The organism is Luteimonas yanweni (assembly GCF_039548475.1).
Classification (GTDB): domain Bacteria; phylum Pseudomonadota; class Gammaproteobacteria; order Xanthomonadales; family Xanthomonadaceae; genus Luteimonas.
This window is the reverse complement of record NZ_JBCLVC010000017.1, coordinates 1-56,765: the sequence shown is the minus strand read 5'-3', so window position 1 is coordinate 56,765 and position 56,765 is coordinate 1. Positions and strand designations below refer to the sequence as shown.

Genomic DNA, 56,765 nt, shown 5'->3' with positions numbered 1-56,765 from the left:
GGTGGTCGCATAGCCCTGGTTGAAGGTGCGCGCGCGCACCATCTTCTCCACCAGCTCCTGCGGCATCGGCTCGCCGGTCTGGTAGTGCCTGGCGTAGTTCGCGAACACCTTCGGATCCAGCGCCCAGTGTTCGTTGAACTGCGAGGGGAACTCGACGAAGTCGCGCGGCACGTTGGTGCCGGCCAGGCTCGGGTAGGTCGTCTTCGAGAAGATGCCGTGCAGGGCGTGGCCGAATTCGTGGAACAGCGTGGTGGTGTCGTCGAAGCTCAGCAGCGCCGGCTGGCCCTCGGCGGGCCTGGTGTAGTTCTCGACGTTGTAGATCACCGGGATGTCGCCGGTCAGGCCGTTCTGCTCGACGAAGTTGCCCATCCAGGCGCCGCCCTGCTTGCTCTCGCGCTGGAAGGGGTCGAGGTAGAACAGGGCGAGCTGGGTGCCGTCGGCGTCGAAGATGTCGAACACGCGCACGTCGGGGTGGTAGACCGGCAGGTCGCTGCGCTCCTTCGCGGTGATGCCGTACAGCTGCTCCGCCGCGAAGAACACGCCGTCCTTGAGCACGCGATCGAGCTCGAAGTAGGGCTTGATCTGTTCGGCGTCCAGGTCGAACTCGGCCTTGCGCACCTGCTCGGCGTAGAAGTCCCAGTCGGCGGCGCCGGCGGTGAAGCCGCCGCCCTGGGCATCGACCAGGGCCTGGATCTTCGCAAGCTCGGCGCTGGCGCGCGCGGTGGCTGCGGGCACGGTGTCGGTCAGGAGTTTCAGCGCGACTTCGGGCGTAGCCGCCATCTGGTCGGCGATGCCGTAGGCCGCGTAGCTGGGAAAGCCCAGCAGCTCGGCCTTGCGTGCACGCAGTTCCGCCAGGCGCTGGAGGGTGGCGCGGGTGTCGTTGGCGTCGCCCTTTTCGGCGCGCGCCAGCGAAGCGGCCATGACCTGCTCGCGCAGGCTGCGGTCGGTCAGCGAGGCCAGCACCGGCTGCTGGGTGGTGTTCTGCAGCACCAGCAGCCACTGGCCGTCCTTGCCGTCGGCCCTGGCGGCTTCGGCGGCGGCGGAAATCGTGGCTTCGTCGAGTCCCTCGAGCTTCGCGACGTCATCGACCAGCACGCCGCCGGCCTTGGTCGCGGCCAGCAGCTTGTTGGAGAAGGCGGTGGTCAGCGAGGACTCTTCGCTGTTGAGCTTGCGCAGCTCGGCCTGGCTGTCGGCATCAAGCTCGGCGCCGGCGCGGACGAAGTTGTCGTAGGTGTGCTCCAGCAGGGTCAGCTGCTCGGTGGTCAGGCCGAGATCCGCGCGCTGGGCGTAGAGGGTCTTCACGCGGGCGAACAGTGCGGGATCAAGGTGGATGGCGTCACCGTGCTCGGCGAGCTTTGGCGCCAGGGTTTCTTCAGCGGCCTGCAGCGCCTCGTTGGTGTTGGCCGAGGTCATGGCGAAGAAGATGCCCGCGGCGCGGGTCAGCAGGGCGCCGCTGCGCTCAAGCGCTTCGATCGTGTTGGCGAAGTCCGGCGCCTCGCTGCTGTCGGCGATCTTCCGCACTTCGGCCAGGTGCTGGCGCATGCCTTCTTCGATCGCGGGCTGGTAGTGCGCGTCTTCGATGCGGTCGAACACGGGGGCCTGGAAGGCCAGGGTGCTGGCGACCAGGAGCGGGTTCTCCGCCTGTGCGGGGGCGGCGGGCGTGGTGGTGGCAGTCGGCATCGGCGGCTCGGTGGCGGTGCGGTCGCAGGCGCTCAGGGCGAGGGCGATCGCGGAGGACAGCAGCAGTGTACGCAGCATGGAATGGTGCTCCGGAGGGGGCGGGACAAGGGGCGACAGCGCAAGCGTGTGCCTGCAGCGCCCGCGGGGGACGTGCCGTTCGGCATGGTTCACCGGTACGGGCCCGGTCCGCTCCACAGCAGTTCGCCCTGCCGGTACACGCGTTCCATGGTGATGACCTTGCGCGCATCGCCGATGTCGGCCAGCCCGGGGTCGTCCGGTTCCACCAGGCGGCAGGGGCCGGATTCGCGCCGGAGCGCGGTTTCAAGCGGGCAGACCATGAGCCTGCGCGTGCCCGGCAGCGGCAGGTAGAGCTCGGTCATGCCGGCGTCGCGCCATTCGCGCAGCCTGGTCTCGCCCAGGAGGTCGTAGATGACCTGGAAACCGCCGGCTTCCATCGCGGTATCGGCAGCGGACGCGTTGTACCTGCGGCCGCGATCGGTGGCCTGGCTGCGCGCGGGCCCGGCGTTCACCTGCGCCTGGTGTTCGGGCAGCATTCCCGGCGGCTGGCCGCGGACGTGGCGGCGCACTCGCGACGGCATCGCCGCGTTGGCGGCAGGCGCCGCGGTCTCGCCCGTGGCCTGCGCATCCGGCGGCAGGGGTTCCTCGGCCTCGACGACCCGGGTGACCTGGAGCGGCGAGGCGGCCGATGGGCGGGTCGGCTCGCGCGGCGGCAGGCGCTTGCGCGGCGTGTCCGGTGGCGAAGGTGGCTGCTCCGGCGGCGACGGGATGGGGTCGGCCACGTCGATGTAGGTGACGTCGATCCGGCTGCCGCCCGCGCTGCCTTCGGGGTTGGACATCGTGACCGGGGCGGCGGACATCGCGAGCAGGGCCAGCAGCAGGTGGGCCAGCGTGCTCAGCAGCGCGGCGATCCAGGGCTGCAGGCGCTCGATCCGGGGCTCGGTACCGGCGGCGGCCCGGCGTGAGGTGTTGCTCATGTGCCCGGCGGTGCGACGTAGGTGCGGGCCTTCATGGGGAATCTGCAGGGTGGGGCGGAGGGGCGGCATCGTAACGCGTCCGGTCGCGGCGCCGCGCTGTCGGGCGAGCGGACGCAGGACGCCCCGACCGGGGCCGGGGCGTCATGGGTCCGGGAGGGCGCCGCGACGTGCTCGCGCGGCGCCGCGCGCGGCTCAGTCCTTCAGCGAATCCGGAACCTTGCCGCCGTTCTCGGCCAGCTTGCGCATTACCGCCCTGTGCAGGGCCAGGTTCTGCTCGGCACTGCCGTGTGCGCCGGCGTTGACCTCGAGTTCGGCCGCCAGCTCCTTGCGCGCATCCAGGCTGGAGTCCAGGTCGAGCAGCTTCAGCAGGTCGACGATGGAATGGCGCCAGTCGCTCTTGCCGCCCTTGTCGTCGGCCATGCCGGACAGCACGGCTTCAACGTCGACCGGTGCGGGGGCGGGTGGAGCCGCGGCGGGGGCGGGCGCGGGCGGCGACACCTTCGGGTCCTGCGGGCTGCCGCTGAAGATGACGGGTGCCGGCTTGCTGCCAGTGGCCGGAGCGGGGGTGGATTCCGGCGCGCTCTTGCGGCCGAAGATGCGTTCGGAAATCTTGGAGAACAGGCCCATTTCAATACTCCGTGGAAAAGAGCGATCGATTGTGCGGGAGGCGGGGGTAGAGGCCTATGAAGGCCTGGTCCGGATGGCAGAAGACCCCGGCGCGTGCCGGGGCCCTGTCTGCCGCGCGGCGCAGTCAGCTGGCGTTCTTCAGCGCGATCTTGCGGTTGCGCATGATGTCGTGGCACTCGACCACGCGCGGCATGTACTTCTGCGCGGCGGCCTTGGCGGCTACCGGCGTGTCCGCGTCGTTGACGGTGTCCTTGAACGCGTGCAGCAGGCGGTCTTCCAGCTCTTCCAGCTCGGCGACATAGGCGTAGTCGGTATCGCCCATCGCGGCGCGGGCCTTGGCATAGACCTGGCGCATCGAGCCCACCATGGTGCCGTGGTCGGCGGGATTGCCACCGGCGGAGGCCACCTCGGCGGTCAAGCCGGTGACGATCTCGCGCTTGTGCCCGGCCATCTGGGTGAAGAGGGTCGACAGCTCGCTGTTGTCCACCTTGCCGGCGGCCTCGGTGTAGAACTCGCTGCCGTCGCGGGCGATCTCGATCAGGTCGTTGAGGCTGTGCTGGATGTTCTTTTCGTTGGTCATCGGGGTCTCCATTGGAAAGTGCTCACTACTTTCCACCCCGGGCCATGAAGTCCCCGTGCAATCAGGCGGCTTGGCTGAACACCCTTGCGTCTCGCGTTCGGCTTCGTGCAGCCGGCGTGTTTTTCCGCGGATTCACGCCGGAATGCGCCGCGCGGTGCGAGTGTCCTGTGGATGGGCACGCGTGAGCCGATCCTGTACCTGGTGCACCTGGACACCGATGTCGCACGCCATCCGGAGCCGTCGCCGGACCTCGTCGAGCTGGTGCCGGGGCTGTATCTCATCGAATCGGTGAGGACGCGCTCGCAGGTGTACCACGCGATCAAGTGGCGCTTTGATCCGCAGCGCCTGTTGGTCGCGCCCCTTGCGGACGACCCGAAGTTCAAGGGCATGCGACCCGGCGTGCTGTCGTGGCTGCGCGCACGGCGTGGAATCGAGCCGCGATGAAGCGCTATGGCGCGGCGCGCGATTCAGGAGTGGCGGCGTATGACGTCGGCCCCGGTTGGATCGTCATCCGCTTCCACCACGGGGGAAGCTATCGCTACGACGACAGCCACCCCGGCGCGGAGCATGTGCTGGAGATGCAGCGCCTGGCCGATGCGGGAGAGGGCCTGAACACTTATATCAACCGGTTCGTGCGGGAGGATTATGCGGCGAGGCTGGGTTAGGGCCCGGGCTTCGCAGGGGTTGCAGCTGTAGCTGCTCCCACAGGCTGGCTGCTTCGTGTTGCGCGAAGCGCGTTTGCTGCTCCTTTGCGAGCAGCTGCTGTTCCATGTCTGCATCGGAACCATGGCTGCTCCAGCAGGGGAGCAGCCATGGCGTGGGCGGCCAGCTGTTCGTGTCAGTCGACGAGCAGGCGGTTCATGCGCTGCACGAAGCCGGCGGGATCGGGCAGCGGCGCGCCGGCGGCAAGCTCGGCCTGCTCCAGCAGCAGGGTGGCGAGGTCGGTGGCGCGGGCGTCGTCGACTTCGCCCTGCAGCTTGCGCACCAGGGCGTGCTGCGGATTGATCTCGAGCGTGGGCTTCTGCTCCGGCACGTCCTGTCCGGCCTCGCGCAGCAGGTGGGCGAGGTGTGGTGCCATCTCCCACTCCGACAGGGCAAGGCAGGACGGCGACTCGGTCAGGCGCGCCGAAACGCGCACGGCCTCGACGCGCTCGCCCAGCAGCGCCTTGATGCGCTCCAGCAGCGGTGCGGCAGCGCCGGCGGCGTCTTCGAGCTTCTTCTTCCCGGCCTCGTCCAGCGGCAGTTCGCCCTTGGCGACGTGCTTCAGCGGCTTGCCATCGTACTCACGCAGGTGGCCAAGCATCCATTCGTCGATGCGGTCGGACATCAGCAGCACTTCGATGCCACGGGCCCGGAAGGCCTCGAGCTGCGGGCTGCCGGCGGCGGCGCGATAGCCGTCGGCGGTGACGTACCAGATCGCGTCCTGGCCCTCCTGCATGCGGCCGATGTAGTCGTCCAGCGAAACGCTGCGCGCATCGCCTTCGCCCCTGGTGGACGCGAAGCGCAGCAGCCTGGCGATGCGCTCGCGGTTGCTGGCGTCTTCCACGACGCCTTCTTTCAGCGTGTTACCGAAGGCCTTGAGGAAGGCGGTGAATTTCTCGGGCTCATCGCGCGACATGCGCTCGATCATGTCGAGCACGCGCTTCACGCAGGCGCCCTTGATGCGCTCGAGCTGGCGGTTGTGCTGCAGGATCTCGCGGCTGACGTTGAGCGGCAGGTCGTCGGCATCCACCACGCCGCGCACGAAGCGCAGGTAGTTGGGCAGCAGCTCTTCGGCCGCGTCCATGATGAAGACGCGCTTGATGTAGAGCTTCAGGCCCTTGCGCTCGTCGCGGCCGCCCATCATCAGGTCGAACGGCGGCTGCGCCGGCAGGTACAGCAGGGTCGTGAAGCTTTGGCTGCCTTCGACGCGGTTGTGCGACCAGGCGGCGGCGTCGTTGAAGTCGTGGCCGAGCGACTTGTAGAAGTTCTGGTATTCCTCGTCGCTGATCCCGGCCTTGGGGCGGGTCCAGAGGGCGGAGGCGTCATTGACGGTTTCCCATGTGGTCGCCGGCGTCGCAGCGTCGTCCTTGCCTGCGTCCTTGCCTTCGTCGGTCGTGTCGGTCGTGTCGGTCGTTGCGCCTGCATCGTCGAGGCTGTCGCCGTCCGCGTCCGCAGCTGCGTCCTTCGGCATCCGGATCGGGAACGCGACGTGGTCGGAGTACTTGTGCACCAGCGAGCGCAGGCGCCAGGCATCCAGGAACTCGTCCTCGCCATCCTTCAGGTGCAGCACCACCGTGGTGCCGCGCCCGGGCAGCTCCACGGCGTCCAGCGTGTACTCGCCGCGGCCGTCGCTTTCCCACTTGACGCCGGTCGCATCCGCGGCGCCGGCGCGGCGGGTCAGCACGGTCACGCGGTCGGCGACCACGAAGGCGGAGTAGAAGCCCACGCCGAACTGGCCGATCAGGCGCGCGTCCGCTTTTTGCTCGCTGCCCATGGCCTCCAGGAAGCGGCGGGTGCCGGAGCTGGCGATGCTGCCGATGTTGGCCACCACCTCGTCGCGGTCCATGCCGATACCGGTGTCATGGATGGTGATCGTGCGCGCGTCCTTGTCCCAGCTGACGTCGATGCGCAGCTCGGGCTGGCCGGCCAGCAGGTCCGGGTTGGCGATCGACTCGAAGCGCAGCTTGTCGCAGGCGTCCGATGCGTTGGAGATCAGCTCGCGCAGGAAGATTTCCTTGTGCGAGTACAGCGAATGCGTGACCAGGTGCAGCACCTGGGCGACTTCGGCTTCGAACTTGCGGGTCTCGGTGGTCGTGGTCATGACGCGTGTCCTTTGCAAAACGGCAGGCAGGCTGCGGATATGCGTGCCGCGGCGCCGATTTCAAGCGCAATGCGGAGAACGCGGGGCTTGACTCGGCGGGGTGCACGGCAGATCCCGCAGCGTCCGGGGGGGCATTGATCGCCGAAGGAAGCCGGGCCGGACCGGGACTTTCGAGCGATGCCCCGCGCGGGCGCGGCGATTATCGTGGATGGTTTGGCCCAGACGGATATCGCTGCATGACACGCAACGCCCTTGCCCTCGCTCTCGCCGGCGTACTCGCCACCTTCCCCGCGCTGGCCCAGGACCCGCCGCCGGCGCCGCCGGCCCCGGAGCCCTCGCAGCAGCAGGACGACCGCGCTGACACGCAGGACAGCGACCGCAGCGACAACGTCGAGCTTGAGCAGGAGTCGCTTGACGCCGCCGGCGCCAACCAGGCCGACGCACCGCTGGACAGCGCCCGCGGCCTGCGCAGGGACGCCAAGGGCGACGAGGAAGCGGCCAAATGGAACGTCGAGTCCACCCAGGGCACGCCGAAGACCGTCCGCTTCGAAACCGGCGAAGGCACCTGGATGGACGTCGACGTCTCGCCCGACGGCCGCCAGCTGGTGTTCGCGCTGCTCGGCGATCTCTACCGCATGCCGATCAGCGGCGGCGCCGCCACCCGCGTCACCACCGGCCGCGCCTGGGACGTGCAGCCGCGCTGGTCGCCGGACGGCCGCCGCATCGCCTTCACCTCCGACCGCAGCGGTGGCAACAACATCTGGACCATCGCCGCCGACGGCAGCGATCCGCGCCAGGTCACCGAAGAGGACTTCCGCCTGCTCAACAACCCCACGTGGACGCCTGACGGGCAGTACATCGTGGCCCGCAAGCACTTCACCTCGACGCGCTCGCTGGGCGCGGGCGAGCTCTGGCTGTACCACGCCGCCGGCACCAGCGGCGGCATCCAGCTGGTGGAGAAGGCCAACGAGCAGCAGGACATCGGCGAGCCGACGGTTTCGCCCGACGGCCGCTACGTCTACTTCTCGCAGGACGTGAGCTCCGGCGGCGCCTTCGACTACAACCGCGATCCGCACGGTGTGATCTATGCCATCAAGCGCTTCGACCGCCAGACCGGCAAGACCGAAACCGTGGTCGCCTCGCCCGGCGGCGCGGTGCGCCCGCAGGTGTCGCCGGACGGAAAGACCCTGGCCTTCGTCAAGCGCGTGCGCGACGCCAGCGTGCTGCACCGCATGGATATCGCCAGCGGCGAGGTGCGCCCGGTCTGGGACGGCCTGAGCCATGACCAGCAGGAGGCCTGGGCGATCTTCGGGCCCTACAGCGGCTTCAACTGGACGCCGGACTCGAAGTCGGTGGTGGTCTGGGCGCAGGGCGGCTTCTGGCGCGTGGACATGGCCAGCGGCGCGGCATCGAAGATCCCGTTCACCGCCGAGGTGGAGCAGGTGGTGTCCGAGCCGCTGCGCTTCGCGCAGACCCTGCCCGAAGGCCGCTTCAACCCGCGCATGATCCGCGACGTGGCCACCTCGGCCGATGGCGGCAGCCTGGTCTTCCACGCGCTGGGCCAGCTGTGGCGCAAGCCGCTGCCGGGCGGCACGCCGGTGCGCCTGACCGGCAACCGCGATGTCTACGAATACCAGCCCAGCTTCAGCGCCGACGGCCGCCAGCTGCTGTACACGACCTGGTCCGACGCGGGCCTGGGCGCGATCCACGTGCGCAGCTCCGGCGGCACCGCCGAGGGCCGCAAGCTCACCCAGGAGCCCGGCTTCTACTACCACCCGCGCTTCTCGCCGGATGGCAGGAACGTGGTCTACAGCCGCAGCAGCGGCGGTGGCCTGACCGGCAGCCTGTGGTCGGGCGAGCGCGGCATCCACGTGGTGCCCGTGGGCGGCGGCAAGCCGGTGCGCGTGGCCGAAACCGGGCAGTCGCCGCAGTTCAACCATGACGGCACGCGCGTGCTGTACCTGGCCGGCAACGGCATGGAAAAGAAGCTGATGTCGGTGGGCCTGCACGGCGAGGAGCCGCGCGCGGTGTTCGACCTCAAGTACGTCGACTCGGTACAGGTGAGCCCGGACGGCAAGTGGGTGGCGTTCACCGAACTGTTCAATGCCTATGTCGCGCCGATGCCGGAAAGCGGCCGCACCATCGCGCTCGACCGCAAGACCAAGGCCGTGCCCGTGCGCGCGATCAGTGCCGATGTCGGCAGCTACCTGCACTGGGCGGCGGACTCGAAGTCGCTGCACTGGATGGTGGGCGACCGCTACCACTCGCGCCGCCTGGACCAGACCTTCGACTTCCTGCCCGGCGCGCCTGCGGAAATCGCGAAGCCTGCGCCGGGCGGCGGGATCAGCGTGGGCCTGGACGCGCCGGTGTACGCGCCGCGCGACGTGGTGGCCTTCACCAATGCGCGCATCGTGACCATGCGTGATGCCGAGGACACGCAGGAAGTGATCGAGGGCGGCACGATCGTGGTCGATGGCAACACCATCACCGCCATCGGTGCGGCGGGTTCGGTACAGGTGCCCGCAGGCGCGCGCGTGGTCGACGTGGCCGGCAAGACCATCATCCCCGGCATCATCGACGTGCATGCGCATGCCTCGAACTTCGGCCAGGGCGTGGTGCCGCAGCAGAACTGGGCCTACTACGCCAACCTCGCCTTCGGCATCACCACGCTGCACGACCCGTCGGCGACCAGCGAGTTCGTCTACTCCCAGTCAGAGCTGCTGCAGGCCGGGCGCATGGTGGGCCCGCGCATGTTCTCCACCGGCACCATCCTCTATGGCGCCGATGGCGGCTTCAAGGCCGAGATCGATTCACTCGACGATGCCCGCAGCCACCTGCGCCGCATGCAGGCGCACGGCGCGTTCTCGGTGAAGAGCTACAACCAGCCGCGCCGCGCGCAGCGCCAGCAGGTCAACCAGGCCGCGCGGGAGCTCGGCATGCTGGTGGTGGAAGAGGGCGGCTCCACCTTCCACCACAACATGACCATGATCCTGGACGGCGCCACCGGCATCGAGCACAACCTGCCGATCGCGCCGCTGTATTCGGACGTGGTGAACCTGTGGAAGGAAACCGACGTGCGCAACACGCCGACGCTCGTCGTGAGCTATGGCGGGCTGTCGGGCGAGTACTGGTTCTATGCGCGCGACAACGTCTGGGAAGACGCCAAGCTCAACCGCTTCTTCCCGCGCGAAACGCTGGACGCGCGTTCGATCCGCCGCGAGACCGCGCCGGACTGGGACTACCACCACATCGAGGTGGCGAAGTCCTTGAAGAAGCTGCGCGACGCCGGGGTCAAGGTGCAGGTGGGTGGCCACGGCCAGCTGCAGGGCATGGCCACGCACTGGGAGACCTGGATGCTGACCCAGGGCGGCTTCAGCAACTTCGAAGCGCTGCGCGCGGCCACCATCGATGGTGCCGACTACCTCGGCATGTCATCGAAGCTGGGTTCGCTAGAGGTCGGCAAGCGCGCGGACCTGGTAGTACTGGACGGCAATCCGCTGGAGAACATCCGCCATACCGCCGACACGCGCTACGTGATGGTCGATGGCCGCCTGTTCGACGTCGCCGCCGACATGGCCGAGATCGGCAACCAGGCGGTACCGGCGCCGACGTTCTACTGGCAGCACCATGGCCATGGGCAGACCTTCGGCGAGACCTTCGGGCCGACTTCGATGTGCCACGGGGTGCACTGATCGCCCGGGGGAACCTTTGCCACGGATCCACGCGGATCGGCCGCGGATCTGCGCGGATGGGACGGAAGAAAAGGCGGGAGCCGCCGTGGCGGTGACCTGACATGCAAAGGGCCCGGATAACCGGGCCCTCCCTTTTTCTGGATCCTGTGGGAGCGGCTATAGCCGCGATCGACCTGGCGGGAATCCCCGATCGCGGCTATGGCCGCTCCCACAGGGCGGCGCCTGCAGGGGTGATTTCAGTCCTGCTCGGCGGTAGGAGTCAGGCCTGCTTCCGGGTGGCGATCCAGCGGTCCACGCGCTGCTCCAGCAGGTCGAGCGGCATCGCGCCACCGCCCAGGATGGTGTCGTGGAAGCCGCGGATGTCGAAGCGCTCGCCCAGCTCGGCTTCGGCCTTCCGGCGCAGCTCCTGCATGCGGATCATGCCGATCTTGTAGGCGGTGGCCTGGCCCGGGAACACGAGATAGCGCTGGATCTCCGAGCGGATCGCGGCGTCCGGCACCGAGCTGTTCTCGCGGAAGTAGGCCACGGCCTGTTCCTCGGTCCAGCCCTTGGCGTGCATGCCGGTGTCGACCACCAGGCGGATCGCGCGCCACATCTCCGACATCAGGCGGCCGTACTCCGAGTACGGGTCCTGGTAGGTGTCGGGCATCTCCTTGGCCAGCCACTCCGAGTACAGGCCCCAGCCTTCGTTGTAGGCGGTGTCGAAGGTCTGGGTGCGGAAGGTCGGCACCCCGGTCAGCTCCTGCGCGATCGAGATCTGCATGTGATGCCCCGGCAGGCCCTCGTGGTAGGCGATGACCTCGAGCTCCGTCTTCGGCATGGCGTTCATGTCGGAGAGGTGCGCGTAGTACACGCCCGGGCGCTTGCCGTCCGGCGACGCCGGGTTGTAGTGCTGGGCGGCACCGTCCTGCTCGCGGAAGGCCTCGACGCGCTTTACCACCAGGTCGGCCTTGGGCAGCAGCCCGAAGTACTGCGGCAGGTGCTTCTTGATGTTGTCGATCGCCTTGGTGGCGTCGTCGATGTAGGCCTGGCGGCCTGCGTCGGTGTTCGGATACAGGCGCGCCGGGTCGGACTGCACGTGCCTGAAGAAGGCCTGCAGGTCGCCCTCGAAGCCGATCTCCTTCTGCACCGCTTCCAGTTCGCCGCGCAGGCGCGCGACCTCGGACAGGCCGAGCTCGTGGACCTGGTCGGCGCTCATGTCGGTGGAGGTGTTCTCACGCAGCTGGTAGGCGTAGTACGCGGCCCCGTTGGGATGGGTCTGGCCGACGCCGGTCGGGTTCTCGGCCGCCTTCGGCAACTCTTCGGCTGCGAGCGCGAGGATGCGTTCATAGGCCGGCTTCACGTCGTCCACCAGGGCGTTGCGCGCCTCTTCCTTGAGCTCGGCGGCACGCGCGGCAGTGACCTTGCCGGACTCCGCCAGCGCGTCGACCTTGGCCTGGGCGTCGGCCCAGAACGCGCTGTCGGGACCATCGTCGAAAGGTGCGCCGGCGATGATCTTTCGCGACTGGTCGGCCACGCCTTCCCAGGCGAACTTCGGCGGGCGGATGCCCTGCGCCGCCGACGCGCGCGTGCGTTCAAGCAGGATGTCGAAGGTTGCCGGCAGCGCGCGCAGGCGCGCCACGTAGGCCAGGAAATCGGACTCGTCGTCGACCTTGTGGAAATTGATCATGAAGGTCGGCGCCATGCTGTGCATGCCGTTCATCTGGTCGAAGGAGTAGCCGTTGAGCAGGAAGGGCATGCCGTCGCGCGCGCTTTCGTACTGCTTCTTCCACAGGTTCCAGGACAGCTGGGCCTCGGGCGCAAGGCGGTCGTAGTCGAACTGCGCTTCCAGCTCCTGCACCGAGGCCTCCATCCAGTCCAGCTGCTTGCGGATCCCGGCCTCGGAGACATCGTCGATCCGGTCGTAGAGCTCCTTGCGGCCGAGGAAGGTCAGCTGGAGCGGGCTGAACTGCAACTGCTCCTCGTATTTCTCCTCGAACCAGGCGTTGAGGCGCGCCGTCTCGGCATCGGGATCGGCCGCCGCGGCGTTCGTGGCGGCCGTCGTCGCCTGATTGTCGGCGGTCGCGGCGGTGCCGGGGTTGCAGGCGGCGAGGCCGAGGGGAAGGACCAGCGCCAAGGCGATGGCGAGGGGCGAGCGGGCGGAAGCAGTACGCATCTGTGGCTCTCCGGAGGGAGGATTGGGGGAACCCGGCCTGGGCACGGTCTTAGCCCGACTTTCCCATGGATGCGGGTGTCGGGTCAGGGCCATTGGTCCGGGGCGTGGGTCCTGGCCCGTCTCCGCGGCGCGGTACCATGGCGGTTTTCCAGGCGACAGGAAGCAGGGCGATGGCCAATCCGGACGATCAGCGCAACGGCGTGGGCCGCGACGAGGCCGAGGCCGCGGTCCGCACCCTGCTGCGCTGGGCCGGCGACGACCCGGCGCGCGAAGGCCTGCTGGACACGCCCAAGCGGGTGGCCAAGGCCTACGGCGACTGGTTCAGCGGCTATGCCGACGATCCGCGCGAGTACCTCGAGCGCACCTTCGAAGAGGTCGCCGGCTACGACGAGATGATCGTGCTGCGCGACATCGAGTTCGAGAGCCACTGCGAGCACCACATGGCGCCGATCATCGGACGGGCCCACGTCGGCTACCTGCCCGACGGCAAGGTGGTGGGCATCAGCAAGCTCGCGCGCGTGGTCGACGCCTATGCGCGCCGCTTCCAGGTGCAGGAGAAGATGACCGCGCAGATCGCCGCGGTCATCGAGGACGTGCTCAGGCCGCGCGGCGTGGGCGTGGTGGTCGAAGCCACCCACGAATGCATGACCACCCGCGGCGTGCACAAGCGCGGCGTGAGCATGGTGACCTCGAAGATGCTGGGCGGCTTCCGCGACGACGCGCGGACGCGCTCGGAGTTCCTCCGCTTCATCGGTGATCCACGGGCCTGATCGGCGGAGCGACGCAGGGCCCGCCACCCGCGGCGGGCCGCGGACGCGAACGTCTTGCGGACCGCGGGGATCCTCGTGCAGGCTGGATTGCCAACACGCTTGAGGAGAGTTCCATGCGCGCGATGCGCCACGCCCTTGCCGCCTGTGCCGCGGTGCTGCTGCTCGGCGCCTGCGCCGCGACTCCCGACTACTTCGACACCAACGCGGCGGTCGACGCCAATCCGCTGTGCGCCGGTCGCAGCGACCGCCCGGGCGAGCCGGTCTCGCGCGACTGCCTTCGCGAAAGCGGCGGCCGGATCAGCAGCGACCGCCCGAGCCAGCCGATCGACTTCCGCAAGGGCGAAGACGACTGAAAGCCGCGGGTCAGCCGGTCGGCGGTTCGCTGGCCATCGGCGAATCGACCGGCGGCGGAGGCCGCTGGGTCTCGTCGATCGGCGGCACGGTGGGGTCCATCGGCGGCGTGGCGGGATCCACCGGCGGCAGGCTGGGGTCCACCGGCGGCGGAAGCGCCGGGTCGACGACGGGCGCCGGGGCGGGCATGGCCTCGCCGGCCGGCAGCGCGTCTGACTCCGCGCGCTCGGCGGCCGGTGTCTGTGCCGAAGGCAGGTCATCCACGGGGGTGTAGGCCTGGCTCGGGTCGCTGCAGGCCGCAAGTGAGAGCGCCAGTGCGGCGCCGGTGATCGGGAGGAGTCGCTTCATCGCAGGTCGTCCACGGTCAGGGGCTCGCGGCCCAGTGTCCGCGTGCGGATGTATGCGCGATGTCCTTTTTTCGCTAAGGCGGTGTGTACGGCATGTGGATGGCGATCACGGCGCCGACACCGGCAGCAGCGCCCAGAACGGCACGCCCGCGCGGGCGTGGGCGCGGGCGGCGTCGTCAAGGATGTCCAGCAGGGTGGCGAAGTCGTCGCCGGCGTCCTCGCGCAGGCCGCCGCAGTGGTCCAGCAGCAGGAGGTAGCCCGGTGCCGGCAGCCAGGACAGGTCGCCCAGGCTGTCGGCCAGTGCGTCCCAGTTGCCGCCGAAGGTCGACGGGAAGTCGAGCGCCGCTGCGAGTTCCCTGAGCAGGGCGGGCTTGTCGTCGGCGAACTCCAGGTCCGCGGCACGCACCACGAAATCCAGCGCGGTGGCCGATTCGACCAGCGCCGCGCGGTCGTGGATATCGACGAAGTAGGCCGCCGCCTGGCTGGCATCGGCCAGCATCGCGCCAAGCTCCACTGCGTTCATGGCCGGTCCCCGCGCTCGAACGAGCGGAAGCTCCGGTAGTGATCCGCGGTGTAGTGCCACTCCATGGGCGGGTCGCCGCCGGTGACGATGCGCCGCGCGCCGCGGTCGCGCGAGCCCGGGGTATCGACGGTGTACTCCCGGTAATGGCCGTGCGGTCGCTGCGGCAGCAGGCGCTCCCGGTTCTGGAACACGCCGCCGTCCTGGCGATGCGGATACGGTCCGCCGCGGTCGATCAGGGCCAGGGTGGCGTGGGCTTCGGCGGGCAGGAAGGCGAGCGCCGGGTCAGCCCGGGGCCCGGCGCCGGATCGGGACGGCAGCGGCAACGGGATGTCGGATGCGCCGGTGTTCCCGACGCCGTGGGGCGTGCCGGCGGGCCCGGTGCCGGAATCTGCCGGAAGCAGCGGACCATCCCTGCGTTCCAGCAGCTGCCACATACCGACCAGCAACAGCGCCGCAACCAGCCAGGTCCAGCGGCGCGACGCCTGTTTCCCCCGGCTGCGGCGTGCCATCGGCCTAGCCGCAGCTGACCTTGGTGATCCGACCGTCGTCGTCGACCTCGATGTTCAGGCGTCCGGCGCGGTAGTCCGCGGTCACCGCCATGCCCGGACGGATGACGCGGACGCCGCGGGCGCCGGCGGCGGCCTTGGCGCGCTCGCCCACGGCTTCGTCCAGCAGCCGGCCGACGAACTGTTCGGCCGCCTTGGCGTCACAGCTGCCGCCCAGCCCGCCATCGACGATTTTCGGAGGCGCACCGTTCACGGGCGTGGGCTCGCGCGCGGGCGAACAGGCGACGACGGCGAAGGCCAGCGGCGCCGCCAGCAGCACGGCAAGATGGCGAGCGGAGTGGAAGCGGGACATGTGCGGCTCCTCGAGGTCATGGCGGGATCATGCCGCATGCGCGGCGGGGGTGTTGCTGGGTGTGCTGTTGATAGGCGTGCGGTTGATGCGCGTGCTGTGGATGGGAGTGTCATGAGCGGTCGACCTTCGGCTCGTTGGTCCCGAGCCGTGACTCGATCCGCCGGAACACCGCCAGCACGAGCACGCACAGCAGCGACGCACCCAGCGCCAGCAGGTAGTTGCCGAGGCCGGCGGCGATGCCGATCGCGGCCGCCATCAGCAGCGAGCTGGCGGTGGTCAGTCCACGCACCTGCTGGTCGCCGCGTGCGCGCAGGATGGCGCCGGCACCGACGAAGCCGACTGCGGCCACCACCGACTCGATCAGGCGACCGGGGTCGATGCGCAGCAGGTCGCGATACTGCTCCTGGGTGAAGTGCTCGGCGACCACGTCGCCCAGTCCGACGATAAGCGCCGCGGCGCCGGCGATCATCATGTGCGTGCGCAAACCGGCGGCGTGGCGGCCAAGCTCGCGCTCGATGCCGAGCACGCCGCCAAGCGCCATCGCCGCGGCAACCCGGGCCAAGATCCAAAGCTCGGTGCTCTGCAGTACGTCCATCGCGTTTCCCTGTCGTCCGGAACGCCATGACATCGCAGCGGCGGTCTGCCGGCCGTGAAGTCGCCTGTTCATCGCGCGTGACGCGTGCGGTCGCAGAGGGTGCCTACAATCCCGCGGGTCGAACACGGAGTTTCCGGATGCGCCTGATTGCCCCGCTTGCCACGCTGATCCTGGTCCTGCCAGCCGCCGCCGCGATGGCGCAGACGCAGGCGCCACTGCAAACGACACAGCCCGCGTCCCAGCTACCCGCGCAGACCTTGCCGGCTCCACCCGTTCAACCCGGGCCAACGGCTGCCGAGCTCGCCACGTTCAAGGGCTGCATGGCCAAGCTGCGCAGCACCGCTGCGGGCAAGGGCGTGGCTGTCGACAGCTTCGACCGCCTGACCTCCAACCTGGCGCCGGACATGAGCGTGCTGCCGCTGCTCGACCGGCAGCCGGAGTTCAGCACTCCGATCTGGGACTATCTGGCCGCGCTGGTCGACCAGCAGCGCATCGACGACGGCCGCGCCATGCTCGCCGCGCAGGCAGCGACGCTTGCGCGCGCGCAGGCGGAGTACGGCGTGGACCAGGCCACGGTGGTTGCGGTCTGGGGGGTGGAGAGCGACTACGGCAAGAGTTTCGGCAAGCGACCGCTGCTGGTCTCGCTGTCCACGCTGTCCTGCTTCGGGCGGCGCCAGCCGTTTTTCCAGGGTGAGCTGATCGCCACGCTGCAGCTGCTGGCCAGCGGCGACCTGGCTGATCCAGGCATCACCGGTTCGTGGGCGGGCGCCTTCGGGCACACGCAGTTCATGCCCAGCACCTACCAGCGCATCGCGGTGGATTTCGACGGTGACGGGCGCCGTGACCTGGTGGGCAGCATCCCGGACGCGCTGGGGTCCACGGCCAATTACCTGAAGCGGTCCGGCTGGCGCACGGGCGAGCCCTGGGGCTACGAGGTGCAGCTGCCGCAAGGCTTCAACGCCGCGCAGGCGGGTAGGACAAATCGCAAGCCGTTGTCGGAATGGGTGAAGCAGGGCGTCAGGCAAGTGGATGGAAGCGCAGTCGGCGGAGTGGCCGCCGACGCGCGCGCCGCGGTGATCCTGCCCGCCGGCGCCAAGGGCCCGGCGTTCCTGGTGTTCAAGAACTTCGACGCGATCTATTCCTACAACGCCGCGGAGAGTTATGCCCTTGCCATTGCGCACCTCGCTGACCGGCTGCGCGGTGGAGGTGGTTTCGCCACCGCATGGCCCACCGACGATCCCGGCATCGGGCGTGCGGAGCGTCGCGAGCTGCAGGAGCTGTTGCTCGCGCGTGGACATGCGATCGGCGAGGCGGACGGCATGGTCGGCACGCTGACCCGGCGGGCGATAGCCGTAGAGCAGGAACGACTGGGTTTCACGCCCGCCGACGGGCGCGCGGGGCTGCGCATCCTGACGGCGCTGCGAGCTGAAAAGGCTCCCGCAGCGAAGACCCTGCGGTAGCCGCACGTGGCGACGCACTCAGGGGCGACGGGAGCGCGGCTCGTGCGCACAATGGCGAACCTCCGCAAACGGGATGACCCTCATGGCGCGTGCACCGGGATTGGCATTCGTGGCGATGCTGCTGGCCGCCTGCTCCAGCAGCCCTGCAGAGCGCGCCGCGCCGGGCGGGGTAGCCGCAGCCGGTAGCCGCGCGACCGGCATCGTTGCCCTCGGCGACACTGCAGCCGCGGGCACCGCTATCAGCAGCGACAATCTTGCGGCCCACCTGCGCATCCTCGCGTCCGACGGATTCGAAGGCCGTGCGCCCGATACTCCGGGCGAAGCGAAGACCATCGCCTGGATCGCGGAGCAGTTCGCAGCCGCCGGCCTCGAACCCGCCGGTGGCGACGACACCTGGCTGCAGGCGGTCACGCTCGAGCGCAGCGAAATCCGCGGCGAGGTCACCACCGGCTTCACCGTTGCCGGCACGCCGATGCCCTTGGCCAACGGCGAGGACATCGCCCTGGAGAGTTTGCACCCCGCCGCGCGCGTGGACCTGGCCGACGTGCCGCTGGTGTACGCCGGCTACGGCATCACCGCGCCCGAGTTGGGCTGGGACGACTACGCCGGCATGGATGTGCGCGGCAAGATCGTGGTCGTGCTGGTCAACGATCCGGATTTCGAAACCGAGCCGGGAAAGTTCGGCGGCCGCGCCATGACCTGGTACGGGCGCTGGGCCTACAAGTACATCGAGGCCGCGAAGCGCGGCGCCGCCGGCGTGCTGATCGTGCACGAGACCGAGCCCGCCGCGTATCCCTGGGCGACCGTGCGCAACGGCCGCGCCGCGCCGCAGTTCGACATCGTGCGCAGCGATGCCGACAGCCATCACCTGCGCGTGCGCGGCTGGATCCAGCGCGCCACCGCGGAACGGCTGTTCGCCGCCGCCGGCCTGGATTTCGACGCCGCCAAGCACGCCGCGCAGCAGTCAGGCTTCAAAGGACAGGCGCTTGGCGACGCCCGGTTCAGCGCCGCGTTCGACGTCGAGCACGCGCGCATCACCAGCCACAATGTCGCCGGCCTGCTGCCGGGTGCTTCGCGTGCGAACGAAACCGTGGTGCTGTCGGGCCACTGGGACAGCTTCGGCATTGGCGCGCCCGATGAAAACGGCGACGCGATCATGAATGGCGCGGTCGACAACGCCACTGCCGTGGCCTCGATCATCGAGATCGCGCGCGCGCTGCACGCAGGCCCGCGCCCCGCGCGCAGCGTGCTGTTCCTGGCGCTGACCGCCGAGGAAAGCGGCCTGCTCGGCGCCACGCACTACGCAGCGCATCCGCTGCGCCCGCTGGCCACCACCGCCGCGATGCTCAATCTGGAAATGTGGAGCCCGGACGGCCCGACCCGCGACATCTCCTCATGGGGCCTGGGCAAGGTCTCGCTGGAGCGCGACCTGGTCGTCGCGGCCCAAGCGCTGGGTCGCACGTATTCGCCGGATCCGGATCTCGAAGCCGGCTTCTTCTACCGCGCCGACCACTTCGCCTTCGCCCAGGCCGGCGTGCCGGCGATCACCATCGGTCCCGGCATGGACCAGATCGAAGGCGGCGTGGAAGGCGGCATGGCTGCGCGCGCGGACTACTTCGCAAAGCGCTATCACCAGCCCGATGACGAGTTCGACGACAGCTGGGACATGCGTGGGCCGACCGCGGACACCGAAGTGGTGCTGCGGCTGGTGCGCGACGTTGCCGAATCGACCCGGTGGCCCGGTTGGGACGAAGGCAGCGAGTTCCGCGAGGCGCGTGAAGCGAGTGCGTCCGCACGTGGTCGGTAGTGGGAAGCATGCCGGCGCGCCCGTTGCGCCGGTGCGACCATAGCCCGGGTACTGAGGCCCGTCAGGCCGCGGCCGCGCGCGCAAGCCCGGTGACCACGCCCAGCGACGCATCGCCGCGCACGATCTCGACGCCCGGGAACACTTCGGCCACCAGCGCCGGAACGTAGGGCGAGCGCGACATGCCGCCGGTGAGATAGACCACTTCCGGCGCCTCGTCCGCGCCGGCGCTGGCTTCCCGCATCAGCGCGCGCAGCTGCATCAGGAACGGACGTTCGGCGGCGGCCTCGAGATGCGCGTGGTCGATGTCGCAGCCGAGGCCGTGCTCGATGTAGCCGAGATCCAGCGGCACGCGTTCGCTGCCGCTGAGTTCGATCTTCGCCCGCTCGACGGCGCGGTTCAGGCGCACGGTGTGTCCCGCCTGCTGCAGCGCCACCAGGCGCTCGCGCCACGGCGCGTCGACATCGTCGAAGCTGGCGCTGCGGAAGTTGTTCTGCCGCTGCAGGTCCTGCACGTGCGAGGCCTCGTAGTAGCGGTGCACAGGCGTGCTGGTCAGGTTCTTGCCGAACAGCGGCATGACCGCGCGCATGCTCAGCTCCAGGTCGACGTCGGTGCCGCCGACGGGTTCGCCCCAGGCGCCGCTGATGAGCGGCGCCCGTGCGTCGCCACCCACAAGCGCCAGCGCCATGTCGGTGGTGCCGCCGCCGATGTCGAGGATCATCGTGCGGCGGACTTCGCGGCTGCGACGGTGGTAGTCGTAGGCGGCCGCGGCCGGCTCTTCAAGGAATTCGATCGACTCGAAGCCGGCGGCGGAGGCGGCGTCGGTGAGGATCTCCAGCGCCTGCTCGCCGCCGGCCTCCTGCATCGAGCTGCGGAAGCGCACCGGCCTGCCCATGACCGCCGAGCGCACGTCCGCGCCGAGCTGCGCCGTGGCGGTGGTGCGGATGTGGCGGAGCACGTGTGTGGCGATGCCCAGCAGCACGTCGCGCGCATGCGCGTCGAGCCTGTAGCCGAGCATCGATTTGGGCGAAACCACCAAGTGCCCCTCGCCGGCGGACAGGAATGCATCCACCGCCTCGTCGCCGTAAAGCGCGTCGTCGAGATCGGCCTTCGCTTCCATCGCTTCGCGCACCTCGGCGGCAGCCCAGCTGCGGCGCACGGCGGCGATCGCCGCGCGGCGGAGTTCATCGTCGCTGCGCCGGCGCATGGTCGGGACCTGGGCCAGCGCGACCGCGCGCTGCTGCGGCGGAAGCGCCATGGCCGCCTGCCGCAGGCCTTCCAGGCGCGCCAGTTCGCGGGTCTGCTCGCTCTTGGCACTGCCCATCCAGCGCGCCACGTCGCCCTGCAGTGCATCGGTCAGCTCGAACTTGTGGAGGTCCGGCAGTCGCTGCGGAAAAAATGCCGTGGTGCGGAACTGCTCCTGGTCGCCAAAGCGGACCAGCTGCACCTGGCCATCCACCACGGCGCCCGCGGCCGAATAGCTGGTGCCGAAATCAATCCCGATCCGCATGTCCAACGCCTACCCAGAATGTCGCGGCCGCCATTGTGCCGGTGCGGCCGCGCCTTTCCGAGCGCGGGCACGGCGGCCTCCCATGCTTTGTATGATTCCAGCGCCACCGCCGGAAGCCGACATGCACCACCACCCTGGCAAACCCATCGCGCCGTCCTGCGATCGCAACCGCGACCCGATCCTCTCGGTCCTGCGCGAGCGCCTTGCCGGTCATCGCCGCGTGCTCGAGATCGGCAGCGGTACCGGGCAGCACGCGGTCCACTTCGCCGCGGCCATGCCCTGGCTCCAGTGGCAGTGCTCCGAGTTCGCGGACAACCTGGCCGGGATCCGCCTCTGGCTCGACGAAGCCGCGCTGGCCAACACGCCGGCGCCGATCGCACTCGACGTGGCGCATGGCCCCTGGCCCGCGGCGGGCGACTTCGATGCGGTATTCACGTCCAATACCCTGCACATCATGGGCTGGTCCGAGGTCGAGGCCTTCTTCGCCGGCGTAGGCGGGGTGTTGCGCGATGCCGCGGAGGGCACGCTCGTTGTCTACGGCCCGTTCAACCAGGGCGGTGGCTACACCAGCGACAGCAACCGGGAGTTCGACGCCTGGCTGAAAGCGCGCGATCCGCGCTCGGCCATCCGCGATCTCGAGGCCGTGGCCACGCTGGCGGCGCGGGTCGGACTGCACATCGTGGCGGACGTCGCGATGCCCGCCAACAACCGCTGCCTGGTGTTCTCGCGCCGGGCGCGGGCGCGGTAGGGCGAAGTCGGATAGTGGAACACATCGAATTGCCGGGCTGAGCGCTGTGCGCCCGCTTCGGGCACGCGGATCGAGCGCGTTGGTTGACCTGGATCATCGCGGGGCCGCCCCGGATGGCGCAGCATGGACATCGGCGCGATGGCGCCGTTCAGCAGGAGACGACGATGGAATTCCATGTCCGCGCGTCGCGGTCGTTGCCGCCGCTGGTGGTGATCGAGGACGCGCTGCTCGCGTTCGACCCCGCCGCGGTCGTCGACATCGATCCGGCGCAGGGCCTGCGCGTGAGTGCGGCGATCGACGCCGCGCAGCTTGCGGCCCTGATCAACCAGGTCGGCGGCGACGTGCAAGCGACCGAAGTCGAGCAGCAGCCCTCGGTGTGCTGCGGCGGCTGCAGCGGCTGAGGCCGGCAGTCCGATCCGCCGCTCGCCCACAGGAGCAGCGGTAGCGGTTCCTGCAGGGGCGGTGCTGCGTGGCGTCGGCTCGGAGCGTCAGGCCGCCTGCACGATGCGCAATGGGTTGGCCCACTCGCGCAGCAGGTCGGCTTCGCGTGCCTTGGCCTTCTCCAGGTGCGCGTGCTTGACGTGGCCGAAGCCGCGGATGTGCTCGGGGATCGATGCGATCTCCGCCGCCAGCGCCACGTTGCCGGAGTCCAGCGCGTCCAGCAGGCCGCCGACCGTGAGCTCGTAGCCGTCGATCAGTGCGCGCTCGGTGCGCCGTTCCGCGGTGTAGCCGAACACGTCCAGCGGCGTGCCGCGCAGGCCCCTGAGCTTCGCCAGCACCTTGAACGCGCTGAACACCCACGGGCCGAAGGCCTGCTTGCGAAGCCGGCCCTCGGCGTCGCGCCTGGCCAGCAGCGGCGGTGCGAGGTGGAACTCGAGCCGGTAGTCGCCTTCGAACTGCTGCTCCAGCTGGCGCTTGAACTCGCCGCTGGTGTACAGGCGCGCGACTTCATATTCGTCCTTGTAGGCCATGAGCTTGAAGAAATAGCGGGCCACGGCCTCGCTGAGGTCGGTGGCGCCGGGCGCGCGGGTTTCTTCGGCCGCCCGCACGCGGGCCACGAGGTCGGTGTAGCGGCGCGCGTACTTCGCGTCCTGGTAGTCGGTGAGGAAGGCACTGCGGCGTGCGACCAGTTCATCGAGGCTGCGTGACAGCCGGGCGTCGTCCAGCGGCAGGAACGCGATGCCGTCCGAACTCCCGGCGACCGCGGCCTTCGCGTTTCCAGCGTCGTCGGCGCCCGTCCCTGACGGCAAGTGGCGCAGCTCGTCCTCGCGCCGCTGCGGCTTGGGCGCGCTGGTCGCGCCCCATTCGTTGCCTTCCCAGTCGCCCGGCGGCAGCGCGTCGAGCAGCGTCGGCGTGGCTTCGGCGGCGGTACGCGGGTTGCGCACGATGCCGGCGGCCTCATACACCGCTTCGATATCGACCGCGCCCAGGCGACCCCAGGCGAAAGCGGTCTTGTTCATCTCGATCGCGGCGCCGTTGAGCTCCACCGCGCGCATCAGCGCGTCCAGCGACAGCGGCACCAGGCCGCGCTGCCAGGCGTAGCCGAGCATGAAGAGGTTCGCGGCGATGGCGTTGCCGAGAAGCGCCGTGGCCAGCTGGGTGGCGTCGACCACGTTCAGCGCGCGCGCCGCGGCCGCGGTGGCCCCGGCGTCGGCCGTGTCATGGCCCCCAAGCGCCGTGCGCACCGCGCTGATGATGTCGGTCGCGGGGAACTGCATGTCAGGCCGAGTGGTGAACGTGCCCGGCATCGCCTCGTAGCTGTTGATCACCACCTGCGAGCGCCCGGCGCGCAGCTTGGAGAGCGTCCAGTAGTCGTTGACCACCACCATGTCGCAGCCCAGCACCAGGTCGGCCTCGCCGGCGGCGATGCGCACGGCGTGGATGTCCGACGGTGCGCCGGCAATGCGGATGTGGGTGGTGACCGCGCCGCCCTTCTGCGCCAGGCCGGTCTGGTCGAGCACGGTCGCGCCGCGGCCCTCCAGGTGGCCGGCCATGCCGAGCAGGGCGCCGATGGTGACCACGCCGGTTCCGCCGACGCCGGTGACCAGGATGTTCCAGGGCCGCGCGCCGTCGCTGGCGAACACCGGATCCGGAAGGTTCGCCAGGCGCGACAGCCCGGTGGCCGCCTTGCCCTTGCGCGGCGTGCCGCCGTGCACGGTGACGAAGCTCGGGCAGAAGCCTTCGACGCAGCTGAAGTCCTTGTTGCAGGCCGACTGGTCGATCTCGCGCTTGCGCCCGAACTCGGTTTCCTTGGGCAGCACCGAGACGCAGAACGACTTCACGCCGCAGTCGCCGCAGCCTTCGCAGACCAGCGAGTTGATGGCCACGCGCTTGGCGGGGTCGGCGATCTTGCCGCGCTTGCGGCGGCGGCGCTTCTCGGTGGCGCAGGTCTGGTCGTAGATGAGGATGCTCACGCCCTTCACTTCGCGCAGGCGCTTCTGCACGGCGTCGAGCTCGCGGCGGTCGTGGAACTCGACGCCAGCGGGGAAGATCGAGCGATCGGACCACTTCTCGATCTCGTCGCTCACGACGACGATCGCCTGCACCCCTTCACTGCGGACCTGGTGCGCGATCTGCGGCACCGACAGCGTGCCGTCCACCGGCTGGCCGCCGGTCATCGCCACCGCGTCGTTGTAGAGGATCTTGTAGGTGATGTTGACACCGGTCGCGACCGACTGGCGGATGGCCAGCGTGCCGGAGTGGAAGTAGGTGCCGTCGCCGAGATTCTGGAACACGTGCTGCGTTTCGGTGAACGGTGCCTGCCCCGACCAGGTCACGCCTTCGCCGCCCATGTGGGTGAAGGTCTCGGTGCTGCGGTCCATCCACGTGACCATGTAGTGGCAGCCGATGCCGGCCATCGCGCGCGAGCCTTCGGGCACCTGGGTCGAGGTGTTGTGCGGGCAGCCGGCGCAGTAGTGCGGCACGCGCGGGAACTGCGCGCGCGGCAGGGCCAGCGCGCCTTCCTTCTCTTCCATCCAGCGCAGCACGTCGGTGATGTGCGCGGAGTCGCGCGCGTCCATCGGAATGCCGCGCTGGTGAATGCCGCCGTGGAGCCGACGCGCGATCACGCCGGCGATGGTGGCAGGCGTCAGCTCGCCGGTGGACGGCAGGATCCACTCGCCGGCCTCGTCGTATTTGCCGACGATCGACGGCCGGCGGCCGCCGTCGAGTCCGAAGTCGAAGTTGTAGAACAGCTCCTTCATCTGGCTCTCGATGAAGGCGTGCTTTTCCTCCACCACCAGGATGTCCTCGAGCCCGCGCGCGAACGCGCGGATGCCCACCGGCTCCAGCGGCCAGGTCATGCCGACCTTGTAGACGCGGATGCCGAGCGCGGCGCAGGCCTGCGCGTCCAGGCCCAGGTACTCCAGCGCCTGCAGCACGTCGAGGTAGCTCTTGCCGGTGGTCACGATGCCGAGCCGCGCGGCCGGCGAATCGATCACCACGCGGTCGATGCGGTTGGCGCGCGCGAAGGCCTGCGCCGCCTTGACCGCGTAGCGGTGCAGGCGCATCTCCTGGTCCATCGGCGGATCGGGCCAGCGGATGCCGAGGCCACCGGGCGGCATGTCGAAATCGTCCGGGGTCACGATCTCGATCGCGAACGGATCGACGTCGACCGACGCCGACGATTCGACCGTCTCGGCGATCGTCTTGAAGCCGATCCAGCGCCCGGTGTAGCGGCTCATCGCCCAGCCCAGCAGGCCCATGTCGAGGATGTCCTGGACGCCGGCGGGATTCAGGATCGGCATCAGCGCACTGGTGAACTCGCCTTCCGAGCCGTGCGGCAGGGTCGATGAGCGGCAGGCGTGGTCGTCGGCGGCCAGCGCCAGCACGCCGCCATGCTGCGAGGTGCCGGCGGCATTGGCATGTTTGAACACGTCGCCGGAGCGGTCCAGGCCCGGGCCCTTGCCGTACCACATGCCAAAGACGCCATCGACGGTCGCGCCGGGGAACAGGTTGGTCTGCTGCGTGCCCCAGACCATGGTCGCGCCGAGGTCCTCGTTGAGGCCCGGCTTGAAGTGCACGTTCGCGCCTTCCAGGTGCTTGCGCGCGCGCCACAGCTCCAGGTCGAAGCCGCCCAGCGGCGAGCCGCGGTAGCCGGACACGAAGCCACCCGTGTCCAGCCCCGCGGCCTGGTCGCGCAGGCGCTGCATCATCGGCAGCCGCACCAGTGCCTGCACGCCGGACAGGTAGATGCGCCCCTGCGTGCGGGCGTACTTGTCCTCCAGCGTGTAGTCGTGGTCGGTCACGCCTCGGGTCAGGCCGGTGCGGGCGGACGCGGGCGAGGAGAGTTCGGCGGTGCTGGTCATGGCAGGGCCCTGTGGCGTGCGTGGACGCTGGCGGAGGGGCGCGCCGGCCGTCGCACGGCTGCGCGAGGGCGCGGAAGCGCGGAAGCGGCGCGGATTCTAGCAGCGGGCGCGGTCGGCGAGCGCCCGCGGGGGCGCCGGCGCGGCGGGGGAGGCTGAATCCACGCGGCGCAGCCGGTACCATGCGCCCCGGAGTACAGGGGCTCCGCCAACCCAAGTGACGCCATGAACCGCTTTGCCACGCGCCTGATCGGCGCTCTCGTGCTTGTCGTCCTGCCGCTCGGCCTTTGGGCGCAGGACCTCCCCAGGCCCAGGGAATTCTATTTCGAGACCGACGCCGACGTGACCCGCCGGCTGGAGCTGTATCCGGCCGTGGACGGCGAGGACGTCGTCCCGCGCCTGCTCCAGGTGCGTGACCGCGGTCGCCGCGACGCGGCCCTGGCCACCGCGCAGCTGGCACGCATTTCCTATGCCACCGGTCGTGCCGACACCGGCGCTGCGCTCTACGCCGAGGCCCTGCAGCGCGCCGAAGGCGCCCGCCAGCGCGACGCGATGCATTGGAACCACGGCTGGGATCTGTATCGCGACGGCAATTTCGCCGCCGCGCTGGAGCAGTGGCGCATTGCCGGCGCCGAGCGGCTCAAGGGGCCGTCCTGGCTGCCACCGACCCTTGCCCTGGGCCTGTGGCAGGCCGGTCGCCACGACGAGGCCGTGCGCTGGTACGCCGCGGCCGTTCGCACCGAACCGCGGCTGTGGCAGTCGCCGGACCTGGCGCGCCTGCTGCCGGACTGGACCGCCACCGATCGCGCGCTGCTGGCCGAGGTGGCCGCGGCCTGGCGCGTGGCGCCGCCAAGCTGGCCCTGATCCGGCCGGACTGACGCCGGGCCTGGTTGCCGCGGACCGGATCCGGCGGACCGAACCCGGGCCTTTGCGTCCGGAGCCGCCGGCGCGGCTACTCGCCGACGCCGGCCTCGAGCGGCACGTCGTGTGCGCGCAGCCAGTCGATGACCGCCTGGCGCTCGCCGCGCGCGCGCGCAGTGAGCAGTGACTCGCTGAGCTGGAAGTAGTACGGCTGGAACGTGTCGCCGGCGGAGTTGGTGGCGTGCGCGGGCGCGCCCGATTCAAGCAGCAGCATCACCACTGCGCCGGCGTTGATCGAGCCGGCCGCGTGCAGCGGCGTGGCGCCGTTGCCATCGGCGGCGCCGGGATCGGCACCGGCGTCGAGCAGCATCTTCACCTGGGCATCGCCGCGGCCGAGGATGGCGCGCACCAGCGGAGTTTCACCCGTGACACTGTTGCGCAGGTCGGGATTGCCGCCGTGGTCGAGCAGCGCGCGCAGCAGGGTGGGGTCGTCGCCGAATGCGGCGGCGTGCATCGGGCCGCCGCCTCCGGGCGATTGCCGATTGGGATCGGCGCCCGCGTCCAGCAGCGCCGCGACGGTTGCAGGTTGTCCGGCAGCCACGGCCAGCTGCAGCAGGCTGGTGCCATCCTTGCCCGGGGTGTCCGGGTTTACGCCGGCCAGGCCGGCGCACAGCGTATCGGCGTCGCCGCGCAGCGCCGCGTCGGCGAGTGGGGCGAGCTGCGGGTCGGTAAAAGGATGGTCCATGGTCGGCGGTCCGCTGCATGCGGCCGCGCTTGCCGCCAGGAGGAGGATCAGGGCACTGGTGCGCATCCCCGGGGATGGTGCCATAGCGGCGTGCGGTCAGCGGAACCAGTTGCGCACGGTCTGTGCCGCACCGCCGAGCAGGTCCGCGGCCTTCTCGACCACGTTGCCGCCGAAGTCGACCACGGCCTCGACCGCGCGGCCACCGCCCGCGACCACGTCCACGGCAACGTCGCTGACGGGGCCGTCGTAGCGGTCGTCGATGCGCCGGGCCAGCGACTCGGCGCCGTGGCGCAGGGTGTCGCCGGTGGAGTTGAAGACGCCCTCGGCGACGTCGCCGGCGATGCTGAAGCCGCCCTGCACGCCGTTGCCGCTGGCGAAGTCGGTCTCCACCACGTCGATGATGTCGCCGGCGAGGTCGTGGGTGTTGCGCGCGAAGTCGTCCTGCAGCGCATCCGGGACCATGTCGGCCAGGGTTCCGCTGGTTCCCTGTGGCGGATTCCGGTAGCCGGGCTCCCAGGGCTGCTGCTGGATCATCGCTTCGGTGAGCAGTTCCGGGCTGTGGCTGACCGCGCCGCGCACCAGGCTGGCGACATCGCCCAGCACCGGGACGTTCAGGCGGTCCAACGCTTCCAGGCCGGCGCCCAGGCCGATGGCGACCGGTGTCGGCAGGCCGGTCTCGAGTGCCAGGCCGCGCGGTACCAGGGTCAGGTCCTGCACGCCTTCTGCCTTGACCACGACCTGCGTGCCCAGCGCATCGGGGGCGGCGAGCGCGAACGGGCTGTCCTCCTGGAAGTTGGTCAGGAGGTCGTCGCCCAGCGAGTAGCGGCGGATCATGCCGCCTTCGGCCATGTCGCGCGCTGCCTGCGGGTCGATGCCCATGCGGTCAAGGGTATTGGGATGGATGCCCGAGGCGTCGAAGGTGACCGCCGGCACGCCGGAGGCCAGCGAGGCCACCGAGGCCAGGCCGCCGCCCTGCGAATGCCCGGTGATGGCCAGGTTGGTGGCGTTGCCGTCCGCGTCCATGGTGCCGAAGCGGCGCTCGAACTCGACCGCGGTGCGCGTGGCCAGGCCGCTGAACTTGTCGATCTGGTCGCTGGTGGTAAAACCCGCGCCCTGGCGGAAGTTGTTCATCCAGTCGGCGCCGCTGCCGTCGGTGCCGCGGTAGGCGAGCACGAAGTTGCCGTTGCAGTCCCGGTAGATCTCGGCCCTGAAGTGCTGCGCGACCAGCTGGTCGCCGCCGTCGAGATACTGCGCGCGCCACGCGGCGGGGTCGTCGATGCCCGCGGCGGCGAGGTCGGCGTCGGTGACCGCGCTCCAGCCCGCCGGCGCTGCGGGGCGCCCCTCGTAGACCGCCGTGGCCAATCGCGACAGCACCACGTCGAATTCCTGCGCCTGCTGGCCGCCGGCCACCGCAGACAGCTCGCCGGGCCCGACGCCGCCCGGTGCGCACTGCGGCGCCGCGGTTGGCGCCAGCGCGGAGATCTGGGGGTGGTATGCCGGTTCGTGGCGGCCCTGCAGCGGCTGGACCGCCGGGGCGTTCGCGGCGGCCGCCGCGGGCGGCGGCGCCTGCCGGAGGTTGTGCAGATGGGCCGCGGAGGCGGAATCGTTGTCCAGGCGCATCGGCTGCATGACGGCGGTCCGGCGGAAGTCTGCGTTCAGTGGACCGCCGGTCGCAGCGGCGTTCAATCGGGGGCGCACCCTAGGTCGAGCCTCCGAGCGCGCTCACCGGATCGCATTCACCCGGGCGCGGATATGCTGCGCCGATCGATCACGCTGAAGGAGTCGCACATGCGCATCCGCTTCCTGTTGCCCCTCCTGCTGCTGCCGGTGCTTGCTTCGCCCGCACTCGCGCAGATGCCTTCGGAGCCCGCGCCTACGGACGCCGAGCTGCAGCGTGCGCAGCAGCGCGCCGAGGCCTGGCAGGCCTATGGCCTGCGCGTGGCGAAGGCCGTGGGGCGCTCGGACGGGGCCCGCGATCTGGCGCTGGCCACCCTGCTGGAAGCGATGGCGCAGCCGTACGACGAAGGCAGCCCCGCCGCCGCCAGCGTGGACGCGCAGCGCTGGCGCTCGGGCGCCGAGGCGAAGGGCGCTGGCGACACCATTACCCAGCAACTGTTGCTGGCCGCGGGCGCCGTGGCCGGTGAGCAGGACGCCTCATATGCCGCCGCACGCCGCTGGCAGGCGCTCTCGCCCGGGAACCTGGCACCGCTGCTGCACCAGGGGCTTGCGCCGGAAGCGGTGCTGTCGGCCGCCGCACAGGCCACGCGCAATGCGCCCGATCCCTATCCGATGCTGCGCTGGGTCGCCGCCACGCTGGCCAGGCATCCGCCGTCGCGCGCCGAATGGGCGGCGTTCGGCGAGGGCACGCAGCCGTCGCCGGCGGCGCATGCCGCGGTCTGGGCGTCATCGCTGCACAGCCTGCTGCTGCCGGACTATCGCGAGGTGCTGGGCGCCTGCACGGGGCGCCAGCTGCGCGCGGCGGGTCGTGTGGACGCGTGCCGCCACATGGCGGGCCTGCTGCTGGCGCGTCCGCAGACGGTGCTCGACGAACGGATCGGCCTGTCGATGGCGCGCGCGCTGACCCGCAGCGTGGCCGAGCGCGCACCGCTGGACGCGCGCCGCCGCGGCGTGGACTGGCGACAGGAGCAGCTGGCGGCGCTCGCAGGGCGGGACGAGGCCGGTAGCGGCGACCCCGACCTGCTGGCACGCCTGCTCGCCGATCCCTCGATCGATACCGAAGACGCGCTGGTCAGACGCACCCTGGCCGAGGCCCGTCTTGCGCAGGAGCCACCGGCAGGCTGGCGTGCGCCATGGCAGCAGCCGCGACGCTGACTGCGGTCGCCGGGCCCGTGGCCGTAACCGCGCCCTTGTGGGAGCGGCTATAGCCGCGAAGCGGCTTCAGCCGCGTGGGGTGATCGCGACGCCGTTGGCCTCAAGCCAGGCGTCGATCTTTTCGAGGTCGCGGCGGGTGGCGACGTTGAGCAGCTTGGGGTCGCCGCGGAACAGGTAGTCCTGGAACGTGGCGCCAGTGCGATCGGCGGCGCGCGGGTCGGCGCCGCCCTCGAGGAAACGCAGGACCGCGCCCGAGTCCTTGACCAGGGCCGCCTGGTGCAGCGGCGTGGTGCCGTTGCGGTCGGCCACGTCCAGGCGGGCGCCGGCGCGCAGCAGCAGCGCGATATTGTCCTCGCTGCCCGCGCGCAGTGCGTCGTACAGCGGCGTGGCCCCGGTGGTGGTGTTGGGCGTGTCGGGCGACATGCCGTGTTCGAGCAGGGCCTCCAGCCAGCCGGGGGTCTTGCCCATCGCGGCCAGGTGCAGCGCTGTGCGGCCGTCGGCATTGCCGAGCGCCGGGTCCGCGCCCAGCGCGAGCAGCAGGCGGAACGCGCCGCGGTCGCCCTGCTTCATCACCCACTGCAGCAGTGGCTGGCCCTGGTCGTCGACGCTGTTCGGGTTGGCGCCGGCGGCGAGCAGCTCGCGCGCGAGCGCTTCGTCGCCGCCGGTCACGGCGGCGGCAAGCTGGGCGTTGCCGGGGTTGTCGAAGCCCTTTCCTGGAGTCACGTCTGTCCCTTGCCGGGCGCAACCGGCGGTGGAGGCGAGCATCAGCGACGCGGCCAGCATCACGCGAACGCAGCGCGGCGCCATCCTGGAGGAGGGCGCCGCGAGCGGAAGCACGGGGGCTGCGTCGGTCATGCGGGCCACGTTACTACGTCAAGGCTGCAGCTTGCGTGGCGCGGTCCGATGGCTCAGAACCAGTTGGTCGGGTTGAGCTTCTCGCCCAGCCATTCGACGCCATCGGAGGTCGCCTGGCCGACGTCGCCAACGAAGTCCGACACCGCCTCGACGCCGTCGCCGATCACGTCGGTGACGACGTCGACGACATCGCCCGCGCCGTCGGCGATATCGCTCACGACCTTGCCGGTGCCTTCAACGAACCCGGCCACGGCGTCGAGCGGTGCATCCAGGCCGGTGGCGTCGCCGATGTCACGCAGCAGCCCGCCGCCGGCATTGGCCAGGTTCTGGGTGGTGTCGCCGACCAGGCCCAGCGCGCCGTCGGCGAGGTCGCCGACGCTGTCGACGGCGAAGTCGAGCACGTCGCCGACCACCTGCGCGGTGCCGTCGACGTTGTCGCCGTTGGCGAAGGCCTCGCGGCCGGCGTCGCCGATGCCGTCGATCATCTCGGCGCCGTTGTCGCGGAGGTCGCCGACCACGTCCTGGCCCTGGCGGATCACGCTGCCAAGCTGGTTGAGGTTGTACTCGCCCACGCGCTCGAGGCCGTCGCGACCGATGTTGCCGAGCACGCCGATGGTGCCGCCGGCGATGTCGCCACCGGCGTCAAGCGCCTGGTCGATGGCCCAGCCGAGGATGGGCCGCCCGCCCGCGGACAGGGCGTCGTTGGCGAAGTCGCCGAGGCGATCGAGGCCACCGTCGACGGCGCTGCCGGCGCGCTCGGACAGGCTGGGCCGGGTGGAGGGATCGTAGGCGGTGTTCTGCTTCAGGGCGTCGACGTAGGAGGCGTTGTCGCCGCCGCCGCCATGCAGGGCGGCCAGGTCGCCGAGCCCGCCCATGCCGGCGGGTGGATCGATGCGCAGCTCATGCCCGACCGCGTTGGGCGGCGACATGCCCAGGATCGGGATGATCGGCAGGTCCTGCTGCGCGCCGTTCAGCGGATCGCCGTTGACGATGTAGCGACGCAGCTGGCCGCTGTCGGCGGCGTCCTCGCGCACGGCGTTGGGATTGAAGCCGAGCGATTCGAGGGTCTGGTCGCTGAGGCCCGACGCGTTGAAGGTCACGCCCGGCACGCCGGTGGCCAGCGACGCGGCGGAGGCGAGGCCGCCACCCAGCGAGTGCCCGGTGAAGGCCACGTTGCCGTCGCCGAAGACGCGGTTGGCGGCCTCGGCCAGGGCCACGGCGTCCTTGTACTGGCCGCTCTCGAAGCCCAGACCCTGCTGCGCGTTGTCGTCGGCATCGCCGGACGGCGCCAGGCCCCAGTCGTCGGTGCCGCGATAGGCGACCACGTACTGCCCCTGGTCGTTCTGGTAGATCGCGGCGTCGAAGCCTTCGGAGGTGCTGAGCAGGGCGGGATCGATCGGGATCTCGTTGCCTTGGGCGTCGACCAGCGAATTGCCGTCGGCGCTGGGCTCGAGCGCGGTCCAGCCGGCATCGGCCAGGGCCTGTTCGGTCTGCGGGTTGTCGGCCGCGTAGACGTCGTTGGCCATCATCGCCATCTGCAGGTCCAGGTCCGGCTGCGGCTGGGTGCCCGCCACCTGGCCGGCGAAGCTGCCGTCGCCCTGCGGATACTGGTTGGCGACCTGCTTCAGCTGCGGCAATGGCTGCAGTGCGCTGGCGAACTGGTCGCCTACGCGCATCTGCTGCGCGATGGACATCTGGCTGGACACCTGGAAGCTCATGGCCGACTCCACGGATCGATGCCATGAAGCCTAGCCAGCCCGGCCGCTGGCGCCAGCTGGGAGTGACCCTAGTGAATGCGGCCCCCCCCTCAGTCGGCCCGCACCGTCCTCCCCAGCGCCCAGCCGCGCAGCGCATCCACCTGTTCGGCCATCACCACCGACAGCGGCCGCGTGCGCTTGAGTTCGGTGCGCAGCTGGAAGTCATTGAGCGGCGTGCCCGCTGCGTGCGCGGCATACAGGCCGGAGACGATGGCCTGCTCGATCTCGGCGCCCGAGAACCCTTCGGCCGCCGTGGCCAGGCCATCCAGGTCGAAGCCCGCCGGTTCCAGCCCGCGCTTGCCCAGGTGCAGCGCGAACAGCTCGCGCCGCGTCTCCACGCCCGGCAGGTCGACGAAGAAGATCTCGTCGAAGCGGCCCTTGCGCAGCAGCTCCGCCGGCAGCTCGTGGACCTGGTTGGCGGTGGCCACCAGGAACACGTGCGACTTGCGCTCCGCCATCCAGGTCAGCAGGTAGCCGAGCACGCGCCGTGAAACCCCGCCGTCGCCGTCGCCGGTGGACGAGGCCAGGCCTTTCTCGATCTCGTCGATCCACAGCACGCAGGGCGCGAGCAGCTCGGTCGATTCAAGGGCCGCGCGCAGGTTCTTCTCGGTCTCGCCGTGGAATTTGTCGTAGAGGGTGCCGAAGTCCAGCCGCACCAGCGGCACGCCGAAGCCGCCGGCGATCGACTTCGCCAGCAGCGACTTGCCGCAGCCCTGCACGCCCAGCAGCAGCACGCCCTTGGGCGGATCCAGCCCGGGCGGCGCGCTGCCGGAGGTGAAGACCGGGCGCCGCTGGTCGATCCAGCGCTTCAGCGCGCGCGCGCCGGCGACGTCGGCAAATCCCGCGGTGTCGTATTCGTAGTGAAGGTGCCCGCTGCGGTTGAGCAGCTCGAACTTGAGCTTCGCCAGCTGCGGCAGGTCGTCGTGGCCGAGCGCGCCGTCGTTGAAGATCAGCTGGCGGGCGATGCGCCTGGCGTCGCCCAGGGCCAGGCCCTGGAGGTTGCGCACGATCAGCTTCACCGCGTCGGCGTCGGCCTCCACCCGGCGGCCGCCATGCTCGGCCTGGTAGCGCAGGGCCTCCTCGCGGACCAGCTTGAGCAGGGCGTTGGCGTCGGGCAGGCGGATGCCGAAGCGCACCGCCCTGGCTTCCAGCTCCGCGGGCAGCTCCACCTTGTGCCCGACCAGCACCAGCACGTGCGGCTGGCAGCCGCGGCGCTGGACCAGGTCGCGGAGCATGCGCTGGGTGCCGGCGTAGCCAAGGTAAGGGTGGAAATCGAGCAGCAGGTAGACGCCGCGCTGCTCCGCGCCATGGATCGCGCGCAGGGTGCTGGTGGCATCGGGTGCGTCGTCGGTCGGGTCCTCGCCATCGAGGTCCAGGCGGCGCAGGCCTTCGGTGATGGTCCAGCGGTACAGCGCGCGCCACACGTGAAGCAGCGACTGCCGGAACAGCTCCACCACCCGGGGTTCGTCCGGGGTTTCCACGATGATCAACGGTGTATCGGCGCGGATCAGCGCAGCCAGGTCCTGCAGGTCGCTCATCGGGGCGTGGTGCCAGTGCTCGGGAGTCGGTGCATTCTAGGTGCGCGATGTCGTGTCGGGCGGTGTACCCTCGATTGCCGAACGATGGCGGACGTGACCGGAGGGCGGATGAAGACGGTGCTGGTGGCCAGTTCCAAGGGCGGTGCGGGCAAGACCACGATCGCGACCCACCTTGCCGCGCACGCGGCCGTCGAAGGGCTGCGCACGGCGATCATCGATGCCGACCCGCAGCAGTCCTCGACGCGCTGGGCCGAGCGCCGCGCAGGCCTGGAAAGCGCGGTCCTGCCGATCGCCGGCGCCAGGCGCACCGCGACCGCGTGGAAGTCGCTGCCCGAAGACACCCAGCGGGTGGTGGTGGACGCCCCGGCCGGCGCGATGGCCGACGATCTCGCGACCTGGCTTGAACACGCCGACGCCGTCGTGGTGCCGGTGCTGCCGTCGGCGCTCGACCTCGACGCCACGGTGCCCTTCCTCAACACCCTGGCCCGGCACCCCCGCGTCCGCCGCGGCGACCTGCGCGTGGGCCTGGTGGCCAATCGCATGAAGCCGTGGACCAATGCCTCCCAGGCCACCCTGGACCTGCTGGCGCAGTGGCCCTATCCGGTGGTGGCCTCGCTGCGCGACAGCCAGGCCTACGTGCTGCTCTGCGGGCTCGGGCGCAGCCTGTTCGACTACCGTTCCGCCCAGGTCCGCAACCACCAGGCGGACTGGGCGCCGCTGCTGAAATGGCTGCGCAAGCCCTGAGCCGTTCGCGGCGGACAAGGAGAAGACCGATGGCAACCGACGTGAGGGACATCCTGCTGCTGCGCCACGCCCACGCAGAAGCCGCGGGGCCGGGACAGGCCGACCTGGACCGCCCGCTGTCGGCGGAGGGCCAGGCGGAGGCGGACGCCGCCGGACGCTGGCTGCTCGAGCACAGGCTGTTGCCCGACCAGGTGCTGTGTTCGCCGGCGCGGCGCACGCGCGAGACGCTGGAAGCGGTGTTCGGCGTGATCGGCTACGTCGAGCAGCGCCTGGAGCCTTCGATCTATGACGCCACCGCGGGCACGCTGGCGGCGCTGGCCGACCAGCACCGTGACGTCGACCGGCTGATGCTGGTCGGCCACAACCCGGGCCTGGAGCGGCTGGCCGCGCTGCTGCACAGCGGCCAGTCGGGTGAGTACCGCGGTATGCCGCCGGGCGCGATCGCCCTGCTGCAGCTGCCGGTCGGCGCCGGGGTCGAACCCGGCTCGGCCCGGCTCGTCGACTTCTGGTGGCCGTGAGGCGTGTCCCGGTCTCCGCTTGCCGGTTCCTCGTCGCCATCGCCGTCGCTTTCGCGGTGGCGCTGCCAGTGGCGGTGTTCCCGCTCCGCGCCGCGGAGATCGATGCCGCGGCGTCGGAAATCGGCTTCAGCCTGGTCACCCGCTGGGGCGAGATGGTCGACGGCCGCTTCCCGGTCTTCGAAGGCCACCTGACGCGCCTGCCCGACGGCCGCCAGCAGGTGCGCCTGTCGCTGTCCGCCGCCGACGTCGAGATCCTGGGCAACCGCAGACATACCCAGCTCACCCGCGGCAGGGGCTTCTTCGATGCCGCGCGCCATCCATGGATCAGCTTCGTGTCCGATCCCTTCGATCCGCGGCTGCTGGTGGATGGCGGTGCGCTGCGCGGGGTGCTCGGCATCCGTGACGTGCAGCAGCGCGAGGCGTTCACCGTGCTGCCTGCGACCTGTGCCCGGCCGGCGCTGGACTGCCCGGTGCTGGCTGCGGGCCTGATCGACCGCAGCCACTACGGGATGACCCGCTGGAGCGTCGCGATCGGGCGCAAGGTCCGCTTCCAGCTGCGCATCCGCGCGGTGGACGGCGCGCCGGAGGCCGTCGGGCCGCCTGCTGCGGGGGGCGTGGGATGAAGTGCGTGTTGCGCCTGCTGCTGCTGGCCGCCGCGCTGGCTGCCGGCGGCTGCGCCACGCTGACGCCGGAGCAGGCCGGGGCCGCGGCGCGGGTGGCCGCGCAGGCGCGCCCGGTGCTGGTGGACTGCGCGCGCGAAGACGCCTGCGCCACGCCTTCGGCGCTGCGCAGGCTGGGGCTCGACGCGGTGGCCGCCAGCACCCCCGGCGCCCCGAGCCACCATGCGCTGATCCTCGACTACGGCCAGGACGCGCTGCTGGCACGACTGAGCATGGTGCGTTCGGCGCAGCGCACGATCGACGTGCAGACCTACATCTTCGACGAGGACGACGCCGGTCACCTGTTCCTCGACGAGCTGCTTGCGGCGGCGCGGCGCGGCGTGCGGGTGCGGGTGCTGGTCGACCAGCTGTCGGCACTGCGCGAGGTGGAGACCCTGGCCGCGCTGGCCGGTGCCCACGCCAACTTCGAGATGCGCATCTACAACCCGGTGCTGGGGCGCGCGCGCATCAGCTATCCGCAGTACGTGCTCGCCGCGGCCTGCTGCTGGCGGCGGCTCAACCAGCGAATGCACAACAAGCTGCTGCTGGTCGACGGCGTGGCCGGGGTCACCGGCGGGCGCAACTACCAGAACAGCTATTACGACTGGGACCCGGAATACAACTTCCGCGACCGCGACCTGTTCGTGGCCGGCCCGGTGGTGGCGGAGATGGCGACAAGCTTCGAGGACTACTGGGGCGCGCGCCTGACCCGCGCGCTGCCAGGCCTGGCCGATGTCGGCCGCCTTCTGCTGCGCGACGGCGTGCCGCGGCTCCCGCACGCGCCCTTCCAGCTGCCCGCGCGGGTGGAACGGATCTCGCGCGACGCCGACGACGCGCGCCTGGTCGACGCGCTGGCCGCGCAAGCCCTGCCGGTGCGCGCGGTGGAGTTCATTTCCGATCCGCCGCAGAAGCATCGCCGCGACTACGAAGGCGTCGCGCCCTCCACCCGCGGCCTGCGCGAGCTGATCGAGGGTGCGCGCGAGGAGGTGCTGTTGCAGACGCCCTACCTGGTGCTGTCGCCGGTGGCGCAGGACCTGTTCCGCGAGCTGCACGAACGCGAGGTTCCGCCGCGTGTGCTGGTGTCGACCAACAGCCTGGCCGCGACCGATGCGTTCATCACCTACGCGCTGTCGTACAAGTACAAGCGCCGGCACCTGCGCGAGTTCGGCTTCGAGATCCATGAGTTCAAGCCCTTCCCGCAGGACGCGCCGATCGACGTCGAGGCCACCGGCGCGGTGGAACTGGATGACGAGGGGGAGCGTGCGCGGGCGCGGCCGCTGGAGCGCGAGTATTCGGCGCTGCGCTGGTCGGGCTTCTCGGCGCACGAACGCGTGCCGCTGCACCGCGGCGGGGTGCGCTTCGGGCTGCACGCGAAGTCGCTGGTGGTCGACGAGCGCATCGGCGTGATCGGCACGCACAACTTCGACCCGCGCGGCGACAACTACAACACCGAAAGCGCGGTCGTGATCGAGGACGAGGCGTTCGCGCTCGCGCTTGCCGCCAGCGTTCGCCGCGACATGGCGCCGGCCAATGCGTGGACCATCGCGCGCCGCGACCGTCCGTGGCTGCTGCCGGGCCTGGACTACTCGCTGGGCAAGGTGTCCGAATCGCTGCCGGTGTTCGACCTGTGGCCCACGCGCTACGCGACCAGCTACGAGTTCCGGCCCGGGCCGGGCTGCGTGGAGCCGCCGCCGCCCGGCGATCCGCGGTTCCGTGCGTGCCACGAGCCGGTGGGCGACTTCCCCGAAGTGCGGGTCGGCCTGCGTGGCCTGTTGACCCGGATCTTCACCGCTTTCGGCGCCGGGCTGGCCCCGATCCTCTGAGCATCCCCGCTGGACGACCGTTCGTCGGCAAGTGCGCCGAAACGGACGGATGTGACTTTATGCCTATTGCAGTAGGATTGTGGTGTGGTACTTTACCAGCACACCAAGTCACATCGCCCCCGAGGAGTCCGCCATGTACCGCACCGATGCCAACGTTTCCAACGCCGCCATGAACGCCACCGTCTCCACCCCCGCGCGCAGCCCCGCCGGTTCCGCGTCGCGCTATCGCTCGCGTGATTTCGGCACGGGCTACGGCAGCAGCAGCGGCTATGCCGCCCCCCGCCGTTACGCCCCGGGCAACCCGCCGATCGCCCGCTTCCGCCTGGTCTGATCCGATTGACCCGGGGGGGGTCCGGTCCTAGGCTGGCGCGCCGCGGCGCCGGCCCGGGACCATCGGAGCCTCCATGACCGTTCCACCGTCGATTTTCCGCCGCGGCCTCGACCTGGCCGCGCTCAACACCCTCTCGCAGGGCACGGCGATCGAAGCCCTGGGCATCGAGTTCGTAGACATCGGCGATGACCACCTGGTCGCGACCATGCCCGTGGATGCCCGCACCCGGCAGCCGTACGGCCTGCTCCACGGCGGCGCCTCGGTGCTGCTGGCCGAGACCCTGGGCAGCAGCGCCGGCAACATGTGCGTGGCCGAGGGCGAAGTCTGCGTCGGCCTGGAGATCAACGCCAACCACGTGCGCGCCGCCCGCGAAGGCTCGGTCAGGGGCACCGCGCGCGCGCTGCACCTCGGGCGCAGCACCCAGGTCTGGGAGATCCGGATCGAGGACGCGCGCGGCCGCCTGGTCTGCATTTCGCGCCTGACGCTCGCGGTGGTCGCCGCGGCCTGAGTGCCGCCACGCTACCCGCGCCGGAAGCCATCCGGTATCGTTTCGCGATGCGTTCCCCCACCGCTTCCACCACGTCCGCCGGCGGCCCGCTGGCGCGCGCGGGCCGCTATGCCCTGCGCGTGCCGATGCTGCTCTGGCACGCGCTCGTCCACCTGCCGCTGGTGATGATCGGCCTCGCGCTGCCCACCGACCGGATCAGCATCGGCGGCGAAAGCCTGCGCCACCGCCTGGCCCGGGCCTGGCAGGGCGGGCTGCTGCGGGTCTTCGGCCTGCGTATGCGCCGCGTCGGCACGCCGCTGCCCGGCGGCACCCTGTTCGTGGCCAACCACGTCAGCTGGATGGACATCTCGGCGCTGCACAGCCAGCGGATGATGGGCTTCGTGGCCAAGCGCGAGATCGACGGCTGGCCGCTGGTCGGGCGCATGGCGCGTCGCGGCGAGACGATCTTCCACCAGCGCGGCAGCCAGGAATCGCTGGGCGGCGTGCTCGACGTGATGGTCGAGCGCCTGCGCAGCGGTCGTTCGGTGGGCGTGTTCCCGGAGGGGCGCACGCGCGACGGCGTCGAGGTCGGGCCGTTCCATGCCCGCATTTTCGCCGCCGCGGTCGAGGCCGGGGTGCCGGTGCAGCCGGTCGCGCTGCGCTATGGCGCCCGCGCCGAGGGCCAGGGCGTGGTCGCGTTCCACCCCCGCGAAAACTTCCTGCAGAACTTCCTGCGCCTGCTCGGCGAGCCATCGCGCGTGGTCGACGTGGTGTTCCTCGACCCGGTGCTGCCGGGCCACGCCGACGGGCGCGCAGCCATCGCGAAAATCGCCCGCGAGCGTATCGTCGCCGCCCTGCGGGAGCCGTGAGCCGGGTCGTCGCCAGCCCCTATCGGCCGCCGCGCTGGCTGCGCAACGCCCACCTGCAGTCGGTGCTTGCCGGCAGCCCCCTGCGCCGGCGCCGCGGCCTGGCCGTATTGGCCGCCAGCGGGGCGGTGACCCGCGAAGTGGTGGTCGACGGCGGTGGCGGCGTGCGCCTGCTTGGCCTGCACACCGCGCTGCCCGGCGTGGAGCCACGCGGCATGGCGCTGCTGCTGCACGGCTGGGAAGGGAGCGCCGAGTCCGCCTATGTCCGCCTGGCCGCGGCCGCATTCCTGGCCCGTGGCTACGACGTGTTCCGGCTGAACTTCCGCGACCATGGCGGCAGCCACCACCTCAATCCCGACATCTTCCATTCCGCGCGCATCGACGAGGTGGTGCACGCCGCGCGCGACGTCGCCCAACGCATGCCGCGGCCGCGGCTGGTGGTCGCGGGGCATTCGCTGGGAGGCAACTTCGCGCTGCGCCTGGCGCTGCGCGCGCCGGCGGCCGGGCTGCCCCTGGCCGCGGTGGCCGCGGTGTGCCCCGTGCTCGATCCGGCGCGCACCATGGATGCGATGGAGCGGGGCCTGCCGCTGTACATGCGCCATTTCGAACGCAGCTGGCGGCGCTCGCTGGTGCGCAAGCGTGAACTCTTCCCCGAACACGTGGGCTTCGATGACGCGGTGCTGCGCCTGCGCATGCGCGCCCTCACCGAGTGGCTGGTGCTGCGGCACACCGCCTTCGGCAGCCTCGACGCGTACTTCGACGGCTATTCGATCGCCGGCGACCGCCTGGCGGCACTCGCGATCCCGGCCTCGATCCTGACCAGCGCCGACGATCCGGTGATCCCGGCGGATGATTTCCATCGCCTGCGGCTGCCCGGGGACGCGCTGCTTGAAGTGGCCGGATGGGGCGGCCATTGCGGCTTCCTCGAGGGTCCGCGGCTGGACGGATATGCCGAGCGCTGGGTGGCAGCGCGCCTGGCCGGCGAAGGCTGAGCGGGTTGGGCGGAGGCTACAATCGGGGTTTTCGGCGCGCCGCGCCGGCAGGACCGCCTTTCATGCAGGAAAAAATCCTCGACGCGCTGCGCCGCGGCGACACCCCAGGCGCGCTGGACCTGGCCCGTGCCCACGCGGCGGAAGCGCCCGGCGACGCGGAGGCCCAGCGCCTGCTCGCGCTTGCGCTTCGCACCAGCGGCGACCTCGAAGGTGCCCGCGACGTGATCCTGGCCGCGATCGCCCTGGCCCCCGATTCCGCCGCGCTGCACATGGAGCACGCCACCCTGCAGCTCGGCATGCGCGACCTGGACGCGGCACGGCAGGCGATGGCGGCCGCGGCCGGCGCCGATCCCAACCACTTCGCCGCCTACGCCATGCGCGCCCACCTGGCGCTCGCCAGCGGCGACATCGGCGAGGCCGAGCGCCAGCTGCGCCTGGCCGAACGGGTCGACGCCGACCATCCCGAACTGCAGGCGCTCCGGGGCATGGTCGCGCTGCGCAAGGGCGACGGCCGCGCCGCCATCGCGCAGCTGTCGGCCGCGAGCCAGCGGGCGCCCGGTGACCCGCTCACGCTGCAGGCGCTGGCGTTCGCGTACCTGGAGCAGGAGCACTTCGCCTTCGCCGAACAGGCCTTCCGCAAGCTGCTCGACGTGCCGGCGGTGGCCAACGACGCGCGGCTGATGCTCGCGCTGATGCAGGCGCGCCAGGGTCGCCCCACCGACGCGATCGACGAGCTCGGCCCGCTGCTGGCCAACGAGGCCACGGCCACGCTGCAGGTGCGGCGTTTCGTCGGTGAGCTCGAGCTCTCGGCCGGGCGGCCGGATCGCGCGCTGCAGCACCTGCGCGAGGTGTTTGCGGCGCAGCCCGGCGAACTCCGGACCACGACGGCGATCGCCGAGGCCTGGCGCCGGCTCGGCGCGGCCGACGAGGCGCGTGGCATGCTCGACGCGGCGCTTGCGACCTCGCCCGGGATCGACCTCCTGTGGCACGTGAGGCTGGTCTTCGATCCGGTTGGCGAGGTTGCCGCGGACCTGATCGAACGCTGGCGCCGGCAGAGCCCGGAATCGATGGATGCCCTGACTGCGGCGATGACGCTGCACGCCCTGGAAGGCCGGATGGCGGAGACCGAAGCCGCGGCGCGGGCCCTGCTCGCGATCGCGCCGGACCACTTCGACGCCGAGATGAAGCTGGTCGACGCCCTGCTGGTGACCGATCCCGCGCAGGCGCTGCAGCGCATCGAGACGCTGCTGGCGCGCGACGACCTGCACGCCGACGCCAGGGCGACCTTCGAGTTGGGGCTGGGCCTCGCGCGCCATCGCGTCGGCGACACCGCCGGCGCGCTGGAGCACTGGAACCGGCGCAATGCCGGCGGCGGCCCTGGCCGGCGCCTGCCGCGTCCGCCGGCCACCCCGGCGCCCGCCGAGTGGCCGCCGGCCGCGGCACCGGTCGCCGACGCGCCGCCGGTGGTGTTCATGCCGGGCCTGCCGGGGGCGCTGGCCGAGCGCGGCGCGCGGCTGCTGAAGGTCGTGCCTGCGTTCCGCGACGACCGCGTCGGTCCCAATCCACCCGCCGACATCTTCCAGGACGTCAGTTCGTGGTCGAAGATCGCCTCGGGCGAGTTCAATGCGCCCGCGGTGATCGCGACCTGGCTGAAGGTCCTTCCGGCACGCGGCATCCGCGACGCCGTGATCGACTGGGTGCCGTGGTGGGACAACACCTACACCGCCGTGGTGCGCGCCGCGTTGCCCGGGGCGCAGTTGCTGGTCATGCTGCGCGACCCGCGCGACATGCTCATGGACTGGATCGCGTTCGGCGCGGGCACGCCGTTCGCGGCCGGCTCGCCCCAGGACGCGGCCGACTGGCTTGCCGCGGCGCTCGACCAGGTCGCCCTGATCCACGAGCAGAACCTGGTGCCGCACCGCCTGCTGCGCGTCGACGAGGTCGCGGACGACCCGGTCGCGATGGCGGCCCTGCTCTCGTCCGCGCTGGGCAGCAACCTGCCGTCGCCGCCGTCCGGCCTGTTCGGTACCCCGCGCTTCGCCGCTGGCGACTGGCGCCGCTATGCCGACCAGCTCGCCGCCCCGTTCGCGGCCCTGGCGCCGGTCGCGCGCCGCCTCGGCTATCCCGCAGCCTGACCACGAGGACATCCCGATGACCGCCACCGCCATGCACATCAGCAGCGAAAGCTTCGACCACGGCCAGCCGATTCCCGCCGCGTTCGCGCTCGGCACGCCCGATGGATCCGGAGGCAACCGCAACCCGCAGCTGTCGTGGGGCGGTGCGCCGGCCGGCACGCGCGCGTTCGCGCTGCTGTGCATCGATGCGGACGCCCCGACCGATCCCGCGCTGGTCGCCAATGACAAGGTCGACATCCCGGTCGACCACCCGCGCGGCGACTTCATGCACTGGGCGATGGTCGACATCCCGCCGCAGGTCACCACGATCGATGCCGGGAGCTGCAGCGACGGTGTCACCAAGGGCGGAAAGCGGACGCCGCCGGGCCCGTCGGGCGCGCGCCAGGGCCTCAACGACTACACCGGCTGGTTCGCAGGCGACCCGGAGATGGGCGGCGACTGGTCCGGTTACGACGGCCCGTATCCGCCGGCGCACGACCTGCGCCTGCACCGTTATTTCTTCCGCGTGTTCGCGCTGGACGTCGAGCGCCTGGAGCTCCCGGAGCGCTTCACCGCCGGCGACGTGCTGCGCGCGATGCAGGGCCACGTGCTGGCCGAAGCCGCCACCTGGGGCAGCTACGGCCTGCATCCTTCGCACTCCGCGTAGCGACATGGCCGCGATCCGCAGCCGCAGCCGCAGTTGTGGAGTCGGCGTGTCGCGGCTGTAGCCGCTCCCACTGGAGTTTTCTTGCCGGGTTCACCGGGACAAAGGTGACCCGACGGCACCTACTCGGTGCGGGCGACCTGCTCGCTCTCCACCACCATGTCCAGCACGTTCACGATGGAAGAAGCGTCCGCGGGCACGTCCTGGCGCCGGAAGCGGTCCACGCGCAGCACGTTGCGCACGCCGGGCTGGTGTTCGTAGCCTTCGATCTCTTCGTACAGCGGGCCCCATTCGCCGGCGCCCTGCCGGAGGCCGTCGGCGTCGTACTCCAGCTCACGGACTTCGAGGCAGCGCTGGTCCGGGATCAGCGGGTGCTGGCAGGCGACGCGCTCGGCGGCGACTTCCAGGAACACGCGCTCCGGTTCGCCGCCGTGGCGCGTGCGCGCGTTCGCCGCGCCGGTGAAAGCCAGCGTATCGCCCAGGGCGTTGACCAGCCGCAGCCGCGGCGGCTCGCCGGCTTCGAGGGCAAGTGCGTGGCTGCCGGCCAGGCGGGTATGGGCTTCGCGCTCCATCGCCATCAGCGGCCCGGCGCAGGCCATCTGCGTGCTGATCATCGGCCCAAGCGTGAGTTCGCCCGCGGCCAGGTTGAAGTCCGCGCCCATGGCGTTGCATGCGTTGGTCACCGCCACCCGGCCGTCGGCGAAGTCCAGCTGCAACGGGGCCTCGGCGTTGGCGAACAGGGCGTCGATGCGGCCGCCACCGGTCGCGGTGGCCGTATCGAGCTGCCAGTGATAGCCACCGAGGGTGGTCGCGACGTCGGGAACAGGCGCGTGCCCGGGCGGTGCCGGAGCCGTTTCCGATGCAGGCGCGGCGGCCGGCCTGGAGGCAGACGCGTCATCGCCCGTGCCGGACGAGCAGGCCGCGACCGCGAGTGCCAGCGGCAGGGCGAACAGGAGCGGGTGCTTCATCGGTGACCTCCAGGGGCAGGGACCCGGGCGAACGCGCGGCGGGGCCGGACGGGGTCGGGCGCCGGCGTCATTCGCCCATCGGCAACCACAGCAGCAGTGCCGCGCCCAGCAGGATGCGGTAGACCGCAAAGCCGGTGAACCGGTGATGTTCGATATACCCCAGCAGCCATTTGACCACCATGAAGCCGGTGATCGTGGCCGCGGCGAATGCGATGCCGACGTCGGCCCAGGCTTCGCCGCCCAGGCCACCGTCCATCGCGAGCTCCAGGAAGGTATAGGCGCTGGCCGCGAACATGGTCGGGATGCCGACCAGGAACACGAACTCGGCCGCGGCCGTGCGCCGGCTCAGGCCGAACAGCATGGCGATGAAGATCGCCGCCGCCGAGCGCGACGTGCCGGGGAAGACGCCGGCCACCACCTGCGCCAGGCCGACCAGCACCGCGATCGTCCAGGTGACCCCGGTGCCGTCGGGGCTGCGGCGCTCGGCCACGCGCTCGGCCACGATCATCCACACGCCGCCGATGATCAGCGCCCAGGCGATCGGGCTCACGGTTTCCGGAAGCTCCCAGCCCAGCAGGCGCACCGGCAGGCCGACCAGCGCGGTGACCAGGAAGGCGACGGCCAGCTTCATCGCGTAGTCGCGGTTGCGGGCCTCGCCCAGGCCGGTGACCAGGCCCGTGATGCGCTCGCGGAACACCAGGGTGATGGCGAGGATCGCGCCGGCCTGGATGACGATGTTGAAGAAGTCCGAGCGCGCGCCCAGCCAGTACTGCGCGATCAGCAGGTGGCCGGTGCTGGAGATCGGAAGGAATTCGGTCAGGCCTTCGAGGATGCCAAGGAGCAGGGCGGCCAGCGGGTCGGTCATCGGGAAGATCCCAGCAGTGGGGAGGGCGGATGGATGAGGTGCGCGGGCCAGGGAAGACGGAGCCGCATAACACGCTCGAACGAGCGCGGCAGCATAGCGGATTGCAATCTGCACCAGATTGGTGCGTCACGTCCCGGGGGCGCGCCATGCAGGTGCGTTTCGTGCCCGCGCCCGCGGCGATTTCACGTCAGATCAAAGACTTGTGTGGTGGCATGCGACTTGCTGAAACAAATCGACGCCCGTGTCCCGGGCACCTCACCATCCGGAGCCAACATGTCCATCGAAACCGTCGAAAAGCTCATCAGCGACCATCGGGTCGAATTCATCGACCTGCGCTTTTCCGACATGCGCGGCGTGCAGCACCACGTCACCTATCCCGCCTCGATCGTCGAGCCGGCGCTGTTCGAGGACGGCAAGATGTTCGACGGCTCGTCGATCGGCGGCTGGCGTGGCATCCACCAGTCCGACATGGTCCTGCTGCCCGACCCCGAGACCGGCTTCCTCGATCCGTTCACCGCGGATCCCACCCTGGTGCTCACCTGCGATGTCCTGGACCCGACGACGATGCAGGCCTACAACCGCGACCCGCGCGGGATCGCGCGCCGCGCCGAGGCCTACCTGAAGTCGAGCGGCATCGCCGACCAGGCCTTCTTCGGCCCCGAGCCCGAGTTCTTCATCTTCGACTCGGTGCGCTACGCCAATGACATGGGCCACACGTTCTTCCACGTCGACTCGGAAGAGGCTGCGTGGAACTCGGGCCGCGACTACGAAGGCGGCAACACCGGCTACCGCCCGGGCGTGAAGGGCGGCTACTTCCCGGTCGCGCCGCTGGACTCGCTGCACGACATCCGCGCCGAGATGTGCAGGACCCTCGACGCCATGGGTGTCGAGACCGAGGTCCACCACCACGAGGTTGCCAACGCGGGCCAGTGCGAGATCGGCACCCGGTTCAACTCGCTCACGCGCAAGGCCGATGAACTGCTGACCACCAAGTACGTGGTCAAGAACGTCGCCCACCGCAACGGCAAAACCGCCACGTTCATGCCGAAACCACTCGTCGGCGACAACGGCAGCGGCATGCACGTGCACCAGTCGCTGGCCAAGGGTGGCGTCAACCTGTTCGCCGGCGACGGCTACGGCGGCGTGAGCCAGACCGCGCTGTGGTACATCGGCGGCGTGTTCAAGCACGCGCGCGCGATCAACGCTTTCTCCAACGCCAGCACCAACAGCTACAAGCGCCTGGTGCCGGGCTTCGAGGCGCCGGTGATGCTGGCCTACTCGGCGTCCAACCGCTCCGCGTCCTGCCGGATCCCGTACGTGAGCAATGCGAAGGCGCGCCGCATCGAATTCCGTTTCCCCGATGCGATGAGTTCCGGCTACCTGCTGTTCACCGCGTTGATGATGGCCGGGCTCGACGGCATCAGGAACCAGATCGACCCGGGCGGCCCCAGCGACAAGGACCTGTACGACCTGCCGCCGGAAGAGGCCAAGGGCATCCCGACTGTCTGCCATTCGCTCGACCAGGCGCTGGAGGCACTGGACGCCGACCGCGAGTTCCTCAAGGCCGGCGGCGTGATGAGCGACGACTTCATCGACGCCTACATCGCGCTGAAGATGAAGGAGGTCACCGCGTTCCGTTCGGCGACCCATCCGCTCGAATACCAGATGTACTACGCGATCTGACCCTGGCCGGCGTGCCGGCCATTGCATCCTGCGCCCGCATCGCGGGCGCACTCCACCGCCAGTGGATGGCCGAACAGATAGCCCTGGCCGAAGATGCAGCCAAGCGCCACCAGGGCCGCGCGCTGTTCCTCGGCCTCGATTCCCTCGGCCACCACGTCCATCCGCAACGCGCGGGCGAGTGCCAGCACCGCGTCGACCACCGCCGCGCTGTTGCCCTGCCTGTCGAGCGCGGCAAGGAAGGTGCGGTCGATCTTGAGCATCCGCAGCGGGAAGGTATGCAGGTAGCTCAGTGACGAATAGCCGGTGCCGAAGTCGTCCAGCGCCACCCCCACGCCGTGTTCCTGCAGCTCCTGCAGGAGGCCCCGTACCTGGTCCGGGTTGTCCAGCAGCGAACCTTCGGTGACCTCGATCAGGAGCCGCGACGGCGCAAGGCCGGTGCGCTCGAGCAGCGCCAGCAGCCGGCCGGCGAAGTCCGCGCGCAGCAGGTGCCTTGGCGAGACGTTGATCGACAGGTAGCTGTCGCCCTCGCGGCATGCGGCCAGTGCACAGGCGCGCTTGAAGATGCGCCAGTCGATCGCCTCGATGATCCCGCTGTCCTCGGCCACTTCCAGGAAGTCGCCGGGGCGCAGCACGCCGCGCTGCGGATGGTTCCAGCGCATCAGTGCCTCGTGGCCCACCACGCTGCCGTCGGCAAGGTTGACGATCGGCTGGAAGTACGGCTCCAGCTCGTCGCGCTTGAGCGCCAGCCGCAGCTCGGCCTCCATGGTCAGTTCGTCGACCGCGGTGCGCGGCTGGGATTCGTCGAACAGGTGCCAGCGCTTGCCGCCGCGGGCCTTGGCTTCGTACAGGGCGGTGTCGGCATCGCGCACCAGGTCGTCGGTCGCCCGGTAGCGGCTGTCCGCGATCGCGATGCCGATGCTCGCCGACGGTTCCAGCGTGCGGCCGGACAGGACCAGCGGCTGCGACAGCAGGTCCAGTACGCGGCGTGCGACGGTGATCGCCGCCGTCGGCTGGCCCGTGTCGTCGAGCGCCACGTCCTCCAGCAGGATGACGAACTCGTCGCCCGCGAGCCGCGCGACCAGGTCGGGCGCACGGACGCAGGCCTGCAGGCGACGCGAGACCTCGCGCAGGAAGTCGTCGCCGGCAAGGTGGCCGAGGCTGTCGTTGATGACCTTGAAGCGGTCGACGTCCAGGTACAGCAGCGCGCAGCGGCAGCCGGGGCGCGCGTGCACTTTCAGCAGCGCTTCGTTGATGCGCCGATGCAGGTGGCCGCGGTTGGGCAGGCCGGTCAGCGCGTCGTGCATCACTTCGTGGCGCAGCCGCTGCTGGACCCGTTCGCGCTCCTGGATCTGGCGGCTCAGTTCGGCGGTGCGCTCGGCCACGTGTTCCTCCAGCCGCGCGTAGGCCTGCTGCTGGAAGTCGTCGGCGCGCAGTCGCAGCAGGCTGGTCGCGATCTGGGACGCGACGAACGACAGCAGCTCCTGGTCGGCCAGGCTGTAGTCGACCTCGCGGATATAGCTTTGCACCGCGACGACGCCGATGACCTGGGCGCCCGAGCCGAGCGGCACGCCCAGCCAGCACAGCGAGCGCGGGCCACCGCCATCCACGTAGGCGATCTCGCCGGCACGCTCCAGTGCCTCGGCCTGTTCGTCGCAGGCAAGCACGGGCTCCCCCCGTCGCAGCACGAGCTCGGTCAGTCCCCGGCCCAGTGGGCGACCCGAGCGCACGTGGCGCAGTCGGGTGTCGACGTAGTACGGGAACTCCAGCCGGGTGCCGTCGTCGGACAGCAGGGCGATGAAGAAGTTGTCGGCATTGAGGAGGCGGCCGACGATCTGGTGGATGCGCGCGTAGAACTCCCCGGAGTCGATGTACGTGCTTGCGAGCTGGGCCACCTGGTACAGCGCCTCCTGCAGGCGCTCGGCGCGCTCGCGCTCGACCACCTCCTGCTGCAGCGCGCGGTTGACCGCGGCCAGCTCCCGCGTGCGCGCCTCGACGTTGCGCTCCAGCAGCACCGTGCTGCGCTTGAGTTCGAGCGCGGTGAGGATGTGGCTGGCGACGAACTCGAGCAGCGCCTGGTCTTCGGCGCTGAATCCCGCGTCGGGCGTGTAGCTCTGGACGACGATCGCGCCCAGGGCTTCTCTATCGCGCAGGATCGGAACCCCCAGCCAGTCGGCGCAGTCGGTCCCGACCGCGCGCAGCGGGCCGTCCACGAGCTGCGCCATCCGCCCGGCGTCTCCGCGCAGCGCGCGGCGGCCCTGCAGCACATGCCAGGTATACGAGTGGCGCAGCTCTTCCAGCGGAAGCTCGCCCACGAACGGAGCCTGGTCCTGCACGTCGGCGAAATAGAGGAATTCGACGGTGTCGGCGGCGGGATCGCGCAGGACGATGAAGAAGTTCTCCGCGTACATCAGCGTGCCCACGATGTCGTGGATGCCGCGCAGCACGTCGGCCATGTCCCGGTGCGACACCGCCAGTTCGGAAATGGCGAACAGCGCGCGCTGCAGGCGATCGGAGTGCTGCTGGCGACCGACTTCGAGCGACAGCTCGGTCAATCTGCGCTCGCGGGCCAGCAGCCGGTCGGCGGCCTGCAACAGAGGGTGCAGGGTAGCCGGCCGAAGTATGTCGCCCGACCCGGGAGCAGGCTCCACCACCATGTGGACACCGCTGGCAGGCAGGGGGATCCGCAGCCCGGTGGCGGTGCCCTGGACCTGTCCGGATGCCACCAGCCGGGCCCGGGCCACGCCCGGGATGGTGCAGGCGAGCCGGCAGGTGGCCGCCTCCAGCTCCGCCGCGCCATCGGCATCCAGCAGCTGCTGCCGCCAGTCGGCGACGAGCCCGTCCGCCGCCGCCCCGTCCGCCGTGGCGCTCATGCGGCCACGGTCCGGCGAGGCAGCCTGGTGGCCTGGCTTCTGCGACGGGATGGAAGGCGTTCGTGTTGCATGGGAGTGCGCGCGGCAGATCCGGGTCGGTGTGTTGGCATATAACGGCCGGCCCGGCCGGGGCTTTAGCGCCGTCTTCGCGCGCCGCGCGAAACGCCCCTGCCGGGACGGACGTGCCCGTGCAGGCGGAATGGGGTGTAATGCGCTGCCGTGGTCGCTGAAGGACGCACGATGCTTCGTGTCACTGCCGTGCTTGCATGCATGCTCCTGCTCGTTTCCTGCGCCCACCAGCCGGCGCGCAACCCGATCGCGCACTGGGTGCCGTCGCCCAACCACGACGAGCGACGCCCGGTCGTCATCGTCCTGCACTACACCGAGCAGGACTCGGTCGAACAGAGCCTGCGCACGCTGAGCACCCGCAACAGCGGCGGGCCGGTGAGCTCGCACTACCTGGTCGGCGACGACGGCGCGATCTACCAGCTGGTCGCGGACTCGCGACGCGCCTGGCACGCCGGTGGCGGGCGCTGGGGCACGATCACCGACCTCAACTCGGCGTCGATCGGCATCGAGATCGACAACGATGGCCGTGAACCCTTCACCGAGCCGCAGGTGCAGGCGCTGCTGCGCCTGCTTGAGGACCTGACCACGCGCCTGCGGATTCCGCGCAGCCAGGTGATCGGGCACTCCGACCTCGCGCCATCGCGCAAGATCGATCCGGGTGCGCTGTTCCCCTGGAAGCGACTGGCCGCAGCCGGCTTCGGCATCTGGCCCGCCGATGACGCGCCACCGGCGCCGGATGGCTTCGATGCGATGCGCGCGCTGCGGCTGGTCGGCTATGCCGTTGACGATCCCGCGGCGGCGATCCGGGCATTCCGCCTGCGCTTTCGCGGCGATGCGCTGACCACGCTGGACGAGGAAGACCTGCGGATCCTGCACGCGCTGACGCGGCCGGAGGGCGCCGGGTTGCTGGTGCCGGCGCCCTAGCAAATCGTCGCGCGGGCGGCGCGCTCGCGAAGCCCGCACTCCGCACCCCGCACTCCGCCGTTACGGCGTTACGGTGTGGACCCGCCCATGAACCAGTTGCCGGGCCAGGTGGGGCCGTCGGGATCGGGCGCCCGCGTGGTCCACTCGCCGCTGGCCGGATCGATGTACAGGGATCCGACGTCCGGGTCGATATCGGGCACGCCGTCAGGGAAGCGCTTGGCGAATCCCTCCTGCAGCGCGGCGGTGCCGTGCCCGAAGGGGAAGTTGGCCGGCAGCCCCTCACGATGCCCCAACGCACTTGGCATGCCCGGGACGCGGTCCTGGAGCAGGGTGAGTTCGTCGTTCCTGACGATGTAGGCGCGCACCAGGCCGCCTTCGCCGGCGTAGTACGGGGCCAGTTCGCGACCGTTCGCGAAGCTGCCGCCCTCGGCCGCGTGCTGGACGCCACCGCCGTCCTGGAACAGCGGGTTCTCGCGCGCCAGGTTGCGCGGATGCACCGCGGCCGGGTTGAACACGATCGCCGGCAGGTGGCCGGCGCCGGCGGCCATCGCGGCCTGCGAGGCCAGCCCGCCGCCCAGCGAGTGCCCGGTCAGCACCAGGTTGTCGCCGTAGGCGGCATGCGCATGGCGCGTGAGCTCGACCGCATGCGTGTACTGCCCGGACGGGAAGCCCAGGCCCTGCACGACGTCGGCCTTGATGTCGCGCAGCGACGTGGGTGTGGTGCCCTTGAACGCGAGCACGAACTGGCCCTCGCCATTGGTGTAGATCGCGGCACGCAGCCCGGACGCATGGTCGAGGTCGGCCGCGCTGATGCCGGGCGGCAGGTCCGCTTCGCCCAGCTGGCGGAAGCCGCCTTCAAGCGGCGTGCCGTCGGCCTTGTACACGTGCCTGGCGATCTCCAGGAAATCGCCGTCCAGCCGGTGCGGCCCGGTGCCGAGCACGTCGTCGGCAAAGGTCCGGCCGGGTGGCACGGCGTATGCGGAGACCGCGCCAGGCGGCGTCGTCGCCGGCGGCTCGGCGCCGCGGACCACCGGTTGGAACGCGCCGCCGTCGCCGGTGTAGATCTGCAGCCGGCCGCCCTCGGTCGGGATGGACGTCATCGAGCGGTCGGGGATGGCCCAGGTGTCGTTGACCTGGCGCGCGGTCGAAACCAGCACGTCGGTGTCGCGCGTCACCACGTAGGCGACGCGCGTCTTGTCGACGATCCCGTCGGGCGTGACCTCGATGGCATGGGCGGGGTCCATGCCGCTGTAGGTCCCGTCGGCGTGGCGGACCGGCGCCGGCGCCTGCGGATCGACGTTGCGGAGGGTTTCGGAGACCTTCTGGTACACCTCGGGCCGCACGCCCACGCTCGAGATGCCGATATCGGTCGGCCGTGCGGTGGGCGAGGGCGAGAAGTAGCTGCCCTGTGGTGCGCCCGGCGCCTGCCACTGGTAGACCACCGTGCCTTCGCGCAGCGTCTGCACCTCCACCGGACGGCTGAAGTCGATGCCGCCGAGGTGCGCGGGGTCGGCCGGGCGCCCGGTCGCGCGCTCGTAGAACGCGGCGGCGGTGGCCTGGCGCTGGGCGAGGAGCTCGGGCGTCGGCGCGGCCTCGATCGCCAGGCGCGGCGGCGGAGCCTCGATGCCCTGCCGCGCCGCAGTGCCGCCCGGCGGCGCCGCGTCGGTGATCGTGTACGTGCCGTCCGGACCCGCCGTGGCGAGCCGCGGCCCGGTCGCCGGCGCGTTGACCGGCCGCCCCTGCTGGTCCACGTAGCGCGCCGTGGCCAGGTTGTCGGCGGCGCCGGCGATGTTGTCGGCCGCGCCCGCGCCTCCGGGCAGCCTGATCTTGGGGATCTTGACCGGGATCAGCATCGACGCGACGTCGAAGGTGATGTTGCCCAGGGCCTCGCCGTAGCGGCCATCGCCCCAGGCGGCGCCGATGTGCGAAAACATGTGCGGCAGGCCTTCGATCATGGCCTTGCCCGTGTCCTGTCCACGCTGCGCGCTGGGCAGGAAGGCGGGGCCGTCGCCGCCGGTGACCAGGTCGCTGATGACGCCGGCGCCGGAGAGGTCGTAGGACGTCCGTGCCAGTACGCCCAGGCCGACCACGAAGCCCACGCCGGCGTCCTTGACGCCGCCGCCGAAGCCCTGCAGCTGGCCCATGAAGCTGGTCTCGCCGTTGCCGCGGATGCCGGTGATCACGTCCCGCATTTCGGGAGTGAATGCCTGGTTGCCCTCGGTGGCGCGGTCGATGATGCCGTCGCGCAGCCAGTTCAGGCGCGCATCGGGATCGGCCTGGACCACCTGGCGCATCAGCGCCGCCTGGCCTTCGGGGTCGAGCTTGGCCATTTCGGTCACCAGCGCTTGCACGCGCTCTTCCTGGTTGTCGACCATGAAGCGGCGCACGCCGGCATCCATTACCCGGTCGCGCGCGGTCAGTACGTCCTCGCGCGAATCGGCCGCGGTCTCCAGGCGGTTGCCCATCAGCACGTCGTAGGCCGCGTTGTCGATCCCGACCACGCTGGCATCCTTGTAGAGCGACAGTCCGGTGTCCTTCGCCTCGGCCAGGGTCTCGTCGCTCAGGAAGCCCTCGACGAAGGCATCGCCGTGCATGCGCTCGTACAGCGCGACAAACCGGGCCTGTGCCTGCGGATCGCCGGCGCGCGCCTCGTGTTCGGCCATGAAGGCCTGCAGCTGGCCGGCCTCCTGTTCGTTGCTGGTGGCCGCGTACTCGCCGTACTCGCCGGTGTACTCGCCCGCGTCCACGTCCAGCTGGTGGATGGTCCTGATCGCCTCCAGGTCGTCGGCGGTGGTGCCGGGCACGCCGGTCATGATGTCGAGGCCGCCGCCGTCGAGCAGCGCCAGTTCGTCGCTCTTCAGGTTTTCCAGGATGCCCGTGCGGAACCAGGACTGGCCCATGCCGGGATCCTGTTCCTGCAGGGCGCCCAGCACCATCTGCTGCGAGACCGGATCGAGGTCCTGCAGGGTTTCCAAAGCGTAGAGCAGGCGCTTCTCGTAGTTGTCGCTCCACAGGTGGCGAACACCGACATCCAAAATCTCGCCGGCGACCTCGTCGGCGCGGGCGGCGTCGATGCGCTCGCCCTTGAGCGAGCCGACTTCCTGGACGGTGGCGCCATTGGCGTCGATCTCGCGGATGCCCAGGGGTTCGCCGTCGGCGTTGTATTCGGTCACCACCTGGCTGCCATCGGCGGCGGTGACGGTCTCGCGGCTGGCGACTTCCGGCAGGCCGTCCAGCGACTCGCGGGTGAGGGTCTGCAGCAGGGCGCCGTCGGCGCCGTAGGCGCGGGTGCCTGCCAGCTGGCCGTCGGTGCCGAGGTTGTAGACGGTGCGGCTGCCGTCGGCGGCGGTGTCGGTGATCTGAAGGTCGCCCTGCGGACCGGAGGTTTCGGTCCGGGTCACGCCGGTGGATTCGAAGACGACGCTGCCGTCTTCGGTCGCCAGTGCCTGCGAGAGCATCGCGTCCGGCACGCCCTCGCTGCCGGCGGGTGCGGCGTGGATGGCGTACTCCATTCGCATGCCGCTGTCGTAGGCATGGCTCACGGTCGAGACGCCGGGCTGCCCCGGCACGGCCGTGGACGACACGCGGCTGACTTCGCCGGTATCGAAGTCTACCGTGCCGTCGGCGGCGATTTCGCGGATGCGCAGCGCGGGCGGGACGTCGGCCTCGGCGCCGCCGTCCAGCAGCGTCACCGACTGGACCTGCTGGCCACCGTGGGTGGATGGCAGGACGACGTGGCGCACCACGCGCTCGGGCGCGCCGGGCGTATCGCCCCAGGTGTCGGTGATCACCGTGCCCTGGCCGTCGGCGGCCTGTTCCACGCTGCGCTCCGGCAGCCCGCTGGTGGTCGAGGTGCCGTTGGCGACCACGGTGCGGCTTTCCAACGGCACCCGGGCCGCGGCGCCGGTCGCGCCCGCCTCGAACACCTGCGTGGTGGCCACCGCATTGCCGCGCGCATCCACGCCTTCGGCCTGCACGATCCGGGTGCCATCGGCGTGGGTCGATGTCCGGATGCTGCGTCCGTCCGCCGCCTGGCCGGTGCCGGTGTCGACCGCCGGGCCGGACTGCGTCTGGTAGGCGATGTCAGCGGCGTCGAGGCGTGCCAGCGCCTGGTCGAAGGCGGTATTGATGGTGCTGATGTCGCCGCCGCGGCCATCCTGCATGGCCTGGTCGATCGCCGCCTGGCGGCTCTCGGCGAGGTTGGCCTGTGTATCTGCATGGGTCGTGCCGTGTACGCTGCCACCATGGTCGTGCCTGGCCTGCGCGAGGGCGTCCTCGGCCTTTTCGATCTTCGGCGGCGGGGGCGGCGGCGGCGGAGGGGGCGGCGGGGCGAGGCGGGTGTATCGATCAGAGACAGGATTGTTCATGGCGACTCTCCAGGCCCTGAGCCGGCGTGCCGGAGCGGGCGAAATTCGGACGGCACCCTCCACCGGGCCGAGGCCATGCGGGTGCGCGGGTACGAGGGTTGCATCGCCGGCCCGGGGGCTCAATACGGGATAACCCCATGCGCCGCTGTCGCGAAGCCAGCCTCTTGCACTAGATTGGTGCAATGCCGCTGCCCGCCCACGACTTCGAATCGCTCAGTACGCCGGTCCTGGTCGCCGCCGGCGACGGGACCGTGATCGCCGCCAATGCCGCCTGTGCGCAGTGGCTGGTGGTCAGTGCGCGGCGCCTGGCGGGCGTGCCGCTGGCCTCGCTGGAGTTCGAGGGCGATGCCCTGGCGCGCGCGCTGGAGGCCCCGGAGCCGCGCGAGTCCAGGCGCCTGCAGCGGCTGGCACTGGCCGTGCCCGGCGCCGCGCCCCACTTCGCGGACGCGTGGCTGGGCCCGCACGGCAGCGGCTGGCTGCTGGAGCTGCATCCGGTGGACGAATTCCCCGGAGGCGATCCGGTCGCGGCCCTGCCGCTGGCGCTGTCGGCGACGCTCAGGGGACTGGCGCACGAACTGCGCAACCCGCTGGCGGGCCTGAAAGGCGCCGCGCAGCTGCTGGCGCGCCGCATCCCCGGCAACGACGCCCCGGCGCGCGAGCTGCTGGAACTGGTCGATTCCGAAGTCGCGCGCCTGGCGCAGCTGGTCGACCGCATGCTCGATCCCGCGCCGCCGAGCCCGCATGCGCCGCTGAACGTGCACGCGGTGCTGGAGCGCGTGCTGCGCCTGGCCGAGGCGGACGCCGGTTGGGCGGTGAAGCTGGTGCGTGACTACGACCCCAGCCTTCCGGAGTTCGACGGCGGCCACGACCGCCTGGTGCAGGCGGTGTGGAACCTGGTGCGCAATGCGATCGAAGCAGGCGCCGGCGAAGTGGCGCTGCGCACGCGCGCCGAGCACGGGGTGCGCATCGGCAGCGGGCTGCACGCGCTGGCGCTGCGCCTGGACGTTGTTGACGACGGCCGCGGGGTGCCCGACGAACTGGCCGAACAGGTGTTCGTTCCGCTCGTCTCGGGCCGCGCCGAGGGCAGCGGGTTGGGGCTGGCGCTGGCGCAGCAGGTGGCGCGCGAGCACCGCGGCAGCCTCGCCTACCGCTCGCGCCCGGGGCATACGGTGTTCACGCTGTTGTTGCCGTATCCACCTGCCTCCGCGGCGCCCGCCGGCGACGCCAACGGTGTTGCGGTGGAATCGCCCGGCGAAGCCGCGGACGCCGCTGCCACCAGCGCCACCACTGCCACCGTGGGCGGCGGGGGGGGGGGGGGGGGGGGGGGGGGGGGGGGGGGGGGGGGGGGGGGGGGGGGGGGGGGGGGGGGGGGGGGGGGGGGGGGGGGGGGGGGGGGGGGGGGGGGGGGGGGGGGGGGGGGGGGGGGGGGGG

At 70.8% G+C, this 56,765-nt stretch carries 45 protein-coding genes and 1 pseudogene (1 of these 46 running past the window's edge); 24 read left to right on the top strand and 22 right to left on the bottom strand.

The window, feature by feature from the left end; genetic code table 11:
• The 4 genes from dcp to WCE39_RS13265 all read right to left on the bottom strand — a co-directional run.
• Positions 1-1,758, bottom strand: partial view of a peptidyl-dipeptidase Dcp gene (gene dcp / locus WCE39_RS13280; RefSeq protein ID WP_343277161.1) — the 5' portion only. Its footprint begins 396 nt before the window's first position; 1,758 of the gene's 2,154 nt are visible here — the first part of the coding sequence; the start codon lies at positions 1,756-1,758; its stop codon lies beyond the left edge, outside the window.
• A gap of 89 nt (positions 1,759-1,847) precedes the next feature.
• Positions 1,848-2,675 (bottom strand): type II toxin-antitoxin system RelE/ParE family toxin, encoded by an 828-nt coding sequence (locus WCE39_RS13275; RefSeq protein WP_343277160.1) that lies wholly within the window; start codon positions 2,673-2,675, stop codon positions 1,848-1,850.
• 192 nt (positions 2,676-2,867) lie between these two features.
• Complete coding sequence (locus tag WCE39_RS13270) at positions 2,868-3,302, bottom strand: DUF3597 domain-containing protein (RefSeq protein WP_343277159.1); 435 nt, start codon at positions 3,300-3,302, stop codon at positions 2,868-2,870.
• Between the two features lie 124 nt (positions 3,303-3,426).
• Complete coding sequence (locus tag WCE39_RS13265) at positions 3,427-3,882, bottom strand: PA2169 family four-helix-bundle protein (protein ID WP_343277158.1); 456 nt, start codon at positions 3,880-3,882, stop codon at positions 3,427-3,429.
• Between the two features lie 171 nt (positions 3,883-4,053).
• Between WCE39_RS13265 and WCE39_RS13260 the strand changes: the two genes are divergently transcribed.
• Both WCE39_RS13260 and WCE39_RS13255 read left to right on the top strand, forming a co-directional pair.
• A complete protein-coding gene (locus tag WCE39_RS13260; RefSeq protein WP_343277157.1) occupies positions 4,054-4,326 on the top strand; it encodes a hypothetical protein in 273 nt (90 codons plus the stop codon).
• Positions 4,323-4,547, top strand: a complete 225-nt coding sequence (locus WCE39_RS13255; RefSeq protein WP_343277156.1) for a hypothetical protein — start codon at positions 4,323-4,325, stop codon at positions 4,545-4,547. The genes WCE39_RS13260 and WCE39_RS13255 overlap by 4 nt, the downstream gene beginning before the upstream one ends.
• 173 nt (positions 4,548-4,720) lie before the next feature.
• Here WCE39_RS13255 and htpG read toward each other — a convergent pair whose 3' ends face one another.
• Positions 4,721-6,685 (bottom strand): molecular chaperone HtpG, encoded by a 1,965-nt coding sequence (htpG, locus tag WCE39_RS13250; protein WP_343277155.1) that lies wholly within the window; start codon positions 6,683-6,685, stop codon positions 4,721-4,723.
• A 236-nt stretch (positions 6,686-6,921) separates the two neighbouring features.
• Between htpG and WCE39_RS13245 the strand changes: the two genes are divergently transcribed.
• The gene (locus WCE39_RS13245) at positions 6,922-10,377 is read left to right on the top strand and encodes an amidohydrolase family protein (protein ID WP_343277154.1); all 3,456 of its coding nucleotides are present in this window, start codon (positions 6,922-6,924) and stop codon (positions 10,375-10,377) included.
• Between the two features lie 259 nt (positions 10,378-10,636).
• Here the strand turns inward: WCE39_RS13245 and WCE39_RS13240 are convergent, their stop codons facing one another.
• Positions 10,637-12,532 (bottom strand): DUF885 domain-containing protein, encoded by a 1,896-nt coding sequence (locus WCE39_RS13240; protein WP_343277153.1) that lies wholly within the window; start codon positions 12,530-12,532, stop codon positions 10,637-10,639.
• A gap of 170 nt (positions 12,533-12,702) precedes the next feature.
• On the opposite strand from WCE39_RS13240, the gene folE reads away from it, so the two are divergent.
• The gene (gene folE, locus WCE39_RS13235; RefSeq protein ID WP_343277152.1) at positions 12,703-13,302 is read left to right on the top strand and encodes a GTP cyclohydrolase I FolE; all 600 of its coding nucleotides are present in this window, start codon (positions 12,703-12,705) and stop codon (positions 13,300-13,302) included.
• Positions 13,303-13,415: 113 nt separating this feature from the next.
• Positions 13,416-13,655, top strand: a complete 240-nt coding sequence (locus WCE39_RS13230; RefSeq protein WP_343277151.1) for a hypothetical protein — start codon at positions 13,416-13,418, stop codon at positions 13,653-13,655.
• A gap of 10 nt (positions 13,656-13,665) precedes the next feature.
• Here WCE39_RS13230 and WCE39_RS13225 read toward each other — a convergent pair whose 3' ends face one another.
• The 5 genes from WCE39_RS13225 to WCE39_RS13205 all read right to left on the bottom strand — a co-directional run bounded on the left by WCE39_RS13225 (position 13,666) and on the right by WCE39_RS13205 (position 15,976).
• Entirely contained in the window at positions 13,666-14,001 is a 336-nt protein-coding gene (locus WCE39_RS13225; RefSeq protein WP_343277150.1) for a hypothetical protein, read from the bottom strand.
• 105 nt (positions 14,002-14,106) lie between these two features.
• Positions 14,107-14,523, bottom strand: coding sequence for a barstar family protein (locus tag WCE39_RS13220; protein WP_343277149.1), 417 nt, complete (start codon positions 14,521-14,523; stop codon positions 14,107-14,109).
• On the bottom strand, positions 14,520-15,032 hold the full coding sequence (locus tag WCE39_RS13215) for a ribonuclease domain-containing protein (protein WP_343277148.1): 513 nt from the start codon (positions 15,030-15,032) through the stop codon (positions 14,520-14,522). Before WCE39_RS13215 ends, WCE39_RS13220 begins: the two co-directional genes overlap by 4 nt.
• 4 nt (positions 15,033-15,036) lie before the next feature.
• Positions 15,037-15,381 (bottom strand): I78 family peptidase inhibitor, encoded by a 345-nt coding sequence (locus WCE39_RS13210; RefSeq protein WP_343277147.1) that lies wholly within the window; start codon positions 15,379-15,381, stop codon positions 15,037-15,039.
• Positions 15,382-15,490: 109 nt separating this feature from the next.
• Positions 15,491-15,976 carry an MgtC/SapB family protein gene (locus WCE39_RS13205; RefSeq protein ID WP_343277146.1) on the bottom strand — a complete coding sequence of 162 codons (486 nt, stop codon included), beginning with the start codon at positions 15,974-15,976 and terminating at the stop codon, positions 15,491-15,493.
• A 194-nt stretch (positions 15,977-16,170) separates the two neighbouring features.
• Between WCE39_RS13205 and WCE39_RS13200 the strand changes: the two genes are divergently transcribed.
• Positions 16,171-17,436: a lytic murein transglycosylase gene (locus WCE39_RS13200; RefSeq protein WP_449284049.1), complete on the top strand. Its 1,266-nt coding sequence runs from the start codon at positions 16,171-16,173 to the stop codon at positions 17,434-17,436.
• A 73-nt stretch (positions 17,437-17,509) separates the two neighbouring features.
• A complete protein-coding gene (locus WCE39_RS13195) occupies positions 17,510-19,243 on the top strand; it encodes a M28 family metallopeptidase (protein ID WP_343277144.1) in 1,734 nt (577 codons plus the stop codon).
• A 61-nt stretch (positions 19,244-19,304) separates the two neighbouring features.
• Here WCE39_RS13195 and WCE39_RS13190 read toward each other — a convergent pair whose 3' ends face one another.
• Entirely contained in the window at positions 19,305-20,750 is a 1,446-nt protein-coding gene (locus WCE39_RS13190) for an Hsp70 family protein (RefSeq protein WP_343277143.1), read from the bottom strand.
• A gap of 121 nt (positions 20,751-20,871) precedes the next feature.
• Here WCE39_RS13190 and WCE39_RS13185 point away from each other — a divergent pair, with 121 nt between their 5' ends.
• Both WCE39_RS13185 and WCE39_RS13180 read left to right on the top strand, forming a co-directional pair.
• On the top strand, positions 20,872-21,498 hold the full coding sequence (locus WCE39_RS13185) for a DUF938 domain-containing protein (RefSeq protein ID WP_343277142.1): 627 nt from the start codon (positions 20,872-20,874) through the stop codon (positions 21,496-21,498).
• Positions 21,499-21,662: 164 nt separating this feature from the next.
• On the top strand, positions 21,663-21,899 hold the full coding sequence (locus tag WCE39_RS13180) for a hypothetical protein (RefSeq protein ID WP_343277141.1): 237 nt from the start codon (positions 21,663-21,665) through the stop codon (positions 21,897-21,899).
• 87 nt (positions 21,900-21,986) lie between these two features.
• On the opposite strand, the gene WCE39_RS13175 is transcribed toward WCE39_RS13180, so the two are convergent.
• Positions 21,987-25,805, bottom strand: coding sequence for an indolepyruvate ferredoxin oxidoreductase family protein (locus WCE39_RS13175; protein WP_343277140.1), 3,819 nt, complete (start codon positions 25,803-25,805; stop codon positions 21,987-21,989).
• A gap of 222 nt (positions 25,806-26,027) precedes the next feature.
• Between WCE39_RS13175 and WCE39_RS13170 the strand changes: the two genes are divergently transcribed.
• On the top strand, positions 26,028-26,666 hold the full coding sequence (locus WCE39_RS13170; RefSeq protein WP_343277139.1) for a tetratricopeptide repeat protein: 639 nt from the start codon (positions 26,028-26,030) through the stop codon (positions 26,664-26,666).
• A gap of 88 nt (positions 26,667-26,754) precedes the next feature.
• Here WCE39_RS13170 and WCE39_RS13165 read toward each other — a convergent pair whose 3' ends face one another.
• Both WCE39_RS13165 and WCE39_RS13160 read right to left on the bottom strand, forming a co-directional pair.
• The gene (locus tag WCE39_RS13165; protein WP_343277138.1) at positions 26,755-27,408 is read right to left on the bottom strand and encodes an ankyrin repeat domain-containing protein; all 654 of its coding nucleotides are present in this window, start codon (positions 27,406-27,408) and stop codon (positions 26,755-26,757) included.
• 96 nt (positions 27,409-27,504) lie between these two features.
• A complete protein-coding gene (locus WCE39_RS13160; RefSeq protein WP_343277137.1) occupies positions 27,505-29,037 on the bottom strand; it encodes an alpha/beta hydrolase family protein in 1,533 nt (510 codons plus the stop codon).
• Positions 29,038-29,196: 159 nt separating this feature from the next.
• On the opposite strand from WCE39_RS13160, the gene WCE39_RS13155 reads away from it, so the two are divergent.
• Entirely contained in the window at positions 29,197-30,240 is a 1,044-nt protein-coding gene (locus WCE39_RS13155) for a hypothetical protein (protein WP_343277136.1), read from the top strand.
• A 66-nt stretch (positions 30,241-30,306) separates the two neighbouring features.
• Here WCE39_RS13155 and WCE39_RS13150 read toward each other — a convergent pair whose 3' ends face one another.
• The 3 genes from WCE39_RS13150 to WCE39_RS13140 form a co-directional block, all read right to left on the bottom strand.
• Positions 30,307-30,963 (bottom strand): ankyrin repeat domain-containing protein, encoded by a 657-nt coding sequence (locus WCE39_RS13150; RefSeq protein WP_343277135.1) that lies wholly within the window; start codon positions 30,961-30,963, stop codon positions 30,307-30,309.
• Positions 30,964-31,148: 185 nt separating this feature from the next.
• A complete protein-coding gene (locus tag WCE39_RS13145; protein WP_343277134.1) occupies positions 31,149-32,813 on the bottom strand; it encodes a hypothetical protein in 1,665 nt (554 codons plus the stop codon).
• An 89-nt stretch (positions 32,814-32,902) separates the two neighbouring features.
• The gene (locus WCE39_RS13140) at positions 32,903-34,390 is read right to left on the bottom strand and encodes an AAA family ATPase (protein ID WP_343277133.1); all 1,488 of its coding nucleotides are present in this window, start codon (positions 34,388-34,390) and stop codon (positions 32,903-32,905) included.
• Between the two features lie 108 nt (positions 34,391-34,498).
• Between WCE39_RS13140 and WCE39_RS13135 the strand changes: the two genes are divergently transcribed.
• The 10 genes from WCE39_RS13135 (at position 34,499) to WCE39_RS13090 (ending at position 43,591) form a co-directional block, all read left to right on the top strand.
• Entirely contained in the window at positions 34,499-35,134 is a 636-nt protein-coding gene (locus tag WCE39_RS13135) for a ParA family protein (protein WP_343277132.1), read from the top strand.
• Positions 35,135-35,175: 41 nt separating this feature from the next.
• Positions 35,176-35,652, top strand: a complete 477-nt coding sequence (locus WCE39_RS13130; protein WP_343277202.1) for a SixA phosphatase family protein — start codon at positions 35,176-35,178, stop codon at positions 35,650-35,652.
• Positions 35,649-36,275 (top strand): YceI family protein, encoded by a 627-nt coding sequence (locus tag WCE39_RS13125; protein ID WP_343277131.1) that lies wholly within the window; start codon positions 35,649-35,651, stop codon positions 36,273-36,275. Before WCE39_RS13130 ends, WCE39_RS13125 begins: the two co-directional genes overlap by 4 nt.
• On the top strand, positions 36,272-38,134 hold the full coding sequence (locus WCE39_RS13120; RefSeq protein ID WP_343277130.1) for a phospholipase D family protein: 1,863 nt from the start codon (positions 36,272-36,274) through the stop codon (positions 38,132-38,134). Before WCE39_RS13125 ends, WCE39_RS13120 begins: the two co-directional genes overlap by 4 nt.
• 133 nt (positions 38,135-38,267) lie before the next feature.
• Complete coding sequence (locus WCE39_RS13115; protein WP_343277129.1) at positions 38,268-38,465, top strand: hypothetical protein; 198 nt, start codon at positions 38,268-38,270, stop codon at positions 38,463-38,465.
• Positions 38,466-38,538: 73 nt separating this feature from the next.
• A complete protein-coding gene (locus tag WCE39_RS13110) occupies positions 38,539-38,973 on the top strand; it encodes a hotdog fold thioesterase (protein WP_343277128.1) in 435 nt (144 codons plus the stop codon).
• Between the two features lie 47 nt (positions 38,974-39,020).
• The gene (locus tag WCE39_RS13105; protein ID WP_343277127.1) at positions 39,021-39,821 is read left to right on the top strand and encodes a lysophospholipid acyltransferase family protein; all 801 of its coding nucleotides are present in this window, start codon (positions 39,021-39,023) and stop codon (positions 39,819-39,821) included.
• Positions 39,818-40,810 (top strand): YheT family hydrolase, encoded by a 993-nt coding sequence (locus WCE39_RS13100; RefSeq protein WP_343277126.1) that lies wholly within the window; start codon positions 39,818-39,820, stop codon positions 40,808-40,810. The genes WCE39_RS13105 and WCE39_RS13100 overlap by 4 nt, the downstream gene beginning before the upstream one ends.
• Before the next feature lie 62 nt (positions 40,811-40,872).
• Positions 40,873-42,945 (top strand): tetratricopeptide repeat protein, encoded by a 2,073-nt coding sequence (locus WCE39_RS13095; protein ID WP_343277125.1) that lies wholly within the window; start codon positions 40,873-40,875, stop codon positions 42,943-42,945.
• Positions 42,946-42,976: 31 nt separating this feature from the next.
• Positions 42,977-43,591: a YbhB/YbcL family Raf kinase inhibitor-like protein gene (locus WCE39_RS13090; RefSeq protein WP_343277201.1), complete on the top strand. Its 615-nt coding sequence runs from the start codon at positions 42,977-42,979 to the stop codon at positions 43,589-43,591.
• A gap of 119 nt (positions 43,592-43,710) precedes the next feature.
• Here the strand turns inward: WCE39_RS13090 and WCE39_RS13085 are convergent, their stop codons facing one another.
• Positions 43,711-44,556: an META and DUF4377 domain-containing protein gene (locus WCE39_RS13085; RefSeq protein ID WP_343277124.1), complete on the bottom strand. Its 846-nt coding sequence runs from the start codon at positions 44,554-44,556 to the stop codon at positions 43,711-43,713.
• A gap of 67 nt (positions 44,557-44,623) precedes the next feature.
• Positions 44,624-45,421 carry an undecaprenyl-diphosphate phosphatase gene (locus tag WCE39_RS13080; protein WP_343277123.1) on the bottom strand — a complete coding sequence of 266 codons (798 nt, stop codon included), beginning with the start codon at positions 45,419-45,421 and terminating at the stop codon, positions 44,624-44,626.
• Between the two features lie 273 nt (positions 45,422-45,694).
• Here WCE39_RS13080 and glnA point away from each other — a divergent pair, with 273 nt between their 5' ends.
• Positions 45,695-47,104, top strand: a complete 1,410-nt coding sequence (gene glnA / locus WCE39_RS13075; RefSeq protein WP_343277122.1) for a type I glutamate--ammonia ligase — start codon at positions 45,695-45,697, stop codon at positions 47,102-47,104.
• Here the strand turns inward: glnA and WCE39_RS13070 are convergent.
• Positions 47,092-49,974 carry an EAL domain-containing protein gene (locus WCE39_RS13070; RefSeq protein ID WP_343277121.1) on the bottom strand — a complete coding sequence of 961 codons (2,883 nt, stop codon included), beginning with the start codon at positions 49,972-49,974 and terminating at the stop codon, positions 47,092-47,094. The genes glnA and WCE39_RS13070 overlap by 13 nt on opposite strands.
• A gap of 240 nt (positions 49,975-50,214) precedes the next feature.
• On the opposite strand from WCE39_RS13070, the gene WCE39_RS13065 reads away from it, so the two are divergent.
• Positions 50,215-50,967: an N-acetylmuramoyl-L-alanine amidase gene (locus tag WCE39_RS13065; protein WP_343277120.1), complete on the top strand. Its 753-nt coding sequence runs from the start codon at positions 50,215-50,217 to the stop codon at positions 50,965-50,967.
• Positions 50,968-51,035: 68 nt separating this feature from the next.
• Here the strand turns inward: WCE39_RS13065 and WCE39_RS13060 are convergent, their stop codons facing one another.
• Positions 51,036-55,334 carry a polymorphic toxin type 46 domain-containing protein gene (locus WCE39_RS13060; protein ID WP_343277119.1) on the bottom strand — a complete coding sequence of 1,433 codons (4,299 nt, stop codon included), beginning with the start codon at positions 55,332-55,334 and terminating at the stop codon, positions 51,036-51,038.
• Positions 55,335-55,516: 182 nt separating this feature from the next.
• On the opposite strand from WCE39_RS13060, the pseudogene WCE39_RS13055 reads away from it, so the two are divergent.
• A pseudogene (locus tag WCE39_RS13055) lies at positions 55,517-56,560 on the top strand (two-component system sensor histidine kinase NtrB); the annotation flags it as partial.
• Between the last annotated feature and the right edge of the window lie 205 nt (positions 56,561-56,765).

Coding starts and splice junctions, on each gene's coding strand:
- WCE39_RS13090 (WP_343277201.1), top strand. CDS start 42,977: ATGCACATCAGCAGCGAAAGCTTCGACCACGGCCAGCCGATTCCCGCC.
- WCE39_RS13085 (WP_343277124.1), bottom strand. CDS start 44,556: ATGAAGCACCCGCTCCTGTTCGCCCTGCCGCTGGCACTCGCGGTCGCG.
- WCE39_RS13145 (WP_343277134.1), bottom strand. CDS start 32,813: ATGAGCTTCCAGGTGTCCAGCCAGATGTCCATCGCGCAGCAGATGCGC.
- WCE39_RS13120 (WP_343277130.1), top strand. CDS start 36,272: ATGAAGTGCGTGTTGCGCCTGCTGCTGCTGGCCGCCGCGCTGGCTGCC.
- WCE39_RS13140 (WP_343277133.1), bottom strand. CDS start 34,390: ATGAGCGACCTGCAGGACCTGGCTGCGCTGATCCGCGCCGATACACCG.
- WCE39_RS13245 (WP_343277154.1), top strand. CDS start 6,922: ATGACACGCAACGCCCTTGCCCTCGCTCTCGCCGGCGTACTCGCCACC.
- WCE39_RS13270 (WP_343277159.1), bottom strand. CDS start 3,302: ATGGGCCTGTTCTCCAAGATTTCCGAACGCATCTTCGGCCGCAAGAGC.
- WCE39_RS13105 (WP_343277127.1), top strand. CDS start 39,021: ATGCGTTCCCCCACCGCTTCCACCACGTCCGCCGGCGGCCCGCTGGCG.
- WCE39_RS13115 (WP_343277129.1), top strand. CDS start 38,268: ATGTACCGCACCGATGCCAACGTTTCCAACGCCGCCATGAACGCCACC.
- WCE39_RS13220 (WP_343277149.1), bottom strand. CDS start 14,523: ATGAACGCAGTGGAGCTTGGCGCGATGCTGGCCGATGCCAGCCAGGCG.
- WCE39_RS13155 (WP_343277136.1), top strand. CDS start 29,197: ATGCGCATCCGCTTCCTGTTGCCCCTCCTGCTGCTGCCGGTGCTTGCT.
- glnA (WP_343277122.1), top strand. CDS start 45,695: ATGTCCATCGAAACCGTCGAAAAGCTCATCAGCGACCATCGGGTCGAA.
- WCE39_RS13195 (WP_343277144.1), top strand. CDS start 17,510: ATGACCCTCATGGCGCGTGCACCGGGATTGGCATTCGTGGCGATGCTG.
- WCE39_RS13175 (WP_343277140.1), bottom strand. CDS start 25,805: ATGACCAGCACCGCCGAACTCTCCTCGCCCGCGTCCGCCCGCACCGGC.
- WCE39_RS13160 (WP_343277137.1), bottom strand. CDS start 29,037: ATGCAGCCGATGCGCCTGGACAACGATTCCGCCTCCGCGGCCCATCTG.
- WCE39_RS13265 (WP_343277158.1), bottom strand. CDS start 3,882: ATGACCAACGAAAAGAACATCCAGCACAGCCTCAACGACCTGATCGAG.
- WCE39_RS13200 (WP_449284049.1), top strand. CDS start 16,171: ATGGCGCAGACGCAGGCGCCACTGCAAACGACACAGCCCGCGTCCCAG.
- WCE39_RS13240 (WP_343277153.1), bottom strand. CDS start 12,532: ATGCGTACTGCTTCCGCCCGCTCGCCCCTCGCCATCGCCTTGGCGCTG.
- WCE39_RS13210 (WP_343277147.1), bottom strand. CDS start 15,381: ATGTCCCGCTTCCACTCCGCTCGCCATCTTGCCGTGCTGCTGGCGGCG.
- WCE39_RS13135 (WP_343277132.1), top strand. CDS start 34,499: ATGAAGACGGTGCTGGTGGCCAGTTCCAAGGGCGGTGCGGGCAAGACC.
- WCE39_RS13185 (WP_343277142.1), top strand. CDS start 20,872: ATGCACCACCACCCTGGCAAACCCATCGCGCCGTCCTGCGATCGCAAC.
- WCE39_RS13095 (WP_343277125.1), top strand. CDS start 40,873: ATGCAGGAAAAAATCCTCGACGCGCTGCGCCGCGGCGACACCCCAGGC.
- WCE39_RS13110 (WP_343277128.1), top strand. CDS start 38,539: ATGACCGTTCCACCGTCGATTTTCCGCCGCGGCCTCGACCTGGCCGCG.
- htpG (WP_343277155.1), bottom strand. CDS start 6,685: ATGACCACGACCACCGAGACCCGCAAGTTCGAAGCCGAAGTCGCCCAG.
- WCE39_RS13215 (WP_343277148.1), bottom strand. CDS start 15,032: ATGGCACGCCGCAGCCGGGGGAAACAGGCGTCGCGCCGCTGGACCTGG.
- folE (WP_343277152.1), top strand. CDS start 12,703: ATGGCCAATCCGGACGATCAGCGCAACGGCGTGGGCCGCGACGAGGCC.
- WCE39_RS13275 (WP_343277160.1), bottom strand. CDS start 2,675: ATGAGCAACACCTCACGCCGGGCCGCCGCCGGTACCGAGCCCCGGATC.
- WCE39_RS13190 (WP_343277143.1), bottom strand. CDS start 20,750: ATGCGGATCGGGATTGATTTCGGCACCAGCTATTCGGCCGCGGGCGCC.
- WCE39_RS13165 (WP_343277138.1), bottom strand. CDS start 27,408: ATGGACCATCCTTTTACCGACCCGCAGCTCGCCCCACTCGCCGACGCG.
- WCE39_RS13230 (WP_343277151.1), top strand. CDS start 13,416: ATGCGCGCGATGCGCCACGCCCTTGCCGCCTGTGCCGCGGTGCTGCTG.
- WCE39_RS13080 (WP_343277123.1), bottom strand. CDS start 45,421: ATGACCGACCCGCTGGCCGCCCTGCTCCTTGGCATCCTCGAAGGCCTG.
- WCE39_RS13070 (WP_343277121.1), bottom strand. CDS start 49,974: ATGAGCGCCACGGCGGACGGGGCGGCGGCGGACGGGCTCGTCGCCGAC.
- WCE39_RS13170 (WP_343277139.1), top strand. CDS start 26,028: ATGAACCGCTTTGCCACGCGCCTGATCGGCGCTCTCGTGCTTGTCGTC.
- WCE39_RS13255 (WP_343277156.1), top strand. CDS start 4,323: ATGAAGCGCTATGGCGCGGCGCGCGATTCAGGAGTGGCGGCGTATGAC.
- WCE39_RS13065 (WP_343277120.1), top strand. CDS start 50,215: ATGCTTCGTGTCACTGCCGTGCTTGCATGCATGCTCCTGCTCGTTTCC.
- WCE39_RS13260 (WP_343277157.1), top strand. CDS start 4,054: ATGGGCACGCGTGAGCCGATCCTGTACCTGGTGCACCTGGACACCGAT.
- WCE39_RS13180 (WP_343277141.1), top strand. CDS start 21,663: ATGGAATTCCATGTCCGCGCGTCGCGGTCGTTGCCGCCGCTGGTGGTG.
- WCE39_RS13060 (WP_343277119.1), bottom strand. CDS start 55,334: ATGAACAATCCTGTCTCTGATCGATACACCCGCCTCGCCCCGCCGCCC.
- WCE39_RS13205 (WP_343277146.1), bottom strand. CDS start 15,976: ATGGACGTACTGCAGAGCACCGAGCTTTGGATCTTGGCCCGGGTTGCC.
- WCE39_RS13225 (WP_343277150.1), bottom strand. CDS start 14,001: ATGAAGCGACTCCTCCCGATCACCGGCGCCGCACTGGCGCTCTCACTT.